This is a genomic window from Rhizobium sp. L43, from assembly GCF_002531725.1.
Taxonomy (GTDB): Bacteria; Pseudomonadota; Alphaproteobacteria; order Rhizobiales; family Rhizobiaceae; genus Rhizobium.
In genome coordinates this window covers 1-57671 of sequence record NZ_NWSQ01000025.1, presented here as the reverse complement: position 1 = coordinate 57671, position 57671 = coordinate 1, and the positions used below count along the sequence as shown (strand labels likewise).

46 protein-coding genes and 1 pseudogene are annotated in these 57671 nt (G+C 59.0%); 27 read left to right on the top strand and 20 right to left on the bottom strand.

What is annotated here, in order from left to right; translation table 11 throughout:
• Positions 1-52 precede the first annotated feature (52 nt).
• The 14 genes from CO667_RS27170 to CO667_RS27100 all read right to left on the bottom strand — a co-directional run bounded on the left by CO667_RS27170 (position 53) and on the right by CO667_RS27100 (position 17259).
• Positions 53-976: a zincin-like metallopeptidase domain-containing protein gene (locus CO667_RS27170; protein WP_096772369.1), complete on the bottom strand. Its 924-nt coding sequence runs from the start codon at positions 974-976 to the stop codon at positions 53-55.
• A gap of 304 nt (positions 977-1280) precedes the next feature.
• A complete protein-coding gene (locus CO667_RS27165) occupies positions 1281-1868 on the bottom strand; it encodes a hypothetical protein (RefSeq protein WP_096772370.1) in 588 nt (195 codons plus the stop codon).
• Positions 1869-2235: 367 nt separating this feature from the next.
• Positions 2236-2643, bottom strand: coding sequence for a hypothetical protein (locus CO667_RS27155; RefSeq protein ID WP_096771807.1), 408 nt, complete (start codon positions 2641-2643; stop codon positions 2236-2238).
• Positions 2640-2996, bottom strand: a complete 357-nt coding sequence (locus CO667_RS27150) for a hypothetical protein (protein ID WP_096771806.1) — start codon at positions 2994-2996, stop codon at positions 2640-2642. Before CO667_RS27150 ends, CO667_RS27155 begins: the two co-directional genes overlap by 4 nt.
• A complete protein-coding gene (locus tag CO667_RS27145) occupies positions 2996-3880 on the bottom strand; it encodes a hypothetical protein (RefSeq protein WP_096771805.1) in 885 nt (294 codons plus the stop codon). Before CO667_RS27145 ends, CO667_RS27150 begins: the two co-directional genes overlap by 1 nt.
• On the bottom strand, positions 3877-4353 hold the full coding sequence (locus CO667_RS27140; RefSeq protein WP_096771804.1) for a hypothetical protein: 477 nt from the start codon (positions 4351-4353) through the stop codon (positions 3877-3879). Before CO667_RS27140 ends, CO667_RS27145 begins: the two co-directional genes overlap by 4 nt.
• A 93-nt stretch (positions 4354-4446) precedes the next feature.
• On the bottom strand, positions 4447-6189 hold the full coding sequence (locus CO667_RS27135; RefSeq protein ID WP_096771803.1) for a ParB/RepB/Spo0J family partition protein: 1743 nt from the start codon (positions 6187-6189) through the stop codon (positions 4447-4449).
• A gap of 583 nt (positions 6190-6772) precedes the next feature.
• Entirely contained in the window at positions 6773-11866 is a 5094-nt protein-coding gene (locus CO667_RS27125) for a helicase-related protein (RefSeq protein ID WP_096771809.1), read from the bottom strand.
• A 142-nt stretch (positions 11867-12008) separates the two neighbouring features.
• Positions 12009-12614 carry a DUF1419 domain-containing protein gene (locus tag CO667_RS27120; protein WP_064843796.1) on the bottom strand — a complete coding sequence of 202 codons (606 nt, stop codon included), beginning with the start codon at positions 12612-12614 and terminating at the stop codon, positions 12009-12011.
• A 124-nt stretch (positions 12615-12738) separates the two neighbouring features.
• Positions 12739-13710: a DUF3991 and toprim domain-containing protein gene (locus CO667_RS27115; RefSeq protein ID WP_096771802.1), complete on the bottom strand. Its 972-nt coding sequence runs from the start codon at positions 13708-13710 to the stop codon at positions 12739-12741.
• 202 nt (positions 13711-13912) lie between these two features.
• Entirely contained in the window at positions 13913-14089 is a 177-nt protein-coding gene (locus CO667_RS35495; RefSeq protein ID WP_170961508.1) for a hypothetical protein, read from the bottom strand.
• A 652-nt stretch (positions 14090-14741) separates the two neighbouring features.
• Entirely contained in the window at positions 14742-15383 is a 642-nt protein-coding gene (gene dhaL / locus CO667_RS27110; protein WP_096771801.1) for a dihydroxyacetone kinase subunit DhaL, read from the bottom strand.
• A gap of 10 nt (positions 15384-15393) precedes the next feature.
• Positions 15394-16386, bottom strand: coding sequence for a dihydroxyacetone kinase subunit DhaK (locus tag CO667_RS27105; RefSeq protein ID WP_040114043.1), 993 nt, complete (start codon positions 16384-16386; stop codon positions 15394-15396).
• Positions 16387-16407: 21 nt separating this feature from the next.
• Positions 16408-17259 (bottom strand): TIM barrel protein, encoded by an 852-nt coding sequence (locus tag CO667_RS27100; protein WP_064843790.1) that lies wholly within the window; start codon positions 17257-17259, stop codon positions 16408-16410.
• A 227-nt stretch (positions 17260-17486) separates the two neighbouring features.
• Between CO667_RS27100 and CO667_RS27095 the strand changes: the two genes are divergently transcribed.
• On the top strand, positions 17487-18416 hold the full coding sequence (locus tag CO667_RS27095) for a LysR substrate-binding domain-containing protein (RefSeq protein ID WP_064843788.1): 930 nt from the start codon (positions 17487-17489) through the stop codon (positions 18414-18416).
• Between the two features lie 71 nt (positions 18417-18487).
• Here the strand turns inward: CO667_RS27095 and CO667_RS27090 are convergent, their stop codons facing one another.
• Together CO667_RS27090 and CO667_RS27085 are read right to left on the bottom strand one after the other, a co-directional pair.
• On the bottom strand, positions 18488-19336 hold the full coding sequence (locus CO667_RS27090; protein WP_064843786.1) for an alpha/beta fold hydrolase: 849 nt from the start codon (positions 19334-19336) through the stop codon (positions 18488-18490).
• A complete protein-coding gene (locus CO667_RS27085) occupies positions 19333-20301 on the bottom strand; it encodes an NAD(P)-dependent oxidoreductase (RefSeq protein ID WP_081284278.1) in 969 nt (322 codons plus the stop codon). Before CO667_RS27085 ends, CO667_RS27090 begins: the two co-directional genes overlap by 4 nt.
• Before the next feature lie 395 nt (positions 20302-20696).
• Here CO667_RS27085 and CO667_RS27080 point away from each other — a divergent pair, with 395 nt between their 5' ends.
• From CO667_RS27080 to CO667_RS27065, 3 genes are all read left to right on the top strand, one after another.
• The gene (locus CO667_RS27080; protein WP_081284275.1) at positions 20697-21713 is read left to right on the top strand and encodes a TRAP transporter substrate-binding protein; all 1017 of its coding nucleotides are present in this window, start codon (positions 20697-20699) and stop codon (positions 21711-21713) included.
• Positions 21714-21722: 9 nt separating this feature from the next.
• Positions 21723-23588: a TRAP transporter large permease subunit gene (locus CO667_RS27075; RefSeq protein WP_064843783.1), complete on the top strand. Its 1866-nt coding sequence runs from the start codon at positions 21723-21725 to the stop codon at positions 23586-23588.
• A gap of 615 nt (positions 23589-24203) precedes the next feature.
• Positions 24204-25202: an MBL fold metallo-hydrolase gene (locus CO667_RS27065; RefSeq protein ID WP_088395910.1), complete on the top strand. Its 999-nt coding sequence runs from the start codon at positions 24204-24206 to the stop codon at positions 25200-25202.
• Between the two features lie 177 nt (positions 25203-25379).
• Here the strand turns inward: CO667_RS27065 and CO667_RS27060 are convergent, their stop codons facing one another.
• Positions 25380-25637 carry a hypothetical protein gene (locus CO667_RS27060; protein ID WP_081284274.1) on the bottom strand — a complete coding sequence of 86 codons (258 nt, stop codon included), beginning with the start codon at positions 25635-25637 and terminating at the stop codon, positions 25380-25382.
• 254 nt (positions 25638-25891) lie between these two features.
• On the opposite strand from CO667_RS27060, the gene CO667_RS27055 reads away from it, so the two are divergent.
• Complete coding sequence (locus CO667_RS27055) at positions 25892-26131, top strand: hypothetical protein (RefSeq protein WP_064843777.1); 240 nt, start codon at positions 25892-25894, stop codon at positions 26129-26131.
• Positions 26132-26244: 113 nt separating this feature from the next.
• On the opposite strand, the gene CO667_RS27050 is transcribed toward CO667_RS27055, so the two are convergent.
• The gene (locus tag CO667_RS27050) at positions 26245-28689 is read right to left on the bottom strand and encodes a glycoside hydrolase family 3 C-terminal domain-containing protein (protein ID WP_064843817.1); all 2445 of its coding nucleotides are present in this window, start codon (positions 28687-28689) and stop codon (positions 26245-26247) included.
• A 460-nt stretch (positions 28690-29149) separates the two neighbouring features.
• Here CO667_RS27050 and CO667_RS27045 point away from each other — a divergent pair, with 460 nt between their 5' ends.
• The 6 genes from CO667_RS27045 (at position 29150) to CO667_RS27020 (ending at position 36760) form a co-directional block, all read left to right on the top strand.
• Positions 29150-31666, top strand: coding sequence for a methyl-accepting chemotaxis protein (locus tag CO667_RS27045; protein WP_064843775.1), 2517 nt, complete (start codon positions 29150-29152; stop codon positions 31664-31666).
• Between the two features lie 82 nt (positions 31667-31748).
• The gene (locus tag CO667_RS27040; RefSeq protein WP_096771800.1) at positions 31749-32642 is read left to right on the top strand and encodes an MBL fold metallo-hydrolase; all 894 of its coding nucleotides are present in this window, start codon (positions 31749-31751) and stop codon (positions 32640-32642) included.
• 12 nt (positions 32643-32654) lie between these two features.
• Positions 32655-33779 carry a zinc-dependent alcohol dehydrogenase family protein gene (locus CO667_RS27035; RefSeq protein WP_064843773.1) on the top strand — a complete coding sequence of 375 codons (1125 nt, stop codon included), beginning with the start codon at positions 32655-32657 and terminating at the stop codon, positions 33777-33779.
• Between the two features lie 21 nt (positions 33780-33800).
• The gene (locus tag CO667_RS27030; RefSeq protein ID WP_064843771.1) at positions 33801-34577 is read left to right on the top strand and encodes an N-acyl homoserine lactonase family protein; all 777 of its coding nucleotides are present in this window, start codon (positions 33801-33803) and stop codon (positions 34575-34577) included.
• Between the two features lie 151 nt (positions 34578-34728).
• Positions 34729-35418 carry a GntR family transcriptional regulator gene (locus tag CO667_RS27025; RefSeq protein WP_007636440.1) on the top strand — a complete coding sequence of 230 codons (690 nt, stop codon included), beginning with the start codon at positions 34729-34731 and terminating at the stop codon, positions 35416-35418.
• Positions 35419-35527: 109 nt separating this feature from the next.
• A complete protein-coding gene (locus CO667_RS27020; RefSeq protein WP_064843770.1) occupies positions 35528-36760 on the top strand; it encodes an alpha/beta hydrolase in 1233 nt (410 codons plus the stop codon).
• A gap of 373 nt (positions 36761-37133) precedes the next feature.
• Here the strand turns inward: CO667_RS27020 and CO667_RS27015 are convergent, their stop codons facing one another.
• Positions 37134-37901: an SDR family oxidoreductase gene (locus tag CO667_RS27015; protein ID WP_040114027.1), complete on the bottom strand. Its 768-nt coding sequence runs from the start codon at positions 37899-37901 to the stop codon at positions 37134-37136.
• Positions 37902-38030: 129 nt separating this feature from the next.
• Between CO667_RS27015 and CO667_RS27010 the strand changes: the two genes are divergently transcribed.
• The 16 genes and pseudogenes from CO667_RS27010 to CO667_RS26935 all read left to right on the top strand — a co-directional run.
• On the top strand, positions 38031-38540 hold the full coding sequence (locus tag CO667_RS27010; protein WP_064843768.1) for a flavin reductase family protein: 510 nt from the start codon (positions 38031-38033) through the stop codon (positions 38538-38540).
• A gap of 70 nt (positions 38541-38610) precedes the next feature.
• A complete protein-coding gene (locus CO667_RS27005) occupies positions 38611-39030 on the top strand; it encodes a carboxymuconolactone decarboxylase family protein (protein WP_007636445.1) in 420 nt (139 codons plus the stop codon).
• Between the two features lie 56 nt (positions 39031-39086).
• Positions 39087-40211: an LLM class flavin-dependent oxidoreductase gene (locus tag CO667_RS27000; RefSeq protein WP_064843766.1), complete on the top strand. Its 1125-nt coding sequence runs from the start codon at positions 39087-39089 to the stop codon at positions 40209-40211.
• A gap of 127 nt (positions 40212-40338) precedes the next feature.
• Positions 40339-41508: an ABC transporter substrate-binding protein gene (locus CO667_RS26995; RefSeq protein WP_064843764.1), complete on the top strand. Its 1170-nt coding sequence runs from the start codon at positions 40339-40341 to the stop codon at positions 41506-41508.
• Between the two features lie 67 nt (positions 41509-41575).
• Positions 41576-42802 (top strand): LL-diaminopimelate aminotransferase, encoded by a 1227-nt coding sequence (locus CO667_RS26990; protein WP_170961509.1) that lies wholly within the window; start codon positions 41576-41578, stop codon positions 42800-42802.
• A gap of 2 nt (positions 42803-42804) precedes the next feature.
• Positions 42805-43203, top strand: a complete 399-nt coding sequence (locus tag CO667_RS26985; RefSeq protein ID WP_064843760.1) for a GFA family protein — start codon at positions 42805-42807, stop codon at positions 43201-43203.
• A 538-nt stretch (positions 43204-43741) separates the two neighbouring features.
• Entirely contained in the window at positions 43742-45301 is a 1560-nt protein-coding gene (locus CO667_RS26980; RefSeq protein WP_064843758.1) for a sugar ABC transporter ATP-binding protein, read from the top strand.
• Positions 45301-46269 carry an ABC transporter permease gene (locus tag CO667_RS26975; protein WP_064843756.1) on the top strand — a complete coding sequence of 323 codons (969 nt, stop codon included), beginning with the start codon at positions 45301-45303 and terminating at the stop codon, positions 46267-46269. The genes CO667_RS26980 and CO667_RS26975 overlap by 1 nt, the downstream gene beginning before the upstream one ends.
• 39 nt (positions 46270-46308) lie before the next feature.
• Positions 46309-47298, top strand: a complete 990-nt coding sequence (locus CO667_RS26970) for an ABC transporter permease (protein WP_237359385.1) — start codon at positions 46309-46311, stop codon at positions 47296-47298.
• A 16-nt stretch (positions 47299-47314) separates the two neighbouring features.
• Positions 47315-47824, top strand: coding sequence for an NADPH-dependent FMN reductase (locus CO667_RS26965; RefSeq protein ID WP_064843752.1), 510 nt, complete (start codon positions 47315-47317; stop codon positions 47822-47824).
• 15 nt (positions 47825-47839) lie between these two features.
• Positions 47840-48643 carry a 3,4-dihydroxy-2-butanone-4-phosphate synthase gene (ribB, locus tag CO667_RS26960; protein WP_081284273.1) on the top strand — a complete coding sequence of 268 codons (804 nt, stop codon included), beginning with the start codon at positions 47840-47842 and terminating at the stop codon, positions 48641-48643.
• A 16-nt stretch (positions 48644-48659) separates the two neighbouring features.
• Positions 48660-48821: a hypothetical protein gene (locus CO667_RS36395; RefSeq protein ID WP_310865685.1), complete on the top strand. Its 162-nt coding sequence runs from the start codon at positions 48660-48662 to the stop codon at positions 48819-48821.
• Positions 48822-49169: 348 nt separating this feature from the next.
• Complete coding sequence (locus CO667_RS26950; protein ID WP_237359384.1) at positions 49170-50171, top strand: helix-turn-helix domain-containing protein; 1002 nt, start codon at positions 49170-49172, stop codon at positions 50169-50171.
• Positions 50172-50442: 271 nt separating this feature from the next.
• Entirely contained in the window at positions 50443-52710 is a 2268-nt protein-coding gene (locus CO667_RS26945; RefSeq protein WP_064843750.1) for a methyl-accepting chemotaxis protein, read from the top strand.
• A 174-nt stretch (positions 52711-52884) separates the two neighbouring features.
• A complete protein-coding gene (locus CO667_RS26940; RefSeq protein WP_064843748.1) occupies positions 52885-55584 on the top strand; it encodes an EAL domain-containing protein in 2700 nt (899 codons plus the stop codon).
• Between the two features lie 70 nt (positions 55585-55654).
• A pseudogene (locus CO667_RS26935) lies at positions 55655-55968 on the top strand (IS6 family transposase); the annotation flags it as partial.
• Between the two features lie 449 nt (positions 55969-56417).
• Here CO667_RS26935 and CO667_RS26930 read toward each other — a convergent pair.
• Positions 56418-57572, bottom strand: coding sequence for an ABC transporter substrate-binding protein (locus CO667_RS26930; RefSeq protein WP_210259661.1), 1155 nt, complete (start codon positions 57570-57572; stop codon positions 56418-56420).
• Between the last annotated feature and the right edge of the window lie 99 nt (positions 57573-57671).

Sequence of the window (57671 nt, the reverse complement as noted above, 5' to 3'; positions counted from 1 at the left end):
GGCCTGAACAGTTGCCGGCCGCTGGCGAGACCAACGACCGACGCTAAAGTCCTCAGGCAGCGAGCCGGTCGTCGGCACGTTCGGGCTGTAGGCCATGCAGGAAACTTACGGCCCGTTGCGCATGCGCCGCCGCCTGGAAGATCGCCCGCCTGTCGTCGCTCAGGACCTTGAGCCAGGAGTCGAGGTACGAGGCGTGATCAGGGCGGGGCCTGAGCTCGGGAGCAATGCCGAGATCGGCGCACAGGAAGCAACTGCCGAGTTCGGCGATCAGTTCCTCTCGCGCCCGCTCGGATTTGTCCTCGTCATAGCGGCTGAGGTCGCGGCCGAGGCGATGGCCCGGCGCCGTCCAATGGGTGACCTCGTGACTCAAGGTCGCGTAGTAGCTTGCCGCATCCTTGAAGCTCTCAAATGGTGGCATCTGGACGATGTCGGCGGCCGGCGCAAAAAAGGCCTGGTTGCCGCCATGGCGAATTGAAGCACCGGTGTTGCGGAAGAACCGATCGGCATTCTCGATGCGCTCGACGGGATCGAGAACCGGAGCCGGCTGGTGATGATACTGGTCGGAAAGTCCGTCGATCTGTTCGACGTTGAAGACACTGTACGCCTTCAGGAAAGGAATCTCCCGCTCGACCTCGCCGCCGTTCCCGTCGGTTTCGGACTTGGTGAAACGGCTGGCGAAGACGACCGTGGCGCCTGTTTCGCCCTTGCGGACGGCAGCACCCAGTTCGAGGGCCTGCTTGAACGTCATCCACGTGGATGACGTATATCCCCGGGCGCTGCCCTCCGACCAAAGAAGCAGCACGTTGACGCCGGAATACGGCTGCCCGTTATGACGCAGCGGCCGGGTAATACGGCCGGTCGTGTTCTCGGCGTTCCATGGCTTCATCCACGGCCGCACGCCCTTCGCCAGATCCTCAACGATTCTGTCCGTGATCCGGGTATAAAGATCGACCCGCTGTTTCTCCGTATTGCTCATCTTCAAGCCTCCGTTTTGAGGCCGCGCCCGTCGCGGCCCGTTACGGAGGGCAGAAGGCAGGAGCCGATCAGCCGGCCGATGCACCGGAACGGCCGGAACTTCAGTGGAGGACGGCGGAGCCGTTGCATCTGCCGGTGGCTCCTGCAGACCCGACGAACGGAACGGGCCGTGAAGGGCGTGCCATCCGCCTGATTTCCGTTTCCCTATTGGCCGCGTCAGCGACACGAAAACAGGCCGGCTCCGCCATGGAACCTGCCGTTCACGCGTTTGTCGAGAGGCGGGGCCGGAGCCCCGCCGGCACGGCCTAGTCGAAGGCCGAGATCTGGGCTTCAGCGGCCTTGCGGCTGAGCGAATGACCCGGCTGCTCGACCGGCCGGTCGAAAGGCTTCCAGGTCTCGCCGATCACCTGGGCATAGGCGGCGACGGCGCCTTCGGCCGCCATTCTGAGCGAATGGGCCTGTATGCCCATGTCGGCGGCGAATTCGCGCTTGCGCTGGGCGGCGCTGTCATAGCCGACGGGGCCGTCGAGATCCTCGTCGCGGGCATCGTTGGCGGCCTTGGCGGTGGCATCGCGCGCCTCGGTGACAGCGCGGCTGTAGAACTGCCCGGCGCCGTGGGCAGAGCCGACGAAGGCGCCGACGATCCGCTGCAGGTGGATCTGCATCGCCTTGTCGCCCAGGCCCTCACCGAGCGCATCGGCGGTCTCGATGACGAGCCGTTCGTGCAGGTCGCGAATGCCGTCGCTGTCGATGACCGCCGTGCCGAAACTCTCGGCGATCTTCACCGCCTGGCTGGCGTCCGGGCATGTCAGCCGGACCATTTCTATAGTGGCGCCCTTGCGCAGTTGCACGACGCGGGCAGACTGGCGAGAGGAGGGTGCGGACTTGGCCATGATCGTTTCCTTTCGAGGTCGTCCGATCGGGCTCCGGCCCATGCCGGCTTGCCCTTCGGTGCGGTCATTCCAACCGGCGGAAGACGGGCGTTTCAGGGTCCGGTCCTGCCTGGACGAGCGGAGCCGGTTTGCGGGCGACGAGGGCAAACTGCCCGCGAACGAGCACGCGAGCCTGATCCGTGAAGGACGGCGGGGTCCGGCCGCCCCGCGGCGCGACAGCGGCCTTGAAGCGCACGGCCGCCGGTTCAGACCGCAGCAAAACCGAAGGGCGATCCGGCAAGGCGCGGGACTATGATGTCCTCGAACGAAACGACAGGCCCGCCCGCTTGCCTGAGCCTTTCCAGCTCACCGACGTCAAGCGCTCGACCTATCGCTTGGCCGGCTTCGGCAACCGGTAGGATTGTAGCCAGGTGGGACCGTGCGAGTTGCGAAGTCCACGAAGCAGACCGCCGTCATCATACGGCGGCCCGCCCATCCAGGCGTTGTTGAGGATCGATTTCCAGCGCCTTCCATTCCTGGCGGCATAGGCCTGAAGTGCTGCTTCCTGTTCCGGCGTCAAAGGCGGCAGCGTTTCGCGTGTGCGACGAACGGTGCGCGTTTTTGGTCTGGGATCCGCCGGTGCTTCCCTTAGAGCGATCAACCGCCTGAGTTCCGCGACACCGGCATTGAGGCAGGCTTCGCCTTCGAGGTGATGGAACTGCAGCCAGAAAGCGGTGCGCTCCGCCGGTGATGCGCCGATGCCTGCTCTTCGCTCCAGGTCTCCGATCGTGCTCATGGCGTCCTGCCTCCCGGACCGGTAGCAGCCACGACTGTGCCGTCGGACCCGGCTCTCGCCCGCAGCGCCGCGATTGCCGCATCCTGTCGGGCGAGTTTTCTCGAAAGCGCATCGATTTCCGGCTGACGCTCGGCGGTGATCGCTGCCAGGTTGGCCCGGTAGCGTTCGAGAAAGGCGCCTGCTTCCGGCGCCTTGCCGCGGCGATAGCCGGAGTGACGGCGACCAAGCTGGGGAATGATCGTGATCATGCGTCGCATGATCTGCCGGTCGATCAGATCGAGCTGGTGCTGGGTCTGCCGTCGCGCCGATTCCATTCTGGTAAACTGCCCGGCGCGTTGCTCGGAGTTGGACATTACGACGCCCTCCCGCGCCAGGCGGCGAAGCTGGAGGAACCCTCATAGGCGGCATGCCGTGTCTCATCGATGACGAAGCCAAAGCGGCCGGCCGCATATTCGTCGCTCTGCACCAGGAAGCGGCGCTCTTCCACTCGCTCGCCGCGCGCGCCGCCGATGGTGGCGATCACCTCGATCATACCAGTGTGATGGTCCGAACGAAGTGCCGCGGTGACGATCCAGTCGCCGGCATGCTCTCGTGCGAATGCCTGGGCGTCTCTCTGGTAAGACTCGCCGGGGGCGAGCGCCCGACCGAAGATCGTTTCCCAGGCGTCCGGCCAGCTGTCGCGGATAGTCTTATCGGCGCACTTGCGCTCATAGGTCGTGAACAGGTCCGGAAAGGTGAGTGCGACGATTGCCCAGGCAGCGTCCTCTTCATACCAGCCGCCATCTGTCCTGAGCATCGGGTGGACCTTGGCATTGCTGGCGTCAGAGAGCCTGAAGCCACCGTGACCTGCCGTCGTATGGCAGACAATTCCATCGGCGTAGACGGTGGCGCCCTGCGACGGACCCCATGGCGTGCTGCAGGTCACCCGGACGGTCTGGCGGGATAGGAGCCGCAGTTCGCGGCTATGCCCGGCCTGTTCGATCATGCGGTTTCGGAAAGCGGCTTCGCCCTCAACAGAGCCGTAGTGCGAATAGAAATCATCGCGCTTCAGTTCCGCAAGCGGCCGTGACACGCGCCAGGCGCTGGCGAGAAAATACTGGCCATCCCGGGCCGGAACCATCGCGAAGACGAGATCGCCGACATGTGCGACAGCCATGCCGTCGGCGCTTCTGCCGAACTCCGCCCCCGACGCGTCAGGGGCGGAGACTTCGTTGGAGTCAGAAGAAAGCATAGTCATGCCGCAGCCCTCCCTTCGATCTCATCTGCGGCGACCTCGTCGGCAGTCGCCTCCTCGAGAACGGCATGCGGATAGCCGTGCCGGGTGAGCCATTCCGCGGCCGCCTGCCGATTGTCGGCCAGGTGAACGAGTTCGGCATTGGCGCCGGGGCGATCGAAGACGCGAACAGATCCAAGCGCGGGGCGCTCGACGACTTTGAATGTCAGGCCGCTATCGAGCGAAAAGGTCCGGTGGATACGGACGGTGATGATGCCATTTGCGCCGAGATCGCCTTCATGCAGCGTGAAACACGGTGTCAGACTGGTGTTGCCGACGCAGCGCTCGCCTTCCTTGCGGATCAGCCGGCCCTGGCTATTGCGTGTTTGCCAAGCGGACAGTTTCTTCCTGTGGCGCTCGGGCGGTCGTGGGGTACCATCCGACCAGGCGACGATGGAGCCGATCGGGGCGAGGTCATAAATCAGAGACGCGGACATCGCATCCTCCTTCAGGTTTTTGTGGGTGGTGGAAACGAAACCGCCGCCGGGAGGACCGGCGGCGGAAGATCAGGCGGAGAAGGACGGGGGCGGCTATTCCGCCGCGATCCCGTAGGCGGTTTCCTCCTCGTCGGAGGCGGCATCACCCACGGGTTCGGCGACGGGATCGCCATGTCCCGTCGCTGTTGGATCGAACCTGTCGACACCGACGTTCTCGCCCTCAGCACCGTCGCCGTCGTCGCCGGTGAGATCATCGGCGTGCTTCATAAGATCTGCGATGTCCTTCGGGTCAGGCGCAAACAGCGCCGCCGGAAGGACGAAGGCAGCATCGGCCGCGAAGTGACCGATAAGTGCCGCGCGGGTTTCGCGGACCCGTGCCCGCGGGACGAGATTGACCGACTTGGCGGCGGCTTCGAGCGCCTGACGCGACAGGCAAAGCAGGAAATCCTCGGTGCCCATGTTTGGAAGGAAAGCGTCCGCGCCGATCGCGTCACCGGCAATGCGCGAGACGACGCCACTGTTCGACATGCCGCGCCGGCATGAGAGCACGTCGATGAGAACGGAGCGGGCGGCGACACGCACGCCGTCCATGTCGAACGACAAGCGTCCGTCTGCGGAATAGAGGCGCGCGACATGACGCTGGAAACGCTTCGATCCGAACACGGTGTCGTTGGCACCGGAATCGACCCGAACATTGGTGCCGGCAAACGCCATGACCAGGAGCGCCATCAGCATGTCGTCCTCGATCGGCGCCCGGGCGAGCGCCTCATGCAGCGCATCGGTACGGAAATCGCCAATCATGTCCTGGCCCTTCTGCGTGACCTCGGGCCTGGTCTTCCCGACGACATCGGTGTCGTCGTCGGCCTCCGTCGAAGCGTTGCCGGCCGGACCGGATCGCCCTTCGGTTTTCCTTGCCTCCGGCATCCGGTAGTGGACGCTCTGCACCTTGCCGTCGCGATCGAGATACATCGCGGTGCAATCGCCCTTGGCCGGCTTGCCGTAGACGCGTTCGGCCTTCTTGGGCAGTTCCGGCTGGCCCCAATTGTTGACCTCGACGATGGCGCCCTTCTTCGGAAGGTTGCTCGCCATCCACTCCTGCTGGGCGCCGAGAAAGGCTTCGACATTGGTGGTGTAGCGATTGTCCTCGTCGGCAGGGCCGAACAGGTCCTCGGCCCACTCGATACCGTACGCGAGGCGAAGATCGTCGCCAAAACTTGCGTCGCGGGCATGCATGCGGGTTTTCGAGAGGCCGTTGGCGATCTGCCACCAGGCCGCCGTGTCGCCCTTCTTCGGCTTATGGGCTTTCCAGACCTCTTTCTGCTCTTCGGACGATGCGGCCGCGATCGTCCTTAGCTGCTGCTCGTTGGGCATGTCCCCCTTCGCCATCTGGTCGAGCATGGAAGGCAGCACGTTGGCGAGCAGACGAAGCTTGCGGATCTGGCGGACGGGAAGCGCGAGCGCCACCGCGATCGCCTCCTCGGTCCAGCCGAGCGCGACCAGCCGCTCGATGCCCCGCCATTGGTCGACCGGATTGAGCGGCTCGCGCGCAATGTTCTCGACCATCGAGCGCATGGCGCCGTTGTCGTTGGCCGCCTCAACGACGATCACGTCGATTTCCTCGAGACCGGCGGCAATCGCCATTCGAGTGCGCCGGTGACCGGCTTCGATGATGTAACCGTTGCCGCCGACTTCCGGGAAAATGACCGGCGGCTGGATCACGCCGACGGCCTTGATCGTCGCCAAAAGCAGGGCGTCGGCCTGCGGCGTCGACTTCGATTGGCGCGTGTTGTCGGGGTTGTCCTTCAGCGCACGCGGATCGACCTTCATCAGTTGCATGGGATGCTCCTTGTCGGGGATTGGACACGGCCCTCTGCCTGCCCTTCTCGCGTCTTCATTCTTTCCGAAGACACTTTCCGGACCGCCGAGCGGGCGGCTGGGTGCAACTGCGGCCGAGCATCGCTGCCGCGAAGGACGAGCGGGGCTTACAGCCCTGCGAAGGACGAGTGGCGGGATGCGGAGGCGGCGGTTGAGCGGAAGCGGCGACCAGCCGACTGCTCTGCGACCGGTTCATCTCCCTCTTCCTCCTTTTCTCCCTTGCCTGCTTCTCATTTCGGCGGCTGACGCCGCCGGCCTGCAAAAACGCATCGGCTTGCAAGCGACTGGATGTCGATCGGGATAGATGGGAGATAAAAAAATGGGCCAGCGGAAACCGCGGCCCATGAAGTGTGAAGGTCAATAAACCTCCAGAGGGGAACAGCTGCTGCGGCGGAACTGGGAGGAAAGCCGCCATGTGCATCAGCTGTGTGCACTATGCTCGAATTTTGACCACTTGGAAAACACTTTTTGTGCACTGCAGCTATGTGAATGCTGCAGCGCTTCCAAAATCCGCGGATGGAGGTCAGGCAAATGGCGTCAGACCTCAGGCCGCTTCCGAGTGGGCCAAACCCTCCTCGCGTGCCACGGCTGCCAATGCCTGATCGACGTCCCGTAGTTGCCGGCGCTTCTCGGCGAGTTCTTCGGAAAACGCAAACAGGCCGCCCTCGCGCGAGCGGTAGGAGGCGAGACGCCGCTGGGCGTCATGAAGGCGATGGCGATAGCGTTCCTGCTCCTCGTCAAAACCGTCGAGCGCGTTTTCGAGGCGGGAGGTAGCGCCAAGCGGCGTCACGGTCACCGGCAGATCGATTTCGTAATCCGCTCCAGTGCGTTGGAGAAGGGTCGTGTAGCGATACCCATCGTCCCTGCCGAATCGCTCGCCGAAATAGACGAGATCGAAGCCTCCGATCGAGGCGATGACGCTCTCGTCTTCCTGCTGGAGCTGAACCAGGGTGAGGATTTCCTTCATCAAGGCGCGACCGGCGGCTTTCCGCTCGTTGAAAGCCTCGTCGACGACCGTCATGGCAAAGGCCTCGGCCGCGGTCGGAACAAGACGGTCAATGTCCTTGCCGATTTCCGCAACACGTCGCTCCGAAATCTCGATATCGCGTTCGGCGTCGCGGATCTGCCGGCGCACCGCATATTGATCGTCGTCATGGGCGGCGCGCAGCCGTTCGAGCCGGGCAATGTCCGCCTCGAGTCCCGCCTTCTGCATCAGGCGTTCGTCGCCACTGGCAATCGCCTTCGCCATGGCGAACTGATTGGCCGCTCCTTCCCCGAGATCTTCCAGCCGGCGGATCGAGGTATCGCCAGACAGCGCCGCCGCGATGAAGCGGGCCTTGCGTTCGTTGTTCTGCCACATCGAGGCGTCAAGCGAACCTTGGGTGGCGTAGGCGAAAATATCGACCTCGTCATGCTGGTTGCCCTGACGAACGATCCGGCCCTCGCGCTGTTCGATCTGCGAAGGCAGCCACGGGACGTCGAGGTGATGCAGCGCCTTAAGGCGCAGTTGCGCATTGACGCCGGTCCCCATCGTGTCCGACGAGCCGATCAGGAAGCGGACCTTGCCGGCGCGGACGTCGGCGAACAGACGCTGCTTCGCCTCGGTCTTCTTGTAGTCCTGCATGAAGGCGATTTCGGAGGCCGGAACGCCCAGGCGGACGAGCTCATCCCGGATCCAGCGGTAAGCGGAAAAGCCTCTGCTCTTCTCGACGTTGATGGTGCCGAGATCGGAGAAGATCATCTGCGCCGCGCCAGGCAGATCGAAGGGCTTGCCGTCGGGTCGCACGAACGTGCTTTGCGACGTCTCCTGCCAGATACGGAAAGCGTTCTGGACGAGCAAGTTGAGCTTGTTGTCCGGCTCGTTGTCATTGTCCACGTCGACCAGGCGCAAATCGATGGCGGCATGGCGACCGTCGGTGATGACGGAGAGCAGGATGTCGTCGCCGGGCTGCGCCGGCCCCTCACGCATCTCGATCGCCTTGATACGGGCGTCGAGGACCGTCTGGTAATTCTTGAATGCCTGGGTCGGCTTGGCCGTCAGGATCTGCCGGCGGCCGGTCGAGATCTCAGGCACCTTGACGTAGTCGCGGAGATCGCCGGGCAGCACCACGTCGGCGAAAGACCGGAACATGGCGATCAGTTCCGGGACGTTGACGAAGGAAGCAAACCGGCTGACCGGCTTGTATTTGCCTGATGGCTGGATCTCCAGTTCCGTCGTCGTGTCACCGAACGTCGAGGCCCAGGCGTCGAATTCATGCAGGCCGCGTTCGGCCAGCGCCGCGTGCCCAAGCTGACGTTGGACCGAAAACATCTCGCCAAGCGTATTGGTAATTGGCGTGCCGGAGGCGAGAACCAAAGCCCGGCCGGGGTCCTTCGTCTCGACGAAACGAGACTTGACGTAGAGATCCCAGGCACGCTGCGAACCGTTCGGATCGATGCCTTTCAAGGTCGACATGTTGGTGGCGAAGGAAAGCTTGCGGAATTCCTGCGCCTCATCGACGATGATCTGGTCGACGCCGATTTCGGAAATCGTCAACAGGTCGTCCTTGCGGGTGGACAGCGCCTCCAGTCGTTCCTTCAGTCCCTCCTTGAGCCGTTCGAGACGCTTGCGGGAGACACGGTCCTCGCTGTCGACCTTGGTCAGCAGCTCCTCGTAGAGCTGCAGTTCATCCTGGATCATCTGCTGTTCGAAACTCGACGGCACGGCGATGAACCGGAATGCCGAATGGGTGATGATGATCGCGTCCCAGGTCGCCGTCGCCGCCCGCGAGAGGAAGCGAGCGCGCTTGTCCTTGGTGAAGTTGGTCTCGTCGGCGACGAGGATGCGGGCGTTCGGGTAGAGCGCGAGAAACTCGCGGGCGGCCTGGACGAGGCAATGGCCCGGAACCATCAGCATCGCCTTGGCGATCAGCCCGAGCCGGCGCTGTTCCATGATCGCGGCCGCCATGGTCATCGTCTTGCCCGCACCGACAGCGTGCGCGAGATAGGCCGAGCCGGACGAAATGATCCGCCAGATGCCACGCTTCTGATGCCCATAAAGAACAAAGGCGCCAGAGGCGCCGGGAAGCATGAGATGGGAGCCGTCGAACTTTCGAGGCGCGATATCATTGAAACGATCGTTATAGACCCGCGCCAGCCGGTCGGTGCGATCAGGATCGGTCCACACCCAGTTCTGGAAGGCCGTCTTGATTTTCTGCAGCTTGTCGCGGGCGGCTTCGGTATCGACGACGTTCAGCACCCGCCGCTCGCCATCGGCATCCTTGAAGACGTCGAAGATCTGCGGCACGCGGCTGTTCAGCGCATCGGCAAGCAACTCGCCGGCGTGGCGTCGGTCGGTGCCCCATTCGGATGTGCCGGCCGCCGTCCATCCAAGTTGCCGCGCCTCGACCGTCCATGAACCGAGTTCCGGCATGTGGTGGATCCTGATCTCGGCGCCCATCGTCTCGTGCACGAAGTCGACGATATCGGCGGCCGGAATCCAGGGAGCACCCAGCCGTGCGGTGATATCAGACGGGCGAAGGTCGGCGGGCTGCACCGCCTGAAGCGCACGGACATTGCGCTCATAAGCGGGATCGAGCTCGGCCGCAGCTGCCGCGGCAGCAAGTTTGGTGCGCACGGCCCCAGAGAGATAAGCATCCGAGGTTTGCCATGAGCCGTCGGCGGGATCGCAAAAGATTGCGTCACCGAGCGCATCGAGAACCGCATCCGTGTCGCAATGCAGAAGCTCGGCGATATGATCGAGGTCGATGCGCCCGCGTTCGTTGAGGACGACCGCTAGAGCATCGGCTGCGGAGGTGATGACGGGCGGGGAAGGGGGCGCGATGACGCGTTCCGAGAAAATCGGCCCGGGCCTGGCGGTGTCGGTTTCGAGGTCATAGTCCTCGATGGAGGCAACCAGCCAGCAGTCGGGATCGTCGCGAAATGGCATAAGGTTCGGCTGGCGATGGGTTTCACGAACCTCGCCCGTCGTCTCATCCTCGATGATCGAAACCGTGGTGTGGTTGATCGGGCCAAAATCGCGCACGAAGTTCGACCAGGCGATGCGCAGCCGCACCTGTAGCTCGCGCCACGGCCGGTCCAGTTCCTGGGCTTTCAGGACGTCGCGCACGGCTTCGCGGATCGGGATCAGTTTGCGGATGATCCGGACGTGCTTTTCAGAAATTCCCTCGCCACTGCGCGCCTTGCGCACCTGCACCGCGACGGGCTCGCCATCGACGACCTGCATGAGGCCGTGCCTGACATCGACAAAATAGCTGCCTTCGCGCATCTTGGCATCGTCGGGGCGGAGATCGACGTTCTCGGCAAGCTCGTCCTCCAGATCGATGTCGATGGCCGTCGGCTCGCCGTCATAAAGGCCTTCCGGAAGAAGAGCGATGGCTGCCGTCAGCGCCGCGTCGAGCTCCTCGCCGGCGCGTGATCGGCACGTATAGGTCTCCCCGAAGGGACCGGAGCTCAGGGCATGGTCGCCGAGGACAAAATCAGGATGCCGCGCGAACCACCTGTTCACGCGGATCGCGCCCTCGTCCTTGGTAGCCGGCCGGACTTCCTCCAGGTCGAGCCACGAAAGGTCGCCTTCCGGCTCGCCTGCCTTGCGTTTGCGAAAGAAGAGGGTGTCGACCACGACATCCGTTCCGGCGTCGCGCCGAAAACTGCCTGCGGGCAGTCGGATTGCGGCGATCAGGTCGGCGGACTTGGCGATGTGTTCGCGTGCGGTGCCGTCCGCCTTGTCCATGGTGCCGGCGCTGGTGACGAAGGCAGCCAGGGCGCCCGGCTTCAGGAGATCGATCGATCGGGCAATGAAGTAATCGTGCAGCCGAAGAACGAGCGAACGATATTGCCGGTCGGAGCGAACCGTCCGATCGGAGAAGGGCGGGTTGCCGATGGCAAGATCGTAGATCGCATTGAGGTCGGCGCGCGCGAAATCGCCATTGATGATGCGCGCCTTCGGCTGCAGCAGTTTCGCGATGCGGGCCGTGACGGGATCGAGCTCGATGCCGGTGACGTAGCTCAGTTCGCGGTACTGTTTCGGCATCAGCGCCGGAAACAGGCCCGTTCCGATCCCGGGCTCCAACACACGGCCGCCGCGCCAGCCGAGACGTTGAATGCCCATCCAGATTGCCCGAATGACGAATTCGGGGGTGAAGTGGGCATATTGGGTGCAACGGGCAAGCGACGCATAGTCGCCCACGCTGACCGCGGATTGCAGCGAGTTGCCGAGATCGTCCCAGCCTGTGCGGAAGTCGGCTTCGCCCGGCCGCCGGAACATGCCATTTGCCAGCTCGCCGGCGCCGAAGCCGGTGAAGCGGATGAGCCTCGCCTGCGCGGCCGGAGTCACCGGCAGGTTCATCTTCTCGATTTCGTTGGCGGTGAGGATTGCCGCAACGTTGATGCGTGCCCGCTCCTTCCAGCTCGCGGCGAGCTCGCGGTCGCCATCGTCGAGATAGAAGTTGGCGCGCTGCCCCTGCTTCCGCGGGACCGGCCGGTTGGTCACCGGCAGAGCCGGCTCAGAAGAGGGCGGGGTCGGGTCAGGCTCGTCGTCGTTGGCGGCAAAACCGCCGAACGCAGCGACGCCAAGACCAAGTCCTGATGACAAAGCGCTGCTGCCAAACATATCAAGGGTGAAGGGATCGCTGCTCATCGAAAACTCCTTGTGAGCGAGCGTCATCGATCCGCCGCAAGCGACAGTCGAGGAACGCGAAGGGGGGAGGCCGCCTGCATGGGCTGCGCGGCTATCGTGGTCCGAGCGCGATCGCTTCGCGCACGGATGCAAACGGAAACTCTCAAGCCGCGATCGGCGAGGGGAGGTGGCGCAGTTGTACCGGCAGTTTGGCGGCGATCTCGTCCTCGCTGAGGTCTTCCAGCAGCTTCAGAACAGTGCCGCCTTTACCGCCGTAGATCATCAGGGTGCGTTTGCCGCGCGAAGCCTCTGGCCAGCGCTCGCCAGCATAGCCGCGATAGTCGTCCGCCGTACTGCTCCAGATATGCTCGAGACGCTCCTCGCGCGTCATGGACCGAACCGGGCGGCTTTCGCGCTCAATTATCGCGACGCGCATGGTCTCGACGGAGGCTTGATCGGCAAGATCACAATAGCCGTGAAAATAGCGGATCGCCTCATCGATCCGGAGTGCGAAGAACACCGATGTCACCGAGCCGGTCAGGAACTCGCGCATCGCAAACATCGAACCGCGGATCCAGAGCGGCGGCAGGATTTCGAACATGTAGTCGTGCTCGGCCTCGCCGATCTCGAACCATTCGCCGGCATAGAGCGGCGTTGCGTCGGCTTCCCAGCGGTTGGGCCGCTGGAGATGACGGTCGAACATGCGGAACATCTGCGGTCGGCTTGCGACACCCTGGAAGACTTTTCGGATTGCGGGAGAGGGGTTCATCTACAGCTCCTTCGGAGGTTTCGGACCGAAGCGCGGCACTGTCCTCTCGACCGTGCCTTCCTATTCAGTCCTTCATGACCCCTTGGCTGCCGCCGGCATCGCGACCGTCAGGGTCAAGGGCCGGCTACGCCGGGCGAAGCCTCCCTTGACGCGGGCGGCGCGGATGCGGCACGCCTCCTCCTTCCATCCTTTCCCTCTTTTCCTTTTCCCTGATCTTCAGGGTTTCGTTCCAGTCCTCTTCCGGCGGCCGAAGCCGTGTCCAGTCGCAGCCGGCATCGTCGGCAAGCGTCCGCAGCCGTTCGGCAAACATGTCGCCCTGGGGATTGGCGTCCGTCGCCGCGATGATCTGGACGCCAGTTTTCGCGGCCAGCTCCCGCAACGCTGCCTCCGTGGCCGGCGACCATCCGCCGCCGGTGCTGAGATAAAGCGTGCCCTCCCGCAAACCCTCGATCGCCGCGAGGCTCATGGCATCGATCGCGGCTTCTGTGACGGCCAAGCGCGATGCGCTGTCCGAACCGAAACGGAAAAGAACCTTGGTTCCTCCGGATGCAAAACCCCGGTATTGCGGACCCCGCGCTTCCCAGCCGGTCAAGGCCCCCGCCTGGTCTCGGTGCGCCGCCCACATGCTGCCTTGCGGACCTTCTCGCAGTAGGTCGCCTTTGATAGTCGCTCGCAGCACGTAAGTTGGCACGTGGCGCTCGCCACTGAGGTATCGACATGTCGAGGAACCGGGCCAGGGTCGCCGGCGGGACTGCCAACGATCGGGAAGAGAGAGGTCGCATCTCTCGCCATGTTTCGCCGGCTGCCACTCCGGCTCCGTGATCTGAAACCCGATGAGAGCCGCGATCCGTTCTGCGCCTTCGAGAAAGCCGACCCGTTCGAGATGCTCGACGAGCCGGAACACATCGCCTTTCGCGTCGGACAGTGGATCGAACCATCCGCGTCCTTCATAGGTGACGATGACGATCTCGCCGCCGCGGCGGAATTTGACTGCCCGCCGTGTGCTTTCCTTCGCGTCTATTGCAAACCCGGCATGCTCAAGCACCGCCGCACATCTGACCTGCTCGCGCAACGCTTCTATTTCTCTTCTCTTCATTTTTCCTTCCGATCGCCCGGCGATCGGCCTCCATAGCCCTTCCTTGCCCGTCGGTTCACCCGACCCCTTTCGGCAGGCCCCAAAGAGCAAAGGCCGCAAGGGCGCGGCGCGCAATTGTCGGATCATGCAAGCTGAAATTGGCCGCGGCGAAGCTTCCCTTGCGGCCCGCCGCTCGCAAGGGGCACGCCCCGGCGGTGCCGGCTCAATGAGCCGGCCAAGGCATGTACTCATGCACGATCGCCAGATCGTCGTCGGCGTCGATCTCATCGGAAGGAATGACGCCATATTCGCCGTCAACTTCGAAAAGGGTGACCGGTACCATCAGGTCACGGGAGAGCTGGAAGGCGTGGGACTGGGCGAGAGAGAGATCGTGCGACATTTGAGAGGCTCCTTCGGGAGCGGGCCAATTCCCGCTCGATGGCTCCTCCAAAGGCACGGGTCCGGGCGCGATCACCGCGACGCAAAGCGGAAGCGGCCGCAGCTTGCTAGCGGACCCCTCGCGGGTTGATCGTGGAAGATCCGGAACCGGCCAGGACGCCATCGGTAAAGAGCGGGATTGGCTTGCTTCCGTTTGGGCCACCGTTTGACGCACGATTTTCGAGCTTCGTGCCAGGTCGTCGCTCCCCCAGGCCGATTACTCGTGTCTTCGATTTAGCGGGTCAGGTGTTAGCTGAGCGAAGGACTCTGCGTCGCCGCGTGACCGAATGTCGCGTCAGCTTCAGTCGTGGCACCGCCTAAGTTGCGATGAGTCGTGCCTTTCGCGGTTTGCGGAACCCGACCCTGCAAGCGAGAGCGATGGTGCCCGGAGACCGAATGCATAGTTCGCCGCCGACCCAATCTGTCCGCTAAGTTTGATTCCCGGATGGCCGCGAAAGCGGGTGTCCACCCTCGGGCGGCACACGGAGGAGTGTTGCCGGATTTCTATCGCGGCGCGTTTCACATCAATAACCGAGCGGCACTCTGGATTGGCTTCCCCTTAAGCTCGGCATCACTTCGGTTCTCAGTATGATCACGCTCAAGAAGCGATGACACTATTGAAGCCTATCACGGGTTCCCTCAGACAACTCCTTGAGGATCAGCGCGCAAGACGTCGCACCAGCATCCAGCACGCCGAGCGATCGTTCGCCCAGCCTGCTGGCTCGGCCGATCCGTGCGATCAAGTTCACCGTCGAATCGCGGCCACTTTCGGCTGCCGCAACGAGGAGTTCCAATGCCTCGTCGAAGGATTTTCCTTCTGATGTCGCTTTGTCAAAAGCTTCAACAGCAGGCACCAACGTGTCAAGCAATGTCTTGTCGCCGACTTTAGCCGAACCAATTTCTTGAATACCCGTCAAGCCAGCATGCAGCATTCGGCTGAACGACTTGCTGTCGATCTGGTCGACCTGATCGATCTGCTGGGCAAACTCGGTGAACATCACACCGTAAAGCGGACCCATAGATCCGCCGATCTCGGTCATCAGGACTGTTCCCAGGGTCTCAAGCGCTTTTGCGAGCGATAGCTCCTTGCCGCGTATCCGGTCGGCCACTAAACCGAAACCTTTCGCCATATTTATTCCGTGATCGCCGTCGCCAATCTTGCCGTCGATCTCGCTGAGGTAGTCGCGGTTGTCGATGATCGCTCTTGCCATGGAGACTACGATTTCTCCGGCTGCCGCGTTATTCATTTTTTGCATTGTTCCCTCCTTAAAGTGTCGCCGCGCAGCGAACCTCGACCTCCAGTAGCGACTTTAGCTCTTCATCGAGCGCCATAACCGTCAAAGTCGCTCCAACCATCTCAAGAGACGTGAAGTAGTTACCAACATACGCTTTGTGGATCCTGAGGCCGCGGCCGGAGATTTCCTCCTCGACTGTGTCGAAGAGAATGTAAAGTTCGTTCAGCGGTGTCGCGCCAAGGCCAGATACCAGTACGGCCACTTCTGTCCCCGAGCCGAGATCATGGTCATCCAGCACGATCTGGCACATATCCTTGGCGACCTCTGATGCGCTCTTGAGCGCTTCTACTCGCACGCCCGGCTCGCCGTGATGGCCGATACCGACTTCAATGGTGCCAGGCTCGATCTGGAAGTTCGGATGTCCGACCGCTGGAAGAGTGCACGGCCCCAATCCGACACCGACCGAGCGGCAATTGTCGATGGCCTTCTGCGCTGCGTCACGAACCTCGGATAGGCTGGCGCCCATCGACGCTTTCGCTCCCCCCACCTTCCACATGAAGATCTCTCCGGCAACGCCTCGGCGCTTCGCCTGCTCCTCCGCGGGGGCGGAGCATACGTCGTCGGTTGCAACGACCGTGGCAACCTCGATGCCGTCCTTTGCGGCGAGCTTCATCGCCATCTTCACGTTCATGTTGTCTCCGGCATAATTTCCGTAGAGGACAACGACCCCTTTCCCACCATTCGCTTCGCGTATGGCATCCTGAAAGCTCTTGGCCGTTGGCGACGAAAACAGCTCGCCGACCGCGACCGCGTCAAGCATGTTGCGGCCTATATAGCCAATGAAGGCAGGCTCGTGTCCGGAGCCACCTCCAGTTACGACACCCACTTTTCCTTGCGCGGGCCGGTCAATCGCCGTCACCACGCGTTGGTTTTCGGCGAGGCGCACGATGTCTCGGTGTGCCTTCACAAAGCCCTTGATGGTATCTTCCACGACCTCATCGCGGTTGTTTACAAAACGTTGCACTGCGTCCTCCTCCAGACACGGTCATTGATTGTCGTTGAGCGCTCGCCGGACGACCTTGAGCGACCGAGCCAGCGAGTCCTCGATCGATGACAGCGGCACGGGATCTCGGCGGCGAACGGGCTGCGCCTGCCGATTGCGATGCAGTCTCAAGGGAAGTTCAATACTGACCGGGAGGCTGTCGAGCTTTGCGATTGCAGCCAGGAGGCGCTCGCACCCGACCTTGCCGTCGCCGATATCGCAGAAAAACCAACCTTCGTCGGTTTCACGAACATCCTTGATATGGGCGTGCGCCGATTCCGGCAGCGCCAGGATTCCATCACCTGCGAGATCGTCCATGTCCGGTCGATGTGACGCTGTGTTTGCGGCGTCGTAATTTAGCTTTAGAAAGGGCGATCCGAATTCCTCAACAAGAGAAATACCGTCTCGCGCGGTGTTGATCAGGCTATCGCTGCCGTCTCCTGGGTTTTCCAGGCCAACGATGATATCGAAGGCTTCCGCTCTTCTCAGTATGGTTTCGACGTTGCGACGGAATGTTGCCTCTCTTTGTCGGGCGGCCGTGTTGGTCGCAATAACCTTGGCTCCAATCGCCGCGGCGAATGCCATGCGGCCCGTGAACACTTCGACCGAATCTTCGAAACCGAGGTCGATGTGCGACGACATTGCATGACACAAGAGCCCCGAAAACCTAAGCGCGCTGCGCCAACTGGTCATCTCGGAAGGTTTGAAGGCGGTCTCGTCAAAGGGTTCTGTATATCCAACGATAAAGGCCGGCTCGAAATGCGTGAACCCGAGGGTTGCCGCGCTCTCCAGTGCGGCCTCTCTGCTATGCCCGTCGTACGGCGCGCCGGACACGGAGATCACCCGTTCAGCCATGCATTCCTCCCTTAGAAGAACGGCGCAAAGTCCGTTCCGAAGGGCAAAGTGTTAAAAACGCTTCATCCGGACAAGCGAATTCCGTCGGTCAATGCATGAATACATCTCAACAGCTGCATCATTTGCGTTAAATTTCCTCATGGAATATAGATGAAGGGCGTCCTCCAGCGTACTGAATCTCTCCAGTGGGAAAGGTGGCGAGGCACGCATAAACGGGAGGAGGGGTGATGAGCGCGTTGGAGTTTCCTTCGCTGCGATCGCTACAGGTGTTGGAAGCTGTCGCACGTCTTGGATCTTTTGGAAAAGCCGCCGAGGAACTGAGCATCAGCCCCTCGGCCGTGAGCCATCAAATGGCCGCGCTGGATTCGGAGCTCGGAATTGCTTTATTTCATCGCTCCGGGCGTTCAATCATACTGACTGACGCGGGGAGGGCTTACGCCGAAGAGATCAGCGCCTCGTTTCGAAGGATCGAGAGCGCCACGCGCAATTTCACGAAGAAGGGCAAAAGTGACATTCTGAATATCCATTCGGTCGTCAGTCTAGCTTCGCAGTGGCTCATGCCTCGCCTGGCCCGGTTTAGCGCCCGCTATCCGGAGATCGATCTTCGACTGCACGCTTCTGGTGACCCGGCCGAGCTCAGGACCGGCAACGTCGATATAGACATCCGCTACGGAACGCAGCCCGTGGAGGTTGGCATCGCCGTCGAGCCCTTCCCACCCGAGCCAATAATGGTCCTGTGCGCCCCATCGTTGGTCGAGGGCGCAAACGGAATACGCTCACCGCAGGATCTCGCCAGATTTCCGCTCATCCACTCCGAAGTGAACCTCTATCGCTGGCAGGATTGGGCCGACGACCACGGTGTGAGGCTCAACATGGATCGGGGACTGCGTTTCGATAGATCTTTCATGTCCATCAATGCGGCCGCGGATGGACTTGGCGTTTGCCTGGAAAGCCTCATACTCGTCCGGCAAGATCTGAAAAGCGGGAGGCTCGTTGCGCCGTTTGGCCCGGAAGGCCCCAGCATCAATTGCCATAGTCTCGTGTACTTGAGGTCCAGGGCAAGAACACCAAAGATCGCTCTGTTCAAGCGTTGGATCGAAGAGACCCTGGCTGGCGACACGGTTTCTGCGAGTGAGATCGACGTCGGCGGGAGGTGAGTTATGCACACTCAGGGTCGGTGATGCGCGACTGGTGGATCAGACGCGCATCCCCGACGTCAGGCAGTGGTTTAGCCAAAGAATTTCCGGAGTTCGTTCGCTATGAATTCGGGAGCTTCTTCCGCAACCCAGTGACCCGAGCCCGGGATCAATCCGCCTCGAACGTCACTCGCCACCCGCTGCATTGATTCCATCGTCTCCATGCCGCGGCCAAAACCACTGTCTCCGCCCAGGGCGAGGACCGGCATTTCGAGCTTGCCATCCCTCTCGAGGAATAACTCGTTGTCTTTGACGTCGGTTGGAAAGCCCCGATAATAGGCGAGAAGTGTGCGTAGGCCACCCGGTTTTAGGTAGGTACGGAAATACTCATTCTTGTCTTCCTGAGATAGCACGTTTGCCCGGCTGCCATAATTGTCAAACAACCATTCCAGATAGATATGCTCGCGACCGCCGAACATCGCTTCCGGCAAATCCGGCGTCCTGAAGAAGGGGTGGTGCCAACGCCGGCCGCCTTGCGACATGTCCGCTCCATCGCCAGGAATGGTAACGTCCAGGATCGCGAGCTTGCTAACAGCCTCCCGGTGCTGCGCGGCCAGGGCAAACGCCACCGGGCCGCCCCAGTCGTGTCCCACAAGATTGAAGCGATCGATCTTCAGATGTTCAGAAAGAAGCTCCCACACGTCTTCGGCAATCGTCTTCTTGTCGTACCCATCGGCGGGCCGGGAAGTGTCGCCGAGGCCCCGCAGGTCCGGCGCGATGATCGCGTACTTGTCGGCGAGGAAGGGGATCACGTGCCGCCATTCGTGCGAACTCTGCGGCACCCCGTGAAGGAGAACCAGCGGCTTACCGGATCCTGCGGTCAGGTAGTGCATGGTGATGCCGGACAGTCGCGCGTAATTGCTTTTGATCTCGGCACTCATTTCTTTGCCTCCTTCTGGCCCGCGGTCATCCCCCGATACGCACGAATGACCTGACTGTCATCTGCCGAGCCCGACCCCTGGCCAGACGCGGCAAGGAAGAACTGATGCGCAACGGAGGCGAGCGGCAGGGCGGCCCTGGCAGAGGAGCCAGCGGCAAGCACGATACCGAGATCTTTCACAAAGATGTCTACCGCGCTCGTTACCTCTGGGTCTTCCAGAAGCATACGCTGGCCACGATCGTTGAGCATCCAGCTGGCAGCCGCCGAGCCGGACACGATCTCGAGTACCGTTGAGGTGTCGAGCCCAGCCCTTTCGGCGAGCGACAGCGCCTCAGCCGCTGCCGCCAAGTGTACACCGCACAGCAACTGGTTGACCGCTTTGGCAACCGATGCCTGGCCAGGCCGCTCCCCGAGATAATAGATCTTGGAGCCGAGCACGTCGAGAAGATCGCGGCTCATTTCATAGGTTTGCCTGTCGCCAGCCACCATAATGGAAAGCGACGCGTCACGCGCTCCGGCGACGCCGCCGGAAACAGGTGCATCCAGAAACCGGTGACCGCGAGCAGTCACGGCCTCGGCGAGCTGTTCAACCTCGCCGGGAGGGCATGTTGACATCAGGACGACGATGCTGGTCCTGGTTGAATTTGCCAGGGCGCCCCGTTCGAAGAGGGCTTGGTGCGCCTGGTCGATGTTGACCACCATCAACATCAAGACGTCGGTCTCGCTGGCGGCTTCTGTGGCGTCTGGATAGGCAGTCCCGCCACTGTCAGCGAAGCTTTTTAGAGCATTCTCCGAGATGTCAAACCCCTTGACGTTGAAGCCGCTTTTTAGGAGATGCGACGCCATGGGCAATCCCATGGAGCCGAGACCAAAAAAACCGATTGTCGGTTTTCCCGGTCCTCGTGCCGGGCTCGGCTTTGTTTCTAAAGCTTGGTGCAATTCCGGTCTCCTCCGAGATACTGGCACGTCATAGGTCGGCACATCCCACCGGAGTGCCATGGTCGCATGCAAAGCGGTTAGCATAGCGGCTTCCTCCACATCAAAAGAGTTTGCCCAAAAAACATGTGATCTGGATTCATGTTGCCTGGCGCGTTCTCCTAGAAAAACTTTGTCTCCATCGCGGGTCACGCCGAACTCGCCTGAGTTCAACTCACCATTGGCCTGAGGCAATTCATTTGCGGACGTTTGGCGCAAGCGCCTATTTTACGTCCAGCCGCACAGTGGGAGGCTTCCGGCTTCAGCGACGTCACACCAAGGTCTAAGCAACCTGCGAGAAACTGAGGACCGCTTACGAGGAGAGCGCCTGCGCTGGAGGCTCCTAAAAACATCGACATAGATCAACACGGTTAGAGGAGGAACCAATGATCACAATGAACCGCCGTACCCTTATTATGAGTTCCGTGGCGATGACCGCCACGCTTGCGGCACCTCGCACAATGCGCGCGAGCTCGCCAGAGTTTTCGTTTAAATTTGCCAACATCATGCCCGTTGATCATCCGCTCAACACCCGCATGACCGAGGCTTCCAACAAGATCAGCGAGCAAACAGACGGCCGCGTGAGTATTCAGGTGTTTCCCGCGAGCCAGCTCGGCACCGATGCTGATATGCTCAGCCAGCTTCGATCGGGTGGCCTGGACCTTCTTGCGCAGACAGGCCTCATCGCAGCGACACTCGTTCCGCCCGCGGCCATCACCGGCGTAGGATTTGCCTACCCCAACTATGCTCAGGTCTGGAAGTCGGTGGATGGCGAGCTCGGCCGGAGCATCCGGACGGCTTTTGAGAAGGTCAACCTGATCGCCTTCGAGAAGATGTGGGACAACGGCTTCCGGCAGACCACCTCGATCGGCAAACCGATCAAGTCGCCCGAGGACCTCAAGGGCTTCAAGATCCGCGTCCCTCCTGCGCCGCTCTGGACATCGCTCTTCAAGTCCCTCGGCGCCGCGCCGACATCAATTCCATGGGGCGAAACCTATTCCGCGCTTCAGACTCACGTGGCTGACGGTCTCGAAAACCCGCTCGCTGGCATTTACTTTGCCAAAATGTACGAGGTTCAAAAGTATCTTTCCCGGACCAACCATATGTGGGACGGCTTCTGGATCCTCGCCAATCGGGACAACTTCGAGATGTTGCCTGAGGACTTGCGTGACATTGTCGTCACCGAAATCAATCGCTCGGCTCTCGTGCAACGCGCTGATGTCGAAAAGCTGAATTCCGAACTCCAGGCAGAGCTGACGAGCAAGGGTCTTGAATTTATCGACGTCGATACTGCCCAGTTCCGCGCGACGCTGCAGGCTTCGTCGTTCTACTCCGATTGGAAGGGGCGTTTCGGCGAGGAAGCATGGGCGTTGCTGGAGTCTACCTCGGGCAAATTGATCTGAGGCGTTGACATGGCTACTTCTGAAAATGTCAGCCCCCCGGTGATTGGCGCGTGGCCAGTCCTGGCCAAAGCTGAAGCGGGCGTGGTGCGCCTGATTGAATTGATCGCCGCAGCACTTGTTGTCGTCGAGGTACTCGTGCTGTCGGCGGGCGTCTTCGCCCGCTATGCATGGGGCGAGCCGCTCATCTGGTCGGACGAGCTCGCCTCCATGTTGTTCCTCTGGCTTTCGATCGTGGGCGCGGTCCTCGCTTTTCACCGCGGACAGCACATGAGGATGGGCGTTATCGCGGACGCGATGCCGCCCGTCGTAAAGGCAAGACTGGAGGTGGCTGCACTTGTCTTTTGCCTTTCGGTCTGCGTGCTTCTTCTACCCAAGGCCACGGTCTACGCTCTTCATGAAGTTCCGGTCGTCACTCCCGCGATGGAGGTTTCGGTCGCATGGCGTTCGTTTGGTCTTCCGATCGGACTTGGCCTGATGCTTATCCTTGGCGTGACCAATGCCCTTCAGCGCATCAGGCTGAGCGATTTCCTGATCGGAGTCCTTGTAGCCGCATGCTTGATAGGGTTGGCGATTGCGGCGAAACCGTTGATCATGGCGATGGGCAACTGGAACCTCGTGCTTTTCTTCGTAGTCTTCATCGCACTAGGTGTGCTGAGCGGCGTACCAATCGCGTTCGTGTTCGCTCTCGCTGCCATCAGTTATGTGGCTCTGGGTACGAGCCGTCCGATAAGCGTGATCGCGGGTCGGCTTGACGAGGGAATGTCGCATCTTCTCCTGCTGGCGGTCCCGCTGTTCGTGCTGCTGGGTATGCTGATGGAGGTTACGGGCATGGCAAAAGCGATGCTGAACTTCCTGGCGTCCTTGCTCGGACATGTCAGAGGCGGCCTGTGTTACGTCCTCGTCGCGGCAATGTATCTGGTGTCTGGGATATCGGGTTCGAAGACCGCCGACATGGCTGCTGTCGCCCCGGCACTGTTCCCGGAGATGAAAGCGAGAGGATCAAAGCCCGGTGATCTCGTGGCCCTGCTTGCGGCTACGGGTGCGCAGACGGAGACGATCCCGCCGAGCCTCGTATTGATCACCATCGGATCGGTTACGAGCGTATCGATTTCGGCCCTGTTCATAGGCGGTCTTTTGCCGGCGTTCGTCTGCGGATTGATGCTTTGCGTTGTCGTCTGGTGGCGCTATCGCAACGAGGACATGTCGGGTTTTCGCAAGCCGCCGGCCAGGGAGATCTTCCGCACATTCCTGATTGCGCTTCCGGCTTTGGCCCTGCCTTTTATCATCCGTACAGCGGTTGTCGAAGGCGTTGCTACCGCCACGGAAGTCTCGACAATCGGCATTGCCTACTCGCTGCTGGCAGGCCTCCTCATTTACCGCCGGTTCGACTGGAAGCGGGTGGGTCCGATGCTGGTGGAAACGGCGGTCTTGTCCGGAGCCATCCTTTTCATCATCGCGGCGGCAACGGCTGTGGCCTGGTGCCTAACTCAATCGGGTTTTTCGCGTGGGCTGGTTCAGACGATGGCGGGTCTACCCGGAGGAGCGCCGATCTTTATGATCGTGTCGATCGTCGCGTTCATTGTGCTCGGTAGCGTGCTGGAAGGCATTCCCGCGGTGGTTCTGTTCGCACCTCTGGTATTTCCGATCGCCAAGGGATTAGGGATCCACGACGTGCACTATTCGATCGTGGTCATTCTCGCCATGGGAGTGGGCTTGTTCCTCCCGCCGTTCGGCGTCGGTTATTATGCCGCCTGTGCAATCGGCCGTGTGAACCCGGTGGAAGGGATAAAGCCGCTGTGGGGGTACATGATCGCCCTGCTTCTCGGGCTTGCGATCGTCGCAGCGGTGCCCTGGATCTCGATCGGCTTCCTATGACGTGCGACCGTAGGCGGCCGGTAGAGAAGTCGGCCATTCTACGATCGTAACCATGTCGGATAAGGCGGAATGCCGGGCTGGCAACGTGCTTCAGAAGCATGCTGCTGGCTCCGCAATATGCCCGGGAAGGAATGTAGCGCCCACCGGAAGATCGTTACGTCCTCGCGGTTTTCCGTGGCTTCTTCCTCAAGGAGCGGTGCGCTCTTCGAGGGAAGAGGTAACATCTATCCTCCTACCGCTTAATGAACACAGTTGGCGACCTGACGCAGAGCCACTCACATGACAAAGAGGCAGCCAAGGCGATCCACGATAATCTTGCCGATACTCGGATGCGAGCCGCGTCCCGCAGTCAGGGAGCCAAGAGTTCTTTCGAACTCACCGTAAGCCAACGAGATCTGATGGCCGGAGCAACGCGGTACCCCGAAACCGCTTGTTTCGATTGATTAATCGCAGGTCCGAGCGAGATCATTTGTTGAGCGATGCTCATTGAAATGGACTTGCAATTCAATTGTCGTAGACCTGCCACTTGATACCTTTCCAATGCAGACAAAGCCGAAATCCGTCGCAAGACAAGCGCGGTCTGCAGACGCTTTTTTACAAATGGGGAGGAGTGAAATGGGAAATGAACGTTTCGAGATCGACCGCCGCAACTTACTATTGGCAGGGGGAGCTGCTTTGAGTGGAGCCGTTTTGGGTGCGAACAGTATAGCGGCTCACGCTAGGGCGAGCCCCGTTTCCGGGGCACAAGCTCCGGACTTTTATCGATTTGCCATTGGGGACGCCCAGGTAACCATCGTATCAGACGGCCCACTTCCGCTCGGCGACCCGACACAAAGCTTTCTCGGCGTCCCGGCCGACGAGATAAGATCCATGCTAAACCACAGCTTCCTGCCCACGGATGAGATCGTTCTCGCTCAGAACGCACCTGTCGTAAACATCGGTGGCAAGCTGATTTTGTTCGACACGGGGATGGGATCGCTTAAGCAATTTGGCCCGACGACTGGCCGTCTCAAGTCTTGCTTGGCCGCCGCGAATATTGCGCTGGAAGATATTGACGCTGTCGTCTGTTCGCATGCTCATTGGGACCACGTCGGCGGAATCTGGGGCGACGACGGGAAACCAACGTTTCCAAACGCCCAGGTGTACATCAGCCAAACCGACTACGATTTCTGGACCGACGAGAAAAAACTTGGAGGCGATCTCAACGGTCTTGTTAAAGCCGCGATCCACAACCTCAAACCCGTGCGGGACCGCATGGTTTTTTTCCAGGACGAACAAGAGTTTCTTCCTGGTATTCATGCCATTAGCGCTCCTGGACACACACTCGGCCATAGCTGCTTTATGATTGAATCAGCAGGAAAGACAATGTGCTATGGCGGCGACCTCACTCATCATCCTGTGCTTCTGTTCGAAAAGCCTTTGATGGAATTTGCGTTCGATACCGATCCCAAACTGTCGGCTCAATCGCGTGTGCGCATTCTGAAAATGCTGGCCTCCAATAGAATACCCTTCATGTCCTACCACTTCCCATGGCCGGGCTACGGGCACGTTGGCATAGCGGGAGAGGGCTTCGAGTATTTTCCTGAGCCACTACATCTTAGCCTGTTGGACTGAGTGGTAGAGAAGGGCGCGAGGGCAATACCTTCGCGTCAATCCTATCCGGAGGGCAGTCGAACGAAATCATCACATGGCGGAAGTTACGCAACAAGCAGTGTGCGCCTTCATCGCGTTGCTAGACATCAAGTCTCGCGGGAACGCCAACTGAAATCAAGAGCGATCGGCGGACCGCACCTAAAGGCCATTCCTGATCGGAAACATATCCTCGCCGTAGTGGTGAAGCCTCGTGTGATGCCGTCGGCATAACCAGCGCACCTTTAAAGGGTCGTCGTATTGATCATGATGGGCGTCGACCATTTCAATCCCGCAGACCTCACATGTTTGCTTTTCCAGCTCGCCTGCCTTTACAGCTCGCTGTACAGCAAGATGAGCATCATATTTCGCTGGATTAGCACGGCGCCAATTTGCTTGGCGGGTGTCGGTTTTCAGCATCGCCGCATCCTGTGCCTGTAATTTTGCGCTCTCGACCGATAGATACCTGGAAAGGGCTGCAGGCTCAAGTTTCGGCACAGATCGACGGCGTCTGTCCGTGGCTCCGCGTCCGAAAACAAGATTTCTCATTGCCAGAAATGATCAGGGTTGGGCGATCGAGATCCACCTTTGCTGCCCGCAATCTTCGCACCGGCGGATACGATATCGCTCGGGTGGATCGGTGCTCCCGATCTTAGCGCGCTGGATGACTAAGCTTGAAATTTCTGCTCGATACATATGTCCTGAAGGAGATCGGTCGAGCCGAACTGCACGAGAATGTGGCAGCCCTCGATATGATTGAGGATTCCGATCTCGCGGCTAGCGTGAGCTCAGTTCGAGAGACTGCGAAAGGCATCAAAAAAAAGCGTAGGACCGACGCTGTCGCGAACGTGTCCGCCAACGCTTCCGACGCCATCTTCGCCGCCTATGAAGGTCGGTATCCTTCCTGTCGATGACAATATCGCCCGTCTTGAGCCATTCATTCACTCATTCACCGAGCTTCACCGCCACTGCGCTCTTTTTTTGGGACTCAACCACCGCCAAACGTAGTCTTTGATTCTCTGCACGATTAGAGCGCTAAGACAGCGCCCTTTTGCGTGACAGTTCCACTCAAACGGATGTCGGTGGCCGAGAACCCAACCATAACTGCAAATTCCCCCGTCTCTATCCGCCAGCACCGCTCGGTCGTGTCGAAGAAGGCAAATGTTCGGGCGTCAAGAATGAAACTGAGCCTTCGTTTCTCACCGGGTTCCAGGCCGATTTTCGAGAAGGCCTTCAATTCTTTAACCGGTCTGGGTACAGATGCTTCAACATCGCCCACATAGATTTGCACCACTGCCGAACCTGGCCGCTCGCTGACGTTGGTCAATCCCAGTGTCACTGTCACCGCGCCGGCAGGATCCGGCAGCCCCACCGTCAGGTCTGACATCGCAAAGCTTGAATAACCGAGACCATGACCGAAGGGGAACAGTGGCTTAATGTCCTGGCGATCGTAGTGCCGATATCCAACGAACACACCTTCGTCATATCGCACATGGCCATTCTTGCCTGGATAGACCGCGTCATCCTCGGTATGTGTGGGATTGTCAGCCCAGCGCACGGGGAAAGTCTGTGCCAGTCGGCCCGAGGGCTCGGCCTTGCCAAGGAGCACATCGGCGATCGCGTTGCCAGCTTCCTGACCGGGATACCAGCATTGCAGTACTGCACGAGCACCGGAAAGCCAGGGCATTTCCACCGGTCCACCGGTTTGTAGGACGACAATCGTGTTCGGATTGGCCGCAATTACCGCCTCAACAAGCTGGTCCTGCAGACCAGGAAGTGCAATGCCGCGGAGATCGGAGCCCTCGGTATCCCAGTCGCCCGTTCTGCCCACGAAGACTACCGCATGATCAGCCTTCGCGGCGACGGCTGCTGCCTCGGCAATCTCCGCTTCGGCCGAAAACCTGCCTATTCCTACCCGAATTGCGGCGATATAGAGGTTGACGTGATCGTGCCGGGCGTACTCGGCGACGACCTCGTATGTACGGCCGGCTTCGAGCGTGATTTCGCCCACGACCTCCTCGCAGCCTTCTTCAAAGAATGTGGTACCACGTGTCCAGGAAGCCCAGGCGTCCACCACAAGCCTGCCGTCCACATAGACCCGACCAAGCCCGGCCGAGGTCAGGCCGACGCGATAGACGCCGGCTTCTAAGGCTGTGAATACGGTGCGCATTCGGGCGGAAAAGCGATACGGATCGACTAGGCCCCCGGCCACGGGGGGCAACCATACACCGAGGCTCGACGGTTCCTCGATAACCTTCACGGGCTCGCCAGCAAGCTCCCTTTCTTGGAAAAATTCGAAGGTTGTCGGGTTTTCGATCAGCGGCTGAAACCGATAATTGCTGCAACCCTGAGCGTAGCACACGTTCTCCTCACCCAGGGCGTCCGCCAGCCCCTGCCACGGACTGACGACATAGTGGGGGTTCAACTGCGCCGAGCCGCCTCCCATAACCTGCGCGATCTTGGCATTGGGTCCAATGATGGCGACCGTACCTTGCTGAGCCAATGGCAGGATGCCGTCATTCTGTAGCAGAACTGCGCTTTCCGCTCCCGCGCGCCTGATGAGTGCCCTATGTTCCGGCCGATTAATGGCGTACTCCTTAAACTCGCGATGATCGTTGATTGCGCCGGTGCGTTCCATCAGGGTCAGGATATTGTGCACACAGGCGCGGACGGTCTCGACACTTACCTCGCCCGCGTCGATCGCCGCCAGAAGCTTGGAGCCGCGGTCGCGGGTCGGGCCCGGCATCTCCAGATCCAGCCCAGCATTCACGGTGGGTGCGGTCGAACGCGAGCCGAACCAGTCCGACATCACCACGCCGTTAAAACCCCAGTCACCGCGTAGTACCTCGTTCAACAACCAATGGCTTTCCGCCGTGTAAGTACCGTTTAGTTTGTTATATGAAGACATCACGGCCCAGACCTTTGCCCGCTTCACCGCCGCCTCAAAGGGTATTAGGTAGACTTCGCGCAGAGTGCGTTCATCGATATCTGAAGAGATGGTTGTACGTTCGATCTCGGACTCGTTGCCGGCGAAATGTTTTATCGTGGCACCCACTTTCTTGGACTGCAGACCTTCGATATAGCCGACGGCAAGTTCCGCCGTCAGTATCGGATCCTCAGAGAAACACTCAAAGTTGCGGCCGTTTGTGACGCTGCGCTGGATGTTAACGGTCGGCGCCAACGAGACATGAGCCCCTTTGGAAAGAACCTCGTCACCTAGCGCACTGCCGATTTCCCTGGCTAGGTCCGGGTTCCAACTCGCTCCGATGGCAATGCCTACCGGGAAAGCCGCTGCAGTCACACCCCCGACAAAAGACCCCGCCCCGCGGGCGCCGTTGGGGCCGTCCGTCAAGCGCAATCTCCCTATCCCTAGGCGGTCGATGGGCGGTAAAGACCAGAACGTATCGCCGGAAAGTAGCGAGACCTGCTCGGCCAAGGTCATATTATCGAGCAATGCTCTCGTATCAGTCATCTTCTCTGCTTCCTCAATCTCAACACTTACCGTTCCCAGATCGGGCATCTCTATATGCATATTGGGAAAGCTGGTGAGGTCGGCGTCATCCGTGGAGCCGTCCATCCATGAGAAGGAAGGCCCGTTTGTTCACCAAGGCGCCGTCACCACGACGACGACATGTTCGCAGCCTTCACGTGGCCGAGATGACGTCACCGCTTTCCACTGAAAACAAGGACATCGCGGTTTGATCGATGTCAGCGGTGAAAGTTGTGCCGGCTGCGGCAGCGCCGGTTCTGGAGTTATTCCTCCGCAAGTTCGCGAGACAATTTGAAAACCTGAACATGCTATCAGACAATCTGTTGACAGACAATCCTCAGTCGCGCAGCCTCGTGTCGTCATTGATGATTCGATGTCTCCATCGGAGGCGGATCCCGATTGATGAAGCTTCTTCACCGCCTATGGACAAGGATGGACCACGATGGACAGGCTGTTGTCCCGTTTCCGGCTACAGACAAAAGTAATCATTTTCGTACTGCCTTTCATAATCAGCATTTGCGCGGTGGGATTTTTGGGGCACTACGCCGCGGGTCTCCTACAAAGCCGCCTGGAAACCTCGAGCCAGGTGATGCAGGTGCTCTCGGGTTTCCGTGACGTCTCCGCCTCGATGAGAGAGTTTCTCGATGAGGCGTCGGAAGAAAGGCGCGATCGCGTGAAGGCTGACCTGCTCGCCCAGCAATCGCATCTGCAAGCTTTAGTGACGAATGCCGGAGCTACGGGGGAAAGCGAAGGCCTCCTGTCGGCAAACGCGATTATGCGGGACGTGGTGGACAATTTTGGCTCTCTCTGGAGCATCCATGAAAGCGAAGAGCAACTGATAACCTCGATCGCCAATCATTCTGAATCGCTGGTTTGGTCGCAGGATGAAATGCTCAGGCTAGCTGACGAGTTGAGGAAGTCCGGCGAGCAGTCCGAGGGCGCCGCCAAATCGATGTTGCGCGATGCCGACAGGGTGACAGGCTATGCAACCTTCTTCCTTGATTTTGCCGCGGGCTACCAATCCGCCGGAACGACCGAGCTGAAACTCGAATATTTGCGCGGCAAAGTGGGCGAGTTGCGTCGAAGCGCCCGAAATCTGCGGGCTTCCTTGCCGTCGGACGCTACAAAACTGTCGAGCTCGGTCGACGGCGCGGTGAAAAGCGTAACAGAAATTCTGTCGCAGGGCGCCGCATCGGACAACGCCGTAGGCCTCGACACCGCAATGTCCGCGTTCAAGGAAATCTCCGTCGGGATTAACGCGGTGGCGAACCAGCAAACAAAGAAAGCAATCGTCGAGTTCGCAGGTCTCGACCAACGTTTGGCCAAGATCAGCAGCGCCTTGGACGGCAGCCGAAGACTTTCGGACTCCAGCTATCTCATCAGGATACACCTTGCGCGCTTCATAGCCGACCCTACCGAACAAAACCGCGCGCAACTCATCCAGAACTTCGACAGAACGAAGAAGGAGATATTGGACATCTGGAGTGCCGCTTCCGATCTCGACCTTTTCAAGGCAGTCCAGAATACGGTCCCTCCGGCGGTAGAGGGTATGACGCAGGACAGTGCGAAGCTCGTCGAGATCTCGGAAGTCAGGCGTGCGCAATATAGGCAAACGACAGACCAGTTGAACACCATATGGGGCCACCTCACGACGTTTGCCGACGCCCAGCGTGCCAGGGCCATCGAAGAGACGGCCCGTGCGAACGGCATTGCCCTCATCACGATATTTGCAGGCGTCCTCGTCGCGCTTCTCGCTGGCTTCGGGATGATTGCGACTTTCAAGAAACCTGTCGTCCGGTTGACCGACGACATGCGGCGTTTGTCCGAAGGGGACCTTGACATAGAGATCGGCGGTTCTGAGCGCGCTGATGAGCTCGGAGAAATGGCCCGGGCACTCTGTGTCTTCAGGGAGAATGCCGTAAGGAAAATCGAGATCGAGAACGACGCGGATCGTCAACGATCAGCTTCCGAAGCTGAACGTCGGCACAACGAGGCGGAGAAAGCCCAGATCGACAAACAGATCGGCGACGCCGTCGACAGTCTTGCCGCTGGGCTGGAGAGGTTATCCAACGGTGATGTTTCGAGCACGATCGATCAACCGTTCTCCGGGCGGCTGGAACAGTTGCGAAAAGACTTCAACAATTCGTTGCTGCGCTTGCAGGCGACGATGTCGGAACTTCGCGGCAACATCGTGCTCATTCGGCAAAATGCAGACAATCTCAGCAGTGGCGCCGATGATCTCTCCCGCCGCAGCGAGCGCCAAGCCGCGTCGTTGGAGGAGACAGCGGCTGCGGTTCATCAACTCACCGCGACGGTGCATTCGTCGACAGAGCAGGCGCAGGCCGCAGCCCGGCTTGTAAAGGAAACCAAGCAGGCCGCGGATGCGTCTGCTTCAGTGGTCACGAACGCGGTCGACGCTATGGGCCGAATAGAAGCGGCTTCCGGGCGCATTTCGCAAATCATCGGCGTAATCGACGAGATCGCTTTCCAGACCAATCTCCTGGCACTCAATGCCGGCGTCGAGGCCGCGAGAGCAGGAGAAGCCGGGCAGGGTTTCGCGGTCGTCGCCCAAGAAGTCCGGGAACTTGCCCAGCGGTCGGCTCTAGCCGCCCAGGAAATCAAGGGACTCATCGCAAGATCGACCGAGGAAGTCGCCTCGGGATCGCGATTGGTGAACGAGGCGGGCAGGGTGCTCATTGCAATATCGTCGAATGTTGCCGGAATTTCCGAAAGGGTTGAGCTTATCGCTGCGGCAAGCAGGGACCAGGCGGCTTCGCTTATCGAAGTGAACCAGGCCGTCGGCGAGATCGATGACAGCACCCAGCGAAACGCTGCCATCGCCGAGCAAGCCCACGCCGCCACTCAGGAACTCACAAAGGAGACCCAGCGACTGATGCAGCAGATAGAACAGTTCAACATCGGCAGGCCGAGGGGTCACATGCTTTCGATCGTTTCCTGACGACAGACTATCATCAATATTCTGTTGACAGATTTTCATACAATCTGTCAAATGGTACAGCCAATCTGGGAGGATATCCGGCGTGCTCAATGACCAAGCGCATCAGACTAAGTTGCCCTATTTCTATCCGTTCAAGTTCGGAACCGGCGAAATAACGGTGCTTTCGGACGGACCGTTGGAATTGGGCGACCCGCGGGAGAATTTTCTCGGAGTCGACGCGGCCACAGTGACGGAAATGCTCGACAGGAACTTCCTGTCCAGTTCGTCGGTAACCCTCGAGCAGAACATCCCGCTGGTCAAAATTAACGGAAAGACCATCCTGTTCGACACCGGGATGGGGACGTCGAAGATTTTCGGGCCGACGACCGGCCGCTTGCTGAAAAGCATGCAGGAGGCAGGCATCGACCCCTTGGAAGTCGATGCCGTGGTGTTGTCCCACGCACACATCGACCACACCGGCGGACTTTGCGATCAGGACGGCAAGCTTAATTTTCCGAACGCGAAGATCTTCATAAGCGAAAGCGACTTCGATGACTGGACCGACGGAGGCAAGCTTGATGCCGGTTTCAAGGCTCAGGTGGAAAATGCCCGGAGAAACCTTCTTCCACACCGTGATCGGATAGCGCATTTCGTGGACGGTCAGGAGTTCCTGCCGGGCGTGCAAGCGGTGCACGCTCCAGGCCACACCTTGGGCCACTTTTGCTTCCTCATGCAGTCTGACAACGATCGGCTCTGCTTCCTCGGCGATCTCACCCATCATCATATCCTGCTGATGGAACGCCCGTGGATGGAGTTCAAGTACGACACCGATCCCAAGCTCTCGGCGCGCTCGCGCACCCGGGTGCTGGATATGCTCGCGACAGACCGCATACCAGTGATGTCCTATCACTTTGCGTGGCCCGGGCTCGGCAACGTCGCCCGGGAGCGGGAAGGCTTCCGCTACGTACCCGCCGCCATGCAGATGCTCTCGAGATAGGAATACACGACAATGCAGATGAAATCCGTCATTCTCCGAGAGTCAGGGCTTCCCAAGCCGTATGCAAGTTCGCGACCTCTCAGTGTCGAGACCGTCGATCTGACGCCTCCGGGCAATCTTGAGGTCCTGGTCAAAATCAAGGCCGCTGGTGTGTGCCACTCCGACCTGTCGGCGATAAACGGCGACCGGCCCCGCCCGCTGCCTGTCGCGTTGGGGCATGAAGCATCCGGCATCGTCGAAGAAATCGGACCCGGTGTCGATACAGTGAAGGTTGGCGATCACGTCGTGATGTCGTTCCTGCCGATCTGCGGACACTGCGATTACTGCGCGGGAGGACGCGCTAGCCTCTGTGAGCCTGGCTATCGCGCAAACGCCGCCGGGACATTGTTGAACGGTAGCAAGCATATCCGTCTTCGCGGCTACGATATCAACCATCACAGCGGCGTATCGGCGTTTTCGGAATACGCGATCGTGTCGGCGCACTCGGTCGTCAAGATCACCAAAGATGTGGACGTCACGATGGCGGCCCTGTTCGGATGCGCCGTCATGACAGGCGTCGGTGCGGTCGTAAACACGTGTGGCGTGAAGCCGGGACAGTCGGTCGCCGTCATCGGCCTTGGGGGCGTGGGCTTGTCGGCGGTCCTCGGAGCGGTGGCCAGCGGAGCAAGCGAGATCGTCGCCATCGATTTGATGCCGGAAAAGCTTGAGCTGGCTAGGTCGCTGGGCGCGACGCGTACCTTCCTGGCAACCTCGCCGGATGTGGTCGGCGAGGTCAAGGAAGCGACACGCGGGGGAGTGGACTACGCCATCGAGATGGCAGGGTCGAGCAAAGCGTTCGAAACCGCTTATGGCATTACGCGGCGCGGCGGCACGACAGCCACAGCGGGTCTGGCGAACGTGAACACCAAATTCGAGATCTCGCCGCTTCCTCTTGTCGGGGAAGAACGCATCATCAAAGGCAGCTACATGGGGTCCTGCGTGCCTTCGCGCGATATTCCCCGTTATATCGACCTGTTCCTCAAAGGCAGGTTGCCCGTGGAGAGACTGCTGTCCAGCACTGGCCCGCTTGAGGAAATCAACGAGGCCTTCGACCGGTTAGACCGTGGCGAGGTGATCCGGCATCTGCTGGTTCCCTGAGCCTGCGGAAGGAGCGAGAATTTGAACGACTGGAAAGTCCTGGCGATACATTACGGCACTGCGGTTCGGCCCGTTAGCGAACTCGGCCTGGAAGCAGGAGATCCCCACGACGCCCCGGGCAGGATCGAGTATTTCGTCTGGTTGATCCGCCATGGTGAACGTCTGATCCTGGTTGACACCGGGTTTAGCCCGCAGGAGGCTGAAAGGCGCGGGAGGACCATGTTGATCCATCCGGTCGAGGCGCTTCGCCAGCTCGGGATTTCCGCATCGTCCATTACCGACGTCGTTATCACGCATCTCCACTATGATCACGCGGGAAACCTTGTGGACTTCCCCAAAGCCCTGTTCCACTTGCAGGATCGGGAGATGGCCTACGGTACAGGACGATGCATGTGCCATGATCGTCTTCGGCGTCCCTTCGCAGTGGACGCCGTCGTTGATGCGGTCCGCCTGACGTTTTCCGGCAGAATGCGCTTCCACGACGGGAACGGCGAGATTATGGAGGGACTCACCATCCATCTCGTCGGCGGTCATTCCAAAGGCCTTCAGGTCGTGAGGCTGGACGATGGCGATGAAGTCGTCGTCATCGCATCGGACGCACTCCATTTTCAACGCTATCTGGAGCATGACGACGTCTTTCCGCTTTTTGCCGATTACGCCGACGTACTGGAGGGATACCGAACGCTCCGTGAACTATCAGGACCGTCCGGCTTACTTGTTCCAGGCCATGATCCCGCAGTCCTGACGGGTTTTCCATCGCTGTCACCCGATCTCGCTTTTGCAAAGGTTCTACGGTAATGGGGACGCGTGGAATGTCCGGTAAGAGATAAAGCTGAGGCGTTCTTCGCTTTTGTCAGACAATCGGGTTGTCTCACCAGGATAACCCACCATATAGTACCATGACTTGCACGGCCGCTTTCGGCCTTGGTAAAACGGACTTTTGGATCCAATGGGTGATATGGATTTACAGATTGCACGACAGAGTGCCACATTGCGCACTCAGGTAGAAGATAAACTGCGGCAGGCGATATCAAGCGGCCGTTTCAAGCCGGGTCAGCGCCTCGTTGAGCGAGAACTCTGCGAGTCGATCGGTGTAGGACGGACATCAATCCGCGAGGCGCTTCGACAACTCGAGGCCGAGGGCCTCATTACCAGCTATCCGCACCGCGGTCCCGTCGTCAGCACTATCACTTACGAAGAAGCCGCTCAGCTCTACAGCGTCAGGGCTTTGCTAGAGAGCTATGCCGGAAAGGAATTCGCTGAAAACGGAACCGCCCAGGATATCCATACACTCAATGAGGCGGTTGCTGAGTTTGCGGAAGCGGCGGCAAGCGGCGGTGGGAGCAGGCTCATCAAGGCGAAAACCGCGTTTTACGATTGCCTGATGCAAGGGAGTGGAAACGTCTTCGTCAAGCAAATGCTGACATCGCTCCACAATCGGGTGACTCTTCTGCGCATGACGTCGATGACGCAGCCGGGGCGCTTGAACCACAGTGTGGAAGAGATAAAGGAGATCGCTGCGGCCATTACTGACCGAAACGGAGCGAAAGCCGCCGCAGCCTGCAAGTACCACATCGACATGGCGGCTAAGGTCGCACTGGACTACCTTCGTAAAACCTCCGAAAACGACGGCGATTAAAGGAAGCGGCAACAGCCGGTATTGACAGATTGTCTGATAATCTGCTTATTCGAAGTCATGGCGCTGCCGACGCGTGCGGCCTGGCGCTCGTTCGAACAGGGAGGTTGCTTTGGGCACTTTTAATGAATTGCGGTCCCGCATGGCGGAGGCTCTTGGGGATCCGGAATTGCCCCGGCTCACTCCGGACCTGACAATGGACATCGCCTTCTACGTCGGCGATCAGGTGATCGCCCTCAATTTCGCTGAAGGCGGCGCGGCGATCTGGGGGGAAAGCGATGACCCCCAGGTGACAGTGAGGGCCACTGCAGACGCCTGGGAGCAGCTTCTGATGACGCCGCCGCCCGCCACCTTTCATTCCTTCACGGCGTTACAGCTTGCAAACCCTCTCTTCGAGATCGCCGGCTCACCGCTCGCCCTCGCGAAAGCACGCCCGGCTCTGGAACGGGTGATTGAGCTCGTCGTAACGTCCCCCGAGATGAAAGCGGAGCATGCGCAACGCGACCTGCGTCAAATCCGGGGGCAGTATGCCGTCGTCGATATCGATGACGTCCCCCATGAAATATATTACGAAGAAGCAGGCGAGGGGGTGCCGGTCCTGTTTCTCCACACCGCCGGAGCGGATAGCCGCCAATTCTTGCCTCAGCTGGCGGACACCGAGCTTGCGAAAAACTACAGGCTGATCGCGGTTGACCTACCATTCCACGGTCGGTCCATGCCGCCGCTGACATGGGACGGCGCACCCTACAAGCTCACGGCATCGCTGTACCTGAAATGGTGCACGGCCATACTCGAACAGGTGGTTCGCGAAAAGGCGATTGTCGCGGGTGGGTCCATGGGCGCGGCAATGTCGCTGGTTCTCGCCGCGGAACGGCCGGAGCATGTCCTCGGGATCGTGGCGATCGAGCCACCTTTCCGCTCCAAGGGACGCCGGAACCCATACCAGCACAACGTAAACGTACACGGCTCACTTCATAACTCGGCGTATGTCAGAGGGATCATGAGCCCACTCAGCCCCGCAGGGGACCGCAGGAGGTCAAGCTGGATCTATTCGCAGGGAGCACCCGGAGTTTACCCAGGCGATCTTTCCTTCTACAGCGACGAGTTCGACGGAGCAGTGACAACTCCCCGGATTGACCCGTCGCGCACCCCGGTGGCGCTGCTCTCGGGCGACTATGACTACTCAGCCACTCCGACGGATGGGGCCAGGCTCGCCGAACTTATTCCGGGATGCCTCCACCTCGTCATGGATGGGCTGGGTCATTTCCCCATGTGCGAACACCCGAATTTCTTTCGGAGCTATCTTGTAAAAGGGCTCGAGTTCGTACGGCAAGCCGCGCGCTAAGCGGTCGCAGTGACTCTGGTCGCTCGGTGCAACACGCCGGGCGATCAAATTTGAAAGTGGGCGGGCGCCTACCGAGGCTTCGCAATTGGCGTCCCGGCGATGACACAGCCGGCATCGGGGGCGGCATCCTCACGCTCCCGAGAAATTCCGGTAAGAAATTGGAAAAATTCCCGCGATATCTGAGTGAAGGATCAGGCGCGGCGATGCGTTTAAAAAATGCCGTAGCGGCGCCTCATCGCAGGGTCCTGATCACGCAGCCTTGCGCGTGATCTCTATCTTCCCGCCGCGGCCTCTGTGTTTCCGACATGTAGTTGCCACAGTAAAGGTGCCTCCCCTTGGTCAAGAAGGAGGCACCCATCAGCACCCATGTGCTTTAGCGCACCAAGTGGTTCCCGATCGACGATCCTCCGTCGACGGTGAGAGTGCTTCCGGTCGCAAACCGCGAGCGGTCCGAAGCTAGAAAAAGCATCGCCTCGGCGATCTCTTCCGGGTCGCCCATCCGGTGCAGGGCTGCACGGGCGTTGAAGTCTTCCCGCAGGGCTTGCGGGTCTGCCGCTTCGGCGAAAATCTTGGTGAAATAGGGAGAGTCGATCGTTCCGGGGGCGACAGCGTTGACGCGGATCCCGTCTTTTGCGTGGTCCAGTGCCATGGCTCTCGTGAGTGCCGAGATCGCGCCTTTCGACGCCACGTAGGCCGTGCGGTTAGCGATGGCTGACACGGCCGTGTATGAGGTCGTGTTAATAATGGATCCGCTGCCCTGTTCCGCCATGATGGGAACCACGTATTTCGAGCATAGGAATATCCCCTTCACGTTCACCGCCATGATCCGGTCCCAGTCGGATTCGGCGATGGTCGTGACGTTTCCGGTCATTCCGAACCCCGCGTTGTTGACGAGAACGTCGATACGCCCCCATTTTTCCTTAACTGACCTAACCATCGCCTCTACTTCGGCGGACAAAGACACATCGGCCTTTAACGCGATCGCACCTGTCCCCATTTCTCGCGCGACGTCTCGTGCGGCATCGATGTTGACGTCGACGACGCCAACCTTAGCGCCCTGGCGCGCAAACAGTTCAGCTGTAGCGCGCCCGATCCCGCTGCCAGCCCCCGTCACCACACATACTTTCGATTCCAGATCCATAATCGTCTCCTCTTTCGCTGTATCGAGAAAACATTTTCGCAGACAATCTGTCAATGACGAATAAAACGTGTTGACAGATTGTCTGCTAATCTGCTTATCTTGGCTATCAAATGACTTGGGGAGGTAACCATGGCTGGTGCTGAAATAGCAGCGCAAGCGGCGTTCAAGACCGCTTTGCGCCGGTTCACATCGACAATTTGCCTGATCACAACGGAATGGGAAGGTGCCCGTTACGGAATGGCTGCAACCGCCGTCCAGTCGGTGACGGCTGACCCGCCGACCCTCCTGGTTTGCATCAACCAATCTGCTTCGATCAGCGGCCCACTCAAGCTTACGGGAAAATTCGCGGTCAACATGCTGCATCTTAGCCATGCGCCTTTGGTTCCGCTGTTTAGTGGAAAACTGAAGGGAGAGGAGAGGTTCGCGCATGGTGAGTGGATCACGGCTGGCGGCGTTCCCATCCTCGGCGACGCCCAGGCCGCATTCGTCTGCAGCCTCAACTCCGCAGTCTCCGTCGGCACCCATGATGTCGTTCTAGGGGAAGTTATCGAGGCCCGGTTTATCGAGAATATTGCCCCGCTCCTCTACGAGGACGGGAAATTGGTTAGATCGGCAGCGCTGATCGATGCTGCCGCCTGAAACGTTTGGCCGAGCTTTTTCGGCCTATCACATCCACCAGCCTTTCGGCCGATAATGAGGAGTTTGATCCGTGACTATTGCCACCGATGTGAAATCGCAAGTGAATGGGCGTCCCGTCAGTGAACGGTTCGAAAAGGGTCTGCAGACCCGTCGGGAGGTTCTCGGCGGTGCATATGTCGACGCTTCGGTAAACAAGGCGACCGAGTTCAACTGGCCGATGCAGGAGCTTGTCACCGAGTATTGCTGGAACGAGATCTGGAACAGGCCCGGCCTCGACCGCCGTTCACGCAGCCTTCTCAATCTGGGCATGATTTCCGCCCTTAACCGCCCCCACGAGTTGAAGCTGCACGTTCGCGGCGCGATCAATAACGGCCTCAGCAAGGACGAGCTTCGTGAAGTTTTCCTTCAGGTCGCGATCTATTGCGGCGTGCCCGCGGCGATCGACAGCTTCCGCGTCGCACAGGAAGTCTTCGAGGACATGGGCATCTAATCGGTGCCCCGACCTTCGGGCCGGGAACAGACCAACTCTGTGGAGGAGACTTCAATATGACGACCAGCGATGATTTCCGCGCCGCCGGAAACCCGATGTTTAACAGCAACAAGCTGAAGCTTGGCGTATTTGGAACAAATTGTTCGAGCGCATGCGCCATCACCACCGCGGAATCAACGTTCGAACCGACTTTCGAACATAATGTCGAAATTGCCAAAAAGCTCGAAGCGGCTGGGTGGGAATGCATGGTGCCGATCGCCCGGTGGCGCGGTTTCGGCGGGCCGACGAACTTCAACGGCGTGAACATGGACACGTTCACCTGGGCCGCGGCCCTGGCTGCCGTGACCACGAAGCTGCAATTTTTCTCGACGACGCATATCCCGACCCTGAACCCGATCGTCGCGACGAAGATGGCGACGACGATCGACAATATTTCGAAGGGCCGATACGGCCTGAACCTGGTGACGGGTTGGTTTACCCCGGAAATGGAGATGTTCGGCGTTCCGATGATGGAACACGACACCCGCTACGAATATGCCACGGAATGGATGGAAATCGTTGACACCTTGTGGAAGAAGAACGGTGTCACCTATGACGGCCAGTTCCTCAAGGTGAAAGACGCGTTCAGCGAGCCGAAGCCCTATAACAAGGAGACGGGCCGCCCGGTCCTCATCTGCGCCGGCTCCTCGGGCAAGGGCCTGCACTTCACCGCGAAGTTCTGCGACTTCAACTTCGGCTTCATGCAGGACATGGAATCGGGCGCAGCCTGGGTGAAGAAGGTGAAGGAACTGGCTCGCGAGGAATACAAGCGCGAACTCGGAACCTTCACCGCGTGCCCGGTCGTCGTTCGCGAGACCGAAAAGGAAGCCCAGGACTACTATGACTACTACGTGAACCAGAAGGGCGATTGGGAAGCCTGCGAAAACATCTGCGAGGTTCTCCAGGTTCAGTCACAGAACCACTCGGCGGAGATGTACCAGAAGTTCAAGGAGCGCTTTATCGCTGGCTGGGGCGGCTACCCGATCGTCGGAACGCCGGAACAGGTCGCCGACAAGCTCGTCGCGTTGAGCAATACGGGCGTCGACGGCGCGCTTCTCACAATGGTCGACTACAACGAAGAACTGCCGTTCTTCAACGACCGCGTCATGCCCCTGCTGAAACAGGCTGGCCTCAGGAACTGACCGTTCCGCGGGCGGCTAAGCCGCCCGCCACCGATCCGAAATCGAAACACGTTTCACCAATTCCGTGGCTCGACGCCAACGGCGTCGACTGCTGTAGCGGATGTACGAAGGGGAGGAGACCCTACACATGCTGAAGAAGGTTTACACCGCATTGAGCGTGATCATCGGGCTAGGCCTGATGACCACCGCCGCATTCGCGGACGGATTAGACTCGCTACCACCGGACCAGAAGCAGCTTTACCAGCTCGTGGACCCGGCAATTCCCCTCGGCGGTACGCCGCTCAAGGATTTTGTGGCGAAGCGGCCGCCGCCGTGGAAAATCGGCTACGCGTCCACTTATGCCGGCAACACGTGGCGTGCCCAGATCCTCACTGAAATGAACGAGGTTCTGCTTCCCAAATACAAGGAGGCTGGACTGGTATCTGACCTTGTCGTCACGCAGTCCGACCTGAAGGACGCGACGCAAATCCAGCAGATGCGCCAGATGGTCGACGACGGCGTCGATGCCATCATCATCTGCTGCTCGAACGTGACGGCCATCAACCAGACCATCGAATACGCGCATTCCAAGGGCGTCCCGGTTTTCTCCTTCTCGGGTTACGTGACATCGCCCTACGCGATCAATGCGACCGAAAACAACACCCAGGGCGGTTACACGGCCGCGAAATGGCTGGCGGAGGAAATCGGCGGTAAGGGCAACGTCCTGACGGTTTCAGGCATCCCGGGCTTCGCATCGTCCGACAGCTTCAATGTCGGTGCCAAGAAGGCGTTCGACGAGTATAAGGACATCACCGTCGTGGGCGATGTCGCTGGCAAGTGGACCGATCAGGTCGCCCAGGTCGAAGTCCAGAAATTCCTCGCGACCAACCCTACCGAAATCGCAGGTATCCTGGTCCAGTCGGCGTCGGAAAACGGTGTCGTCAACGCGGTCCAGCAGTCCGGGCGCGACATGATGCCAATCGTCCTCGGCGGCGAGGCGTCGGCGGCGTGCTACTGGCGCAACAATCCCGACTTCATCAGCCAGAGCTTCCATTTCTGGCCGCCGCGGGCCGATGCTCGCCTGGTGTGGGACGTGATGATGAGGACACTCCAAGGCCAGGGGCCGAAGATCCAGTCGATCCTGCGACCGGCTCTTCCCTACACGATCGACGATGTGAAGGAAGCAATTCCGGAAGATTGCGATCCGAACTCCACGGCGTGGATCGAGCCCAAGGGCGACGCATGGTGGCCCGCGGACGTAGCAGCACAGTACTTCGAGCGCCCGGAAGATCCGCTGGCCTGGCGCCCGAAGAAGTAATCGACGACCTCCCAAGTTGTCCAGCGACCTCCGCGCCGGCTTCATCCGTCGGCGCGGAGGACCTACGATAAGGAGCCAGAAGTTGGAATTCCACAAGATACAGCGTTTGCCTCCTTACGTCTTCGACCAGGTGAACCGTCTCAAGTCCAGCGCGCGCGCGGCCGGAGTCGACATCATCGATCTTGGAATGGGCAATCCCGATCTTCCCACGCCAAGCTGGGTTGTGGACAAGCTATGCGAAGCGGTGCAGCATCCGCGCACGCACCGCTATTCGGCTTCCAAGGGCATTATCGGGCTTCGCCGCGCCAAGGCTGCGTATTACGCCCGCCGGTTTAATGTGAAGCTTGATCCGGATACCCAGGTTGTTGCAACGCTCGGGTCCAAGGAGGGGTTTGCGAACATGGCGCAGGCCATAACCGCCCCCGGGGATGTCATTCTCTGTCCGAACCCTTCCTATCCGATTCATACGTTCGGATTTGTCATGGCAGGGGGCGTGATAAGGTCGGTACCGGTCGAGCCGGATGAGACCTTCTTCCAAGCTCTCGAAATGGCGGTGCGGCATTCGGTACCGAAGCCTCTGGCGCTCATCATAAGCTACCCGTCGAACCCCACCGCTCGCGTCGCGACGCTCGACTTCTATAAGGACGTCATCGCCTTCGCGAAGAAGCACGATCTCATCGTTCTGTCGGATATCGCCTACGCTGAAATCTATTTCGACGGTCCGCCGCCGCCGTCTGTTCTCGAAGTCCCCGGCGCGATCGACGTGGCCGTCGAGTTCTCCTCGATGTCGAAGACATTCTCTATGCCCGGTTGGCGCGTTGGGTTTGCGGTGGGCAACGAACGCCTCATCCGGGCGTTGACGCGCGTGAAATCGTACCTGGACTACGGAGCATTTACGCCAATCCAAGTCGCCGCCGCTCATGCCCTAAACTCGGACGGGGAGGACGCCGCGCGGGCCCGAGACATTTACAAGACGCGCAGAGATACACTGGTGAAGACCTTTGCCGATGCCGGTTTCGACGTTCCAGCTCCTGCGGCGACGATGTTCGCATGGGCTAAGATACCTCCGGATTTCCGACACCTTGGCTCGCTGGAGTTTTCGAAACTCGTGCTCGAGAAGGCACAGGTCGCGATTTCGCCTGGTATCGGTTTCGGCGAGATGGGTGACGAATTCGTACGGCTGGCTCTCGTGGAGAATGAAGACAGAATCCGGCAGGCTGCACGGAACCTGAAGCGGTGGCTTTCCGCGAGCGCGCGACCGCCACAACTCGATAAAGCAATGAAAGGATTTTGAAGATGCCGATCCTCGGATCTTGCCAATGTAAAGCGGTCCAGTACGAAGTGTCGGAACTGGACGGCCCGATGTGGAACTGCTTCTGCCAGACGTGCAGAAAGTCCCATGCGGCCGATCATAACACTGCCGCCAAGGTGAAGAGTGAGAACTTTAATCTGATTTCCGGCGATGACGTCCTTCACAGCTTTGAGTCGACGCCTGGAAAACTGAGGTGGTTCTGCTCACGGTGTGGTTCGCACGTTTATGCCGAACGGCCTGCCAACCCGGAGATGAAGGTGCTGCGGGCAGGCACTTTTGACACTGATCCTGGTTCAGTTCCTATGTCCAACGTCTGGCTGTCCCACGCCACGCCGTGGCTTGCCCACGACCCCGCGAAGGAAAACTTCGAAGAATTCCCGTGATCCTTTCACGGTTGCGCGCCCCTATGGGCTGATCGACAATGAGTGCGGTTTGCCCGGGCACGCCCGTGAAGGGGCTAAATCGAGTGGCACTTGCCGCGTTCGAAGCGTGGAGGTTGGGCTGTGACGTATCCCCCAATTGAAACGGTCGCCTTCATCGGAGTGGGTGCGATGGTAATTCCCATGACCGGACACCTTCAACAGCGCTTTGGTCTTGGCTTGATAGCGGAGGCCGCCAGATCGCTTCCGATCTGGCGGACGAGTTCCGGTTGAGAACCACTGACCGGACGTCAGGTGCGTGCCAACGCGCTTTCGCAAATATCGGGGCGTCTAGCGACCATATCATCGTGATTTCATCGAAACCAACTCGACATCCCGACAAGGGCATGACGTCTCTATTGACAGATTAGCAGACAATCTGTCATTCTGCAGTTCGCCGGGTGAGTACTCGGAGCATTCAAAGACGGCAGTCACAATCCAGCAAGAGGCCGGGCATCGGATGCCCTGGCGCGATTTGCTGCTGCCTAAAGGGAGGATGGGCATGACGAATGACGTCGCCGTAAGCATGACGGCCGTTGCCAAATCGTTTGGCGAAACGAAGGCTTTGAAGAAATGCGATTTTGTCGCCAGGGCAGGAGAGGTGCACGCGATCGTTGGCGAGAATGGCAGCGGCAAGAGCACCATGGCGAAGATCATGTCCGGCGTTATCGCTGCCGATGGAGGATCTGTCCTAATCCTTGGCAAGTCCATCACCTCGCCAGTCGATGCCAAAGAGGTTGGTCTCGCTACGATCTTCCAGGAAGTCCTTGTCGCCGATGAGGCAAGTGTCCTCGACAACCTTTTCGTGGGAAGCGAGGACCTGTTCTCGCTTCGGAAATCCTCCAAGGAACGTGGAAGCGTTGCGCAAAGCCTTCTGGACCGCCTGGTCGGAAAGCATATCGATCTCAGGCAGAACGTCGGTGATCTTCCGCTCAGCATCAAGCAATGGATCGTTATCGCCCGCGCCGTCCTGAGGAAACCCAAGGTCTTGATCCTGGACGAGTCCTCGGCTGCACTCGATCTCGACGCGACCGTCCGGCTCCACGAAGAGATCGATCGGCTCCGGTCCGAGGGGTGCGCGGTAATCATCGTCACGCACCGCATCGCTGAGCTCGTCCGTATCGCCGACCGGGCGACAATACTGAGAGACGGTTTCACCGTCGGTGTCCTTGAGAAATCCGAGATCACCGAGGCGAACCTCCTCCGCATGATGACCCCTCAAGACCGCCAGATTTCCGCCGCCGCTTCAACGTCTGCAGCGGGCCTGTCGGGTGATCGCAAGGAGGTTCTTTCCGTGCATGGCGCGCGCCCCCAAGAGGCATCGCAACCCTTCGACTTCGTCCTTCCGCAGGGATCTATCGTGGGCGTTGCGGGTCTGGACGGCCAGGGCCAGGACGCGTTCGTGCGACTGGTCGCCAGGATTATGTCGCCGTTCGGAGGGGAGGTCCGGATCCTGGATCGGGAAAGCACCGGTCTCGTCAAAGTCAGCACGCTCGACGACGCCGCGAATAAGGGCATTGTGTACGTATCCGGAGACCGGAAGCGGGAAGGAATTTTCCCACAGCAGAGCATTTTCGAGAACCTCGCCATCGGTATCTACCAAAAGAACCTGGGGCCGTTCGGTGTCATCAGGCGTAAAAGGCTGAAGCAGACGTTTGCCCGGGAGGTCGAGCGGCTCCGCGTCAAGATCGGGCACCCGGACAACCGCATTACGTCCCTTTCCGGGGGTAACCAGCAGAAGGTCCTGATCGGTCGTGCCTTCGCCAATGATCCCAGAGTGATCGTTCTTAACGACCCTGCTCGAGGCGTGGACCTCAACACCAAACGCGACCTGTATCGCGAGCTTCGGCTGTTTGCCGAAGGTGGCGGCTCGGTAATCTACCTTTCAAGCGAGATCGAAGAGTTTCTCGGTTTCGCCGATCGCGTTGATGTCTTTCACAAAGGGAGCATCCATCGTTCCCTCGACGGCCCCGACATCAACGAAGAAACCATTCTCGCTGCAATGTTCGGCCGCTCGGTTGCCGACACCATGGAATTCTCCAAAGAGAGAAAGGCACACTGATGTCGCAACGTTTTGGATTTCCTGCGCTCGACAGGTCGCTGACCGTACCGCTCGTTCTTTTCGGAGTGTTGCTCGTCGCCGCAGCCGTGCTCTCGCCGCGGCTGTTCACCGCAACCGGAATGGGCGGAGCAATCATCGTCGCAGCACCTTTGATCCTCACGACGCTGGCCCTGACACCGATCGTGATGGCAGGCCGCGGTTCGGTCGACCTTTCCGTTGGCCCGCTGATGGGTTTCGTGAACGTCACCCTGATCGGCTGGCTCTCAGCAAGGGGTTACACGTCTCCGCTCGCAGTGATTTGCTGGGTGGTGGCAGTCGGCGCACTGTATCAGTTGCTGCAGGCGCTCATCATCATCTACGTCCGGGTCGCCCCCATCATCGTCACGCTCTCCAGCTTCCTCGTCCTTTCAGGCTTGAACCTCATGGTCATGTCAAGGCCGGGCGGCGTTGCGCCGGACTGGATGATGACGTGGGGAGCAGGAACGACGATCTTATCTCCGGTGCTGATCATCGTCTTGGCGGCGTTGGCTCTTTGGGCCGTTATGCGCCGGACCACCTTTTACTCCCACCTTCGCATGACAGGCGCTGACGAACGGATGGCCTACACGAGCGGGGTGAAAGTCGACACCGTACGCATCTGCGCCCATCTCCTCGGCGGCGTCTTCGTCGGCCTTGCCGCGCTCAGCTATACGGCATTGATCTCTTCTGGCGATCCTACCCAGGGAAGCAGCTACACGCTCCAGGCGGTTACCGCCCTGGTGCTCGGTGGCGCAAACCTGGCTGGCGGGAGAGGAGGAGCTTTGGGGGCCACGCTTGGTGCGCTGAACATGTTCCTCATCTCGTACCTGCTTTCCGCCTTCAGCTTCGGAAGCGTGACGGGGTTCGTGACGCAAATGGCTTTCGGCCTGATCCTCGTGGCATCGCTCCTCGTCAACGTATTCATGACGGCCCGGCGCACGGCTTTCTAGAGAGGACTGGTAATGACTTCACTCACAACGGAACAGACGATGAGCCAAATCACAGGACGATCGGTAAAGCTTCAGCGCAGCATCGTAATTGGCTTTGGTCTGCTTGCCGCACTTCTCGTGTTGGGTACGATCCTTGTTCCGGGGTTTATCTCGCCCCGTAACGCGCGTTCGATATTGCTGCTTGCCGCTTTCCTGGGGCTTGCATCGTTGGGACAGACGCTATGTGCCATGGTTGGCGCGCTTGATCTCTCCATTCCATATGTCATCGGGGGAGCGAATATTCTCTTCCCAAGCCTGTTGGTCACCGGGATGCCTGCCTGGCTGGCCGTGATAGCGGTCGTTCTCCTGGGAGCAGCAATCGGGCTTGCGAACGGCTTTTTGAGCTTCAAGCTGCAGGGCCAGGCTCTCATCATGTCCCTTGGGGTCGGCTTCGCATTTGTCGGCGCGGTACAACTCTACACCTCCATCGGTTCCGACTACGGCGGAACGGTTTTCGCCCCCGTACCGGACTGGCTCCGCAATATCGCCGCGTTCAACGGGAAGACCTTCGGGCTGCCCCTGCCGCCAGTGGTACTGGTGTGGCTCCTCGTCACGCTCGTCACCATCTGGGCTCTGTATAACACATGGTTCGGCCGCTCCATCTACGCCGTCGGCGGCAGCAGGACTGCAGCGGCACGGCTTGGCATTTCCGAAACCAAGGTCTGGACCAGCATTCACGGTATCAGTGGGGCGATGTCGGCACTGACGGGCGTATTGCTGCTCGGGTTTTCCGGCGGCGGCTTCGTTGGCGTCGGAGACCCATATCTCTTCACCACCGTTGCGGCCGTTGTGATCGGCGGCACCTCGTTGCTCGGTGGCGCAGGCGGATACGGGGCAACCGTTCTCGGGGTACTCGTATTGACGATATTGACGTCCCTGCTGGTCGGGCTCGGCCTCAGCTTTGCCGCGCAACAGGCGATCGTGGGTTTGCTGATCGTGCCGATGGTGGCCGTCTACGCGCGTACCCCGCATATCCGCAACCAGATCTGATCGGAGGGCCGGCAAAATGAAGATTGTCGCGATAACCGGCAATGTCTCGCGCCCCTCCAAGACGCGGGCGCTCGGGGAATACGCACTCTCGAGCGTCTCGCCCGGCCACGGCCGGTATCTCTTTGACCTGGTCGATGTTCTCCCGGTGTTAGGAACCACGCTGTGGCGTTCGGAGGCTCCTGCTGGACTTGCGAACGTTCTTGACGCAATCCAATCTTCAGACGTCCTCGTTGTGGGGACACCGGTCTTCAAGTCCTCGATGACCGGTCTTCTCAAGCATCTTTTCGACCTCTTCGAAATGACAGCCCTGCAGGGTAGACCCGTTTTGATATTCGCAACGGGCAAGGCCGAGGCCCATGGCGAGCATGTCGAGGCTCACCTGCGCTCATTGATGGGCTTCTTCAAAGCCGAGGTTCGCGGTGACTTCATCTATGCGATGGACGGCGACTTCCCGGATTCGGCACCATCTGCGGAACTTCGGGAGCGGGTCGACCGCCAACTCGCACGCACTCTGGGCCATGGTTAGTTCAAGGAGAAGAACATGAAGTTTGCTTCCATCGAGAGCGCGGTTAAAGCAATCGCCGCCGGAGAGATGATCATCGTCGTGGACGACGAAGACCGGGAAAACGAGGGCGACATCCTCGTTGCCGCGGAGAAGGTGACGAACGATCATGTTGCCTTCATGATGCGTTATGCGCGCGGCCTGATCTGCGTTCCCTTGACCGGGGAGCGGTTGGACGAACTGGATATCCCGCTCATGGTGGAGCGCAACTCGGATTCCATGCAGACGGCGTTCACGGTCTCAGTGGACCTGATAGAAGGCGTATCGACCGGTATTTCCGCAGAAGACCGCGCCAAGACCATCAGGGCGCTTGCCAACGCATCGACGATGCCGGAGGAGCTGTCCCGGCCAGGCCACATATTCCCCCTGCGGGCAAACCCGTCGGGTGTTCTCGGACGCCCCGGCCATACGGAAGCCGCGGTGGATTTCGCTCGGCTCGCCGGGCTCGAGCCAGCGGGTGTTATCTGCGAAATCGCCAACGACGACGGCACTATGGCGCGTCTTCCCGAACTCAGCGAATTCGCCGCGCGCCACAACCTTCTCATGGTGACCATCGAAGCCCTGATCGATTATTGCCGCGAGATCGATGAACGCGGCCCTCGTTTAGAGGACGCGGGCGCGGCGGCGGCGCTGTCGAATGTTTCGTATCTGGCAAGCAGACGTACTACATGCCCCCAGCGGGAGAGCGGAACTACTGCGTTCGCAGTCTCTGATACAGCACAAGAAAAGTGCGTTTCGCAGGTGCCAACGGGGGGAACGGACCTTGGGTTCGCTGTGCGATGATTGGGCATGACAAACCGTGACCCGCTTTATCGCCCCCGCCGCTTTCCTGCTGAAATTATTGCGCACGCGGTGTGGCTTTCTTTCCGCTTTGCTTTTGCGCCTGCGGGTGATCGAGGCCATGCTGGCCGGTCCTGGGATCATTGTCTCGCACCAGACGATCCGCCTGTGGGCAGAGTAATTTGGTCATACCTCCGCCAACAACAAGCTTCGATCCTACCACGCTGTAAAACGAGAGTTCATGCCGGATGTAGCGCTTCGGCTCCACCCTGTTCCACACCCCACCCCATGACCTCACCACGAGCCATCGTCGCGAACTGGGAGTAGAAGCGATGAACCTATGGGCCCAAATTGCTCGCGCATCACTGACAAAATCGACCGGCGTCATGGGCTCGTCTCTTTGCCCTTAAGTCTAAGATTCCCGTCGAAGTGACGGCGAAGGACCGGCTGCAAACCCTCAATTGCCCTGTTCGCCCGTCGATGGCGAAAGGCCGACCTCATGCTTGGAAACCGTTTCGGGAAGGAAGTGATGATGTGGAGAGTTGAGAGTGTCCCCTCCAAGATTGACCATTTCTCGCTCAAAGGCACTTGCAGCGAGGAACTCGCGGAAGCGCTTTCCAGGCTTTCCCCGCAATCTCCAGCGCATGTACAGGGCGACAAGACGATCGCCTACGATATACATGCGATTACCAATGGCCCGATTGCAGTTATTGCCGCGCATTACGAGGGCGACCTAACGGTCCAGCACCAGGGACCGGCGGAGGCAAACATTATCATGCTTCCACTATATGGGCGATCGGTCGTTACCGTGGACGGCAGACAAATCCTGTCAGAGGGAAGGCGTGGCGTTTTCGTGAACAGTATGTCGGCGAGTACAACCCAATTCATTGGGCCCAGGAAACATTTGGGTCTTAGGATCTCCCATGATGAGCTGACGCGCCGTTTAGCACGTCGGCTCAATACGCCAATAAGAGGCAGCCTCGATTTTTCGCCAGAAATCGACCTATCGGTCGGGTTCGGCTCCCTTTTGGTGCAACTGGTACCAGTGCTTTATGCTGGATTACGAGACGGAACCCTCCTTCAATCGCCGATAGCACTTAATCTCCTCACCGAAACGACGATAGAGCTTTTGATCGAAGCTGCGCAGCATCGCTACTCACCTGAGTTATGCCGCGTTGCTGAACCACCCTTACCCAAGGCCGTTAAGCGGGCGGTCGACTATATGCGTGCCAATATTGCTCGGCCGCTATCTCTTGAGGAAATCGCAACGGCTTGTGGCGTGAGCCGACGCACTCTTCAGAGCGGTTTTCGCAACTTCCGAAATACGACCCCTCTGGCATTTCTGCAGCACCTACGGTTGGAATCAGTGCATCAGGAACTGATGACAGGCGAGCCTGGCATCTCGGTCAAGCAGGTCGCTCTGAAATGGGGCTTCATTCATAGAGGCAGATTTTCTGCGGACTATCGCAAGCGCTATGGAGTATATCCCTCTGAAACATTGCGTATATCGGAGGCGGATTGCGCCGACTGATCTACGATCAGTCAGCGCGCTCGACCGTCTTCGAGGCTTGATAGCAACAGAACTCTCCAGCAAACCGACTGGCTCGGCCCAAGATCTGTCTTGCAGATGATCCCCTGAACGCAACGATGTTCCGATCTGCGCAACGCAGTTTCAAATCAGTACAGGGGTTAATCATATGGTAAGTCTGCCGAGCTCATCTCATATGTAGCGGTCGATTTCACAATGTTCTTGACCGCGTCGCTAATGGAATCCGGTGTAATTTATAGTCCATGAGGAACGTATGTCCAGACTGCCGCTATCCCTACTTTTAATGATTTTGGCAATTATTCCGTTGACGGCGTTCGTACTCATCGGAGTATCAACATCACTGGGATATTACCACGAATATTCTATGTTCCGAAGCGCACAAACAACGCAGCAACTTGGGCGGGAAGGCGGATTCCTCGCCCAGGCTATAGCGGCGGAAGCGTTTGCAGGCGCCGACGTCCGTCGGGCGAAGCGAGCCGCATCGGACAGGGCTTTTACAGCGGTCTTTTCCGCTTACGACTCTTGGAAAAAGGCATTTGACGATCCGGCCATAGAACGGGCAGTGCAGATCATTCGTGAAAGGCGAGACAATATCGATAGCTTCCGCCGGCGCATCGATGACGGAACGGCGGGCGAGGCGGAGGGAGCCGTTGCCTTGCGCCCAGCTGCCGTTGCGGGTTTGGAGCTCGTCCGTCGCACTGGGGCGACTGTCAATAATTTGAATTTGGCACGCCAAATTACCGGTTTTCACGCGCTGATGCAGATCACGGAAGCTAGTTTGCTGGAGATCAGGCCCGGCCGAGCTTTCATCAAAAATTCAGCGATCTCCGTCGATCTATTTTCGTCCCTCTTACAATCAAAAAATCTAAAGCAGCTTTATGTGCCTACGATGCACGAATTTCTCCCTGCCGATCTCGTCAAATCTTATGACGACTTCGAGGCCAGCGCCGCAGGCAAGTTCATCGCGGGCGTTCGCGATCAGATGTATGCGAACCAGCCGGGCGTTTCCTTCCCCCCCGAGACGTTGGATCGATGGAATGAAATCACCCAACAGCGGGCTGCTTTGTTGACCGAGCTCATAATGCGCACCGGCGACAAGTTGGACGAGATGGCATTTCAGCGGTACGCCGATCTTCGCAATGCCTTTATCGGCTACTCCGGCGCCACGCTTCTGATCATGTCTACGGTACTCATTCTGTGCATTTCGGTCGTTCGGAGAATTTCAAATTCCATTCGGACTCTGACAAGCCGAATGAAGGCACTCGCAGAAGGCGATACGTCGGCGCCGGTACCCTTGACGATCCGACGCGACGAGATCGGGGACATGGCGCGTTGCCTTGAGTTTTTCCGCGGCGCGGCCATACAAAAAAATCAAATGGAGACATCCGCGGAAGCTGAGCGCATTCGTTCTGAGAAAGAGAAGCTGGATATTCAGATAAGGGCTGAAAAAGAAGCAGATGAGCGCCTCGTTCGAGCGACGACGGCATTGGCAACCGGGTTGAAGCGGATGGCGGATGGAGACTTGATTTATGAGATTGAGGAGCCGTTAGCGCCACAGTTTGAAAGGTTGCGCGGCGATTTCAACGCTTCCATTCGTCAGCTCCGGGACGCGCTTGTTACCGTCGGCCATTCAGTCGAAACGGTCACGAATGGCAGCTCGGGCGTCTCGGCCGCATCTGAAAATCTTTCAAGACGCACCGAGCAGCAGGCGGCTTCGCTCGAGGAAACTGCAGCGGCGTTGGAGGAAATAACCGTCAACGTTGCATCGACGACAAAGAGGACGGCCGAGGCGCGCGGAGCCGTCCAACAGATGCGAGATCATGCGGAAATGTCCGGTCGGGTTGTACGCAATGCTATCGGAGCCATGCATCGCATTGAAAACTCCTCCAAACAGATTTCGCAGATCATCAGCGTCATCGACACGATCGCCTTTCAAACGAACCTCCTGGCGCTGAACGCCGGCGTCGAAGCAGCGCGTGCTGGCGACGCGGGAAAAGGCTTTGCGGTTGTTGCCCAGGAGGTCAGGGAGCTTGCGCAGCGCTCAGCGACAGCGGCAAAAGAAATCAAGGATCTCATCGGCAATTCAGCTCTGGCCGTCGACGAGGGCGTAAGGCTCGTGAGCGAAACCGGATCGGGCCTGAGAACGATTGAAGAGCTTGTGCAGGATGTAAATCTTCATATGGACGCAATCGCAACGGCCTCCCAAGAACAATCGTCGGGCCTGCGCGAGATCAACGGCGCGGTTAATCATATGGACCATGCCACTCAAGAAAATGCGAGCATGGTCGCGGAGATGAATTCTGCAGGATCACACCTCGCCCAAGAGAGCCAAAGCCTAGCCGCGCTGTTGAGACATTTCCACTTCAAAGACGAGAGCGGGGATTTCAAGCCACAGAAGGTCTCGGGCGAACCTGGCAAGAGTTTCCCGGCCGGTCAGACAATGGTTGACCGCGGAAACTATCCGATGCGCCGCGGTAACCTGGCGCTCGCGCCTTCGAATGATGATTGGCAAGCGTTCTAAATCATATGGGCGGCGTCGCCGACCACAGTCAAATACACATCTTTGATGATTGTGAACGAGAGCGATATCCCGGTGGGGTAGCGGCATGGTACTCCGCCAAATGACTTGTGCGGTCCTAACAAAACCCTGGCTTGACGCATGATTGTTCAGCCACGTTACAAGAGGACTTGGCACATGAAACAGATACGTCAATCGGAACTAACATCCCGCCTCGGACAGCCTGTAGAAACGCAGATGGCGACTGATGCTCAAAACATCCAGGGGCGTCACGCCTTACGCAATGCGGTCAATGCCAGTCCTCCGCTTGCTACGGGCACGGCACCGCCATTTTCGGAGGCCTCCATTGTCCGGCCATCGCCCGGTCACGACGAGGATGTCGCGAGGCTTGGGCAACCCTTTGAGAAGTCTTTTCGGGCGCCCCCCCGGCAACCTGAGACAAACGTCGACATGCCATTCAACGCCGAAGAGATGTCCAGTGCCGTCGTACTCGACGCGATCCCGCTACCCGTCTTCTTCAAGAACAGAGATGGGGTACACCTTGGTTGCAACAGGGCGTTTGAAAGCTTCTCCGGTCGCTCAAGAGCAGAGATTATCGGAAAAACCGTTTTCGATTTGGTACCCGCACCCATAGCCGAGACGTATGCCGCGTTGGACGAGGCGCTTTTTGCAAATGGCGGTGTTCAGCAATATGAAGCAAAGGCCACCGCCGAAGATGGTGGCGTAGTTGATCTTTTACTCAGCAAAACAGCGATCACTGATATAGCTGGCAATAGGGTCGGCTTGGTTGGCGCGATGTTGGACATCACAGAGCGGAAACGTACGGAGCATGATCTCAAAGAGGCTCTTGAATTCGCAGAGGGAATTATCGCCGCCATTCCTGACGTTCTGTTCGAGGTAGATGCCGACGGTCGCTACCTGCAGGTCTGGGCCAGGGATCAGGAGCTCCTGGCGCAACCAAAAGAAGTGCTGCTCGGCAAGCTTGTCCGCGATTCGCTCCTTCCAGATCAGGCCGACATCGCTATGCTGGCTCTTGAAGAAGCCGATGAAACCGGCGCCTCCTACGGTCGATGTATCCGTATCGCCCTTCCAAATGGCGAATCCCGTTGGTTTGAACTGTCGGTCGCAAAGCGACCAAGCAGCAATCACTCAACCGTCACTTTTCTTGTGTTATCTCGCGATATTACAGAGCGAAAGCACGCCGAGGGAACAATCATTGAAGCTCGGACTCGCCTCTTGAGTGTACTGCAGACCATTCCGGACATGGTATGGCTGAAAGACGTAACAGGCAAATATCTGTTGTGCAATCATGCCTTCGAAGGATTGGTCGGCAAGGCAGAAGCGGAAATCGTCGGGAGAACGGATTATGATCTGTTTACTCCCGAACTCGCCCAGTTTTTTCGGGACAAGGATAAAGAGGCCATGCAAGCCGGCCGTATTCTCATCAATGAGGAACGGATCACCGATCACGAGGATGATCGATCAGTGCTTTTGGAAACTCGTAAGGTTCCGGTATTCGCGGGGGGAAAGCTGACCGGGATTCTCGGCGTGGCCCGCGATATCACCGAACTGGACACGTCCCGTAAGAAAATCCGTCAGATGGCATTCTATGATTCTCTGACCGGCCTCCCTAACCGGACACTTTTCAATGAGCAGTTACGCGAGATGATCAGGGACGCGGCTTCGGCGGGCCAGCGAGCCGGGGTGATGCTAATCGACATGGACCATTTCAAAGCAGTCAATGACACTATGGGACATCCCGTCGGTGACGAGTTGCTGCGGCAGGTGGCGACCCGCTTGAGAGAAGGCGTCCGTACTACCGACACAGTGGCGAGACTCGGTGGCGATGAGTTTGCTGTCTTGCTTCCGAATGTTAAGGACACTGAGGATTTGGCTCAAATTGCCAGCAGAATGCTCGCCGCATTCGGAGAACGTTTCATGCTTTCCGACAGGGAGTTCTTTGTATCCTGCAGTATTGGGATATCGGTATTTCCAAATGACGGCGACGCACCCGACGATTTGGTGAAATATGCGGATTCTGCGATGTATCTGGCAAAGCGTTCTGGGCGTAGCAACTTCCGCTTTTACTCAAGAGATCTCACGATTGGGGCTGAAAAGCGCCTGGCGCTCGAATCAGACCTACGCCTTGCTATGAAACGTGGGCAACTTGAACTCCATTATCAGCCAAAGGTCCTTTTGGACAACGGAAAGGTGATCGGTTCAGAAGCCCTGCTTCGATGGCATCATCCGAAGGTGGGAATGATCCCTCCGGGCGAATTCATAGGTGTCGCCGAGGAGACCGGATTGATCATCGATCTGGGACGCTGGGTGCTGCATGAGGCGTGTCTGACGGCTGCCGCCATGAACGCAGATGGACTGTCCCCGCACAAGATCGCGATAAATTTGTCTCCCAAGCAGTTTCAATGCCCGCATTTGTCGCAAACGATCGCGGACATATTACAGGAAACCGGTTGTCGTGCGGAGTGGATCGAGGTCGAAATAACTGAGAGCCTCCTGCTCCACAACTGTGAGGGCGTTTCGACGACACTCTCTCAATTGCATGCGAGCGGAATTTCCATAGCGATCGATGATTTCGGCACCGGCTACTCATCTTTGAGCTATTTGGCCAACTTTCCCATTGATACCCTCAAGATCGACCGGTCATTCATCAATCGATCCGACAAGCGTAGTCGGGAACTGGTGAAGGCAATTCTCTCGATTGCGCGTTGCCTAGGGCAAAATGTGGTCGCTGAGGGCGTGGAGACGGTTGAACAAGAAAAATTCTTGACTGAAAGCGGCTGCGCTGTGGCACAGGGCTTCTACTATAGTAAGCCCATTCCGAAGTCCGAACTTCTCGTCGCGAACGCACGCCCCTGAGGGCATCGTGACGGCAACGGACCTTGGGATTTGTCGTGCGATGATATGGCATGATGGATCGTGACCCACTTTGTCGCCGCGAGCCCTTCTTGCTGAAATTATTGGCTACGCGGTGTGGCTTTAGTTCCGTTTCGTTTTTGAGCCTGCGGATGGTCGAGGACATGCAGGGCCGCTCGTGGGATCATTGCCTCGCACCAGACGATTGGCCTGTGGGCAGGGCACTCTGGTCGTACCTTCGCCAACGACATTCGCCGCCGCAGTTCCGGTCGGCTCGCCCACAAGTGGCATCTGGATCAGACCGGTGTTTCGATCCGTAGCAATAAGCATTGGCTCGGACGAGCCGTAGATCAGGACGGATTTGTTCTGGATGTGCTCATACAAAGCCAGCGACGTACCAGACGGCCATGCGGGCCGCACATCAGCCGGCTGATGACCTCGTTCCATTCCAATCCTGATTGTTGCCGTGCCGCTGTTGATTGTGCGCGTGAAGCATGCGCTCGAGGCCGAAGCATAAATCTCACGGAATTTGATGTTCCGGCGTGAAGGGCGCGCCGGGACCATCAGTTCAGAGCGCAAATAAATGGTTATTTCACCCTTAGTTTCAACAGGTTAGAAAAAAGCAGATAAGGGTTATTATGGAACAGGATCAGTAATAGCCAGTAGAATATCCCCAGCATCCGGGGCGAGAGTGCCCAGGCCGGGCACATCGTCGTTCCTTCGGAACCGGATCGTTTCTAGAATTCCTGCTGACGCGACCAGCGGCATCTCCCATGTCATCAACCCCGCCCGAGGCCGGCCGGGGTAGCGTTTCACTGCCTACACAGCACGCAAGATCAGTTGGTGGGTCTCCAGGAAAGCGGATCTGCTGGATTGTCGAAAAATTTAGCGGCAGCGTCAGCAGTCCACCAAGCTGCATCCTTCGGTTCGAGCCAGTCTTCACTATTAGGGTCGCAATCAGCTGGCAGATCCGATTTTACATCATCAATCGTGTAAGGAATCGCCGGTCGCAGAATAGACTGTATCTTCGGACCTTGACCCTCCAGAGTGCGCATCATCACGTCCCATACGAAACGAGCCTCGGAGCGCGGCGGCCAGAAGTGGAAGCTCCTGCTTACAAATTCAGGATTCTTACGCCAGTAGCATGATGCCGAAGCCTCTCCGCCAAGCACGACCGGCACAATCTCGCGCCCGGACTGGCGGACGGCGTCGATCACACCAGACTCGGCTCCCGACTGAACAATAATACCATCAATTCGGCCAGGGTTGGCGGCAAGGAACTTCTGAACTTCGGATTGTGCGACGCTGTCTGTCCATTTCCCGTCAACTTGTCCCACGACGTTGATCTCGGGATAGTACTCCAAGGCTTTTGTGGCGCCGGCCTGAAAGCTGTCTGAGGAGGCGAAGCCAGTGATTCCGGACACAAGCAGCACATTGCCGCTACCTTCGATCTCTTCCGCCAACCACTTTGACGCCTCAAAACCGCCCTGCATGTTATTCTCTGTCGCATTGATTGCGAACGGCGACGTCACATAACCGGAGTATGAGATAACAGGCACGCCCTTCGAATGGGCGTACTCTATTGTCGGGTTGAGCGCTGTAAGGTTGGAGCAGCATATGATTATGGCGTCGACACCATCATCTACCATCTGCCGCATTTGGCTGATCTGGGCGCTATCATCGAGATTGGACTGCGTAACGACGAGCTCGGATACCAGCCCAGCCTTCTTGAAAGTCGGCAGAAGCTTGTTTGTAAATTCATCAAGGACGTTCGCACGCCATGTGTTATCAGCGTAGCTCGAGGCGTAACCAATTTTCCACGGTGGCGCTCGCTTTGCTCTGAAATTCCGAAACACAGACTCTCCCGTGGGCAACCGCGGGTCCAATAACTCGTAGGTCTTCCGCTCTTCCCGCGGCAGTTCACTGAGCCCGCCAGCCTTCGCCGTCAGCGGGATGGCCAGGGTTGCAGCGAGAAAAAATCCAATTATCAACTCACGTACGCACACGGATAGGTGTCAATCAGCACCGAACATTGACCCCTTTTGCTTATCCAATTTTGACCCCCCTGTGCTGTAGATCAGCGCTTGGCC

Excerpts from the sequence above, each read along its gene's own strand:
- CO667_RS27170 (WP_096772369.1), bottom strand. The coding sequence starts at position 976 with ATGAGCAATACGGAGAAACAGCGGGTCGATCTTTATACCCGGATCACG.
- CO667_RS27165 (WP_096772370.1), bottom strand. The coding sequence starts at position 1,868 with ATGGCCAAGTCCGCACCCTCCTCTCGCCAGTCTGCCCGCGTCGTGCAA.
- CO667_RS27155 (WP_096771807.1), bottom strand. The coding sequence starts at position 2,643 with ATGAGCACGATCGGAGACCTGGAGCGAAGAGCAGGCATCGGCGCATCA.
- CO667_RS27150 (WP_096771806.1), bottom strand. The coding sequence starts at position 2,996 with ATGTCCAACTCCGAGCAACGCGCCGGGCAGTTTACCAGAATGGAATCG.
- CO667_RS27145 (WP_096771805.1), bottom strand. The coding sequence starts at position 3,880 with ATGACTATGCTTTCTTCTGACTCCAACGAAGTCTCCGCCCCTGACGCG.
- CO667_RS27140 (WP_096771804.1), bottom strand. The coding sequence starts at position 4,353 with ATGTCCGCGTCTCTGATTTATGACCTCGCCCCGATCGGCTCCATCGTC.
- CO667_RS27135 (WP_096771803.1), bottom strand. The coding sequence starts at position 6,189 with ATGCAACTGATGAAGGTCGATCCGCGTGCGCTGAAGGACAACCCCGAC.
- CO667_RS27125 (WP_096771809.1), bottom strand. The coding sequence starts at position 11,866 with ATGAGCAGCGATCCCTTCACCCTTGATATGTTTGGCAGCAGCGCTTTG.
- CO667_RS27120 (WP_064843796.1), bottom strand. The coding sequence starts at position 12,614 with ATGAACCCCTCTCCCGCAATCCGAAAAGTCTTCCAGGGTGTCGCAAGC.
- CO667_RS27115 (WP_096771802.1), bottom strand. The coding sequence starts at position 13,710 with ATGAAGAGAAGAGAAATAGAAGCGTTGCGCGAGCAGGTCAGATGTGCG.
- CO667_RS35495 (WP_170961508.1), bottom strand. The coding sequence starts at position 14,089 with ATGTCGCACGATCTCTCTCTCGCCCAGTCCCACGCCTTCCAGCTCTCC.
- dhaL (WP_096771801.1), bottom strand. The coding sequence starts at position 15,383 with ATGCAAAAAATGAATAACGCGGCAGCCGGAGAAATCGTAGTCTCCATG.
- CO667_RS27100 (WP_064843790.1), bottom strand. The coding sequence starts at position 17,259 with ATGGCTGAACGGGTGATCTCCGTGTCCGGCGCGCCGTACGACGGGCAT.
- CO667_RS27095 (WP_064843788.1), top strand. The coding sequence starts at position 17,487 with ATGAGCGCGTTGGAGTTTCCTTCGCTGCGATCGCTACAGGTGTTGGAA.
- CO667_RS27090 (WP_064843786.1), bottom strand. The coding sequence starts at position 19,336 with ATGAGTGCCGAGATCAAAAGCAATTACGCGCGACTGTCCGGCATCACC.
- CO667_RS27080 (WP_081284275.1), top strand. The coding sequence starts at position 20,697 with ATGATCACAATGAACCGCCGTACCCTTATTATGAGTTCCGTGGCGATG.
- CO667_RS27075 (WP_064843783.1), top strand. The coding sequence starts at position 21,723 with ATGGCTACTTCTGAAAATGTCAGCCCCCCGGTGATTGGCGCGTGGCCA.
- CO667_RS27065 (WP_088395910.1), top strand. The coding sequence starts at position 24,204 with ATGGGAAATGAACGTTTCGAGATCGACCGCCGCAACTTACTATTGGCA.
- CO667_RS27060 (WP_081284274.1), bottom strand. The coding sequence starts at position 25,637 with ATGCTGAAAACCGACACCCGCCAAGCAAATTGGCGCCGTGCTAATCCA.
- CO667_RS27050 (WP_064843817.1), bottom strand. The coding sequence starts at position 28,689 with ATGACTGATACGAGAGCATTGCTCGATAATATGACCTTGGCCGAGCAG.
- CO667_RS27045 (WP_064843775.1), top strand. The coding sequence starts at position 29,150 with ATGGACAGGCTGTTGTCCCGTTTCCGGCTACAGACAAAAGTAATCATT.
- CO667_RS27035 (WP_064843773.1), top strand. The coding sequence starts at position 32,655 with ATGCAGATGAAATCCGTCATTCTCCGAGAGTCAGGGCTTCCCAAGCCG.
- CO667_RS27025 (WP_007636440.1), top strand. The coding sequence starts at position 34,729 with ATGGGTGATATGGATTTACAGATTGCACGACAGAGTGCCACATTGCGC.
- CO667_RS27015 (WP_040114027.1), bottom strand. The coding sequence starts at position 37,901 with ATGGATCTGGAATCGAAAGTATGTGTGGTGACGGGGGCTGGCAGCGGG.
- CO667_RS27010 (WP_064843768.1), top strand. The coding sequence starts at position 38,031 with ATGGCTGGTGCTGAAATAGCAGCGCAAGCGGCGTTCAAGACCGCTTTG.
- CO667_RS27000 (WP_064843766.1), top strand. The coding sequence starts at position 39,087 with ATGACGACCAGCGATGATTTCCGCGCCGCCGGAAACCCGATGTTTAAC.
- CO667_RS26995 (WP_064843764.1), top strand. The coding sequence starts at position 40,339 with ATGCTGAAGAAGGTTTACACCGCATTGAGCGTGATCATCGGGCTAGGC.
- CO667_RS26985 (WP_064843760.1), top strand. The coding sequence starts at position 42,805 with ATGCCGATCCTCGGATCTTGCCAATGTAAAGCGGTCCAGTACGAAGTG.
- CO667_RS26980 (WP_064843758.1), top strand. The coding sequence starts at position 43,742 with ATGACGAATGACGTCGCCGTAAGCATGACGGCCGTTGCCAAATCGTTT.
- CO667_RS26975 (WP_064843756.1), top strand. The coding sequence starts at position 45,301 with ATGTCGCAACGTTTTGGATTTCCTGCGCTCGACAGGTCGCTGACCGTA.
- CO667_RS26970 (WP_237359385.1), top strand. The coding sequence starts at position 46,309 with ATGAGCCAAATCACAGGACGATCGGTAAAGCTTCAGCGCAGCATCGTA.
- CO667_RS26965 (WP_064843752.1), top strand. The coding sequence starts at position 47,315 with ATGAAGATTGTCGCGATAACCGGCAATGTCTCGCGCCCCTCCAAGACG.
- ribB (WP_081284273.1), top strand. The coding sequence starts at position 47,840 with ATGAAGTTTGCTTCCATCGAGAGCGCGGTTAAAGCAATCGCCGCCGGA.
- CO667_RS26950 (WP_237359384.1), top strand. The coding sequence starts at position 49,170 with ATGATGTGGAGAGTTGAGAGTGTCCCCTCCAAGATTGACCATTTCTCG.
- CO667_RS26945 (WP_064843750.1), top strand. The coding sequence starts at position 50,443 with ATGTCCAGACTGCCGCTATCCCTACTTTTAATGATTTTGGCAATTATT.
- CO667_RS26940 (WP_064843748.1), top strand. The coding sequence starts at position 52,885 with ATGAAACAGATACGTCAATCGGAACTAACATCCCGCCTCGGACAGCCT.